This is a genomic window from Mucilaginibacter sp. A5337 (genome assembly GCF_059690695.1).
This window is the reverse complement of the sequence record NZ_JCAWEC010000004.1, coordinates 689,915-747,585: the sequence shown is the minus strand read 5'-3', so window position 1 is coordinate 747,585 and position 57,671 is coordinate 689,915. Positions and strand designations below refer to the sequence as shown.

45 protein-coding genes and 1 tRNA gene (2 of these 46 running past the window's edge) are annotated in these 57,671 nt (G+C 42.4%); 16 read left to right on the top strand and 30 right to left on the bottom strand.

The genetic code is table 11. The features are described 5' to 3' along the window. A protein-coding gene (recJ, locus tag AC59JO_RS17070) for a single-stranded-DNA-specific exonuclease RecJ (protein WP_413669540.1) crosses the window boundary here: on the bottom strand, nucleotides 1-627 show its start. It extends 1,077 nt beyond the left edge of the window; the window shows 627 of its 1,704 coding nt (coding positions 1-627); the start codon lies at nucleotides 625-627; the stop codon falls past the left edge of the window. 83 nt (nucleotides 628-710) lie between these two features. Here recJ and AC59JO_RS17065 point away from each other — a divergent pair, with 83 nt between their 5' ends. Beyond that, entirely contained in the window at nucleotides 711-1,484 is a 774-nt protein-coding gene (locus tag AC59JO_RS17065; RefSeq protein ID WP_497306689.1) for an MBL fold metallo-hydrolase, read from the top strand. Here AC59JO_RS17065 and AC59JO_RS17060 read toward each other — a convergent pair. From AC59JO_RS17060 to gcvP, 3 genes are all read right to left on the bottom strand, one after another. After that, the gene (locus AC59JO_RS17060; RefSeq protein WP_091220449.1) at nucleotides 1,481-1,900 is read right to left on the bottom strand and encodes a response regulator; all 420 of its coding nucleotides are present in this window, start codon (nucleotides 1,898-1,900) and stop codon (nucleotides 1,481-1,483) included. The two genes, AC59JO_RS17065 and AC59JO_RS17060, sit on opposite strands and share 4 nt — an antisense overlap. Nucleotides 1,901-2,101: 201 nt before the next feature. Continuing rightward, entirely contained in the window at nucleotides 2,102-2,443 is a 342-nt protein-coding gene (locus AC59JO_RS17055) for an antibiotic biosynthesis monooxygenase family protein (protein ID WP_413669542.1), read from the bottom strand. Nucleotides 2,444-2,635: 192 nt separating this feature from the next. Further along, on the bottom strand, nucleotides 2,636-5,527 hold the full coding sequence (gcvP, locus tag AC59JO_RS17050) for an aminomethyl-transferring glycine dehydrogenase (protein WP_413669543.1): 2,892 nt from the start codon (nucleotides 5,525-5,527) through the stop codon (nucleotides 2,636-2,638). A 210-nt stretch (nucleotides 5,528-5,737) separates the two neighbouring features. On the opposite strand from gcvP, the gene AC59JO_RS17045 reads away from it, so the two are divergent. Beyond that, complete coding sequence (locus tag AC59JO_RS17045; RefSeq protein WP_497306686.1) at nucleotides 5,738-8,098, top strand: T9SS type B sorting domain-containing protein; 2,361 nt, start codon at nucleotides 5,738-5,740, stop codon at nucleotides 8,096-8,098. Here AC59JO_RS17045 and AC59JO_RS17040 read toward each other — a convergent pair. Further along, entirely contained in the window at nucleotides 8,088-8,810 is a 723-nt protein-coding gene (locus AC59JO_RS17040) for a pyridoxine 5'-phosphate synthase (protein WP_413669545.1), read from the bottom strand. The two genes, AC59JO_RS17045 and AC59JO_RS17040, sit on opposite strands and share 11 nt — an antisense overlap. 158 nt (nucleotides 8,811-8,968) lie before the next feature. Between AC59JO_RS17040 and AC59JO_RS17035 the strand changes: the two genes are divergently transcribed. Together AC59JO_RS17035 and AC59JO_RS17030 are read left to right on the top strand one after the other, a co-directional pair. Continuing rightward, a complete protein-coding gene (locus tag AC59JO_RS17035; protein WP_413669546.1) occupies nucleotides 8,969-9,409 on the top strand; it encodes a hypothetical protein in 441 nt (146 codons plus the stop codon). Further along, complete coding sequence (locus AC59JO_RS17030) at nucleotides 9,390-10,388, top strand: polysaccharide deacetylase family protein (protein ID WP_497306684.1); 999 nt, start codon at nucleotides 9,390-9,392, stop codon at nucleotides 10,386-10,388. The genes AC59JO_RS17035 and AC59JO_RS17030 overlap by 20 nt, the downstream gene beginning before the upstream one ends. Nucleotides 10,389-10,471: 83 nt before the next feature. Here AC59JO_RS17030 and AC59JO_RS17025 read toward each other — a convergent pair whose 3' ends face one another. From AC59JO_RS17025 to AC59JO_RS17000, 6 genes are all read right to left on the bottom strand, one after another. Next, complete coding sequence (locus tag AC59JO_RS17025; RefSeq protein WP_497306682.1) at nucleotides 10,472-11,068, bottom strand: hypothetical protein; 597 nt, start codon at nucleotides 11,066-11,068, stop codon at nucleotides 10,472-10,474. Between the two features lie 479 nt (nucleotides 11,069-11,547). After that, nucleotides 11,548-12,864 (bottom strand): adenosylhomocysteinase, encoded by a 1,317-nt coding sequence (gene ahcY, locus AC59JO_RS17020; protein WP_413669550.1) that lies wholly within the window; start codon nucleotides 12,862-12,864, stop codon nucleotides 11,548-11,550. 240 nt (nucleotides 12,865-13,104) lie between these two features. Further along, a complete protein-coding gene (locus AC59JO_RS17015; RefSeq protein ID WP_497306680.1) occupies nucleotides 13,105-13,440 on the bottom strand; it encodes a PIN domain-containing protein in 336 nt (111 codons plus the stop codon). Beyond that, the gene (locus AC59JO_RS17010; RefSeq protein ID WP_497306678.1) at nucleotides 13,433-13,657 is read right to left on the bottom strand and encodes a UPF0175 family protein; all 225 of its coding nucleotides are present in this window, start codon (nucleotides 13,655-13,657) and stop codon (nucleotides 13,433-13,435) included. The genes AC59JO_RS17015 and AC59JO_RS17010 overlap by 8 nt, the downstream gene beginning before the upstream one ends. A gap of 47 nt (nucleotides 13,658-13,704) precedes the next feature. Beyond that, the gene (locus AC59JO_RS17005) at nucleotides 13,705-14,088 is read right to left on the bottom strand and encodes a bactofilin family protein (RefSeq protein ID WP_497306676.1); all 384 of its coding nucleotides are present in this window, start codon (nucleotides 14,086-14,088) and stop codon (nucleotides 13,705-13,707) included. Nucleotides 14,089-14,208: 120 nt separating this feature from the next. Beyond that, complete coding sequence (locus tag AC59JO_RS17000; protein WP_497306674.1) at nucleotides 14,209-15,078, bottom strand: M23 family metallopeptidase; 870 nt, start codon at nucleotides 15,076-15,078, stop codon at nucleotides 14,209-14,211. A 201-nt stretch (nucleotides 15,079-15,279) separates the two neighbouring features. Between AC59JO_RS17000 and AC59JO_RS16995 the strand changes: the two genes are divergently transcribed. Further along, nucleotides 15,280-15,690, top strand: coding sequence for a BrxA/BrxB family bacilliredoxin (locus AC59JO_RS16995; RefSeq protein WP_413671116.1), 411 nt, complete (start codon nucleotides 15,280-15,282; stop codon nucleotides 15,688-15,690). 219 nt (nucleotides 15,691-15,909) lie between these two features. On the opposite strand, the gene AC59JO_RS16990 is transcribed toward AC59JO_RS16995, so the two are convergent. The 4 genes from AC59JO_RS16990 to AC59JO_RS16975 form a co-directional block, all read right to left on the bottom strand. Continuing rightward, nucleotides 15,910-18,303: an ABC transporter permease gene (locus tag AC59JO_RS16990; protein ID WP_497306672.1), complete on the bottom strand. Its 2,394-nt coding sequence runs from the start codon at nucleotides 18,301-18,303 to the stop codon at nucleotides 15,910-15,912. Between the two features lie 92 nt (nucleotides 18,304-18,395). Further along, entirely contained in the window at nucleotides 18,396-20,756 is a 2,361-nt protein-coding gene (locus AC59JO_RS16985) for an ABC transporter permease (protein WP_497306670.1), read from the bottom strand. A gap of 242 nt (nucleotides 20,757-20,998) precedes the next feature. Further along, nucleotides 20,999-23,428, bottom strand: coding sequence for an ABC transporter permease (locus tag AC59JO_RS16980; RefSeq protein WP_413669557.1), 2,430 nt, complete (start codon nucleotides 23,426-23,428; stop codon nucleotides 20,999-21,001). 411 nt (nucleotides 23,429-23,839) lie between these two features. Continuing rightward, the gene (locus tag AC59JO_RS16975; RefSeq protein ID WP_497306668.1) at nucleotides 23,840-26,620 is read right to left on the bottom strand and encodes an ABC transporter permease; all 2,781 of its coding nucleotides are present in this window, start codon (nucleotides 26,618-26,620) and stop codon (nucleotides 23,840-23,842) included. A gap of 527 nt (nucleotides 26,621-27,147) precedes the next feature. Here AC59JO_RS16975 and AC59JO_RS16970 point away from each other — a divergent pair. After that, nucleotides 27,148-29,646, top strand: a complete 2,499-nt coding sequence (locus AC59JO_RS16970; protein ID WP_497306666.1) for a M1 family aminopeptidase — start codon at nucleotides 27,148-27,150, stop codon at nucleotides 29,644-29,646. A 133-nt stretch (nucleotides 29,647-29,779) separates the two neighbouring features. On the opposite strand, the gene pyrH is transcribed toward AC59JO_RS16970, so the two are convergent. The 11 genes from pyrH to AC59JO_RS16915 form a co-directional block, all read right to left on the bottom strand. Further along, a complete protein-coding gene (gene pyrH / locus AC59JO_RS16965; protein ID WP_413669560.1) occupies nucleotides 29,780-30,484 on the bottom strand; it encodes a UMP kinase in 705 nt (234 codons plus the stop codon). A gap of 125 nt (nucleotides 30,485-30,609) precedes the next feature. Continuing rightward, the gene (gene nagA, locus AC59JO_RS16960; protein WP_497306664.1) at nucleotides 30,610-31,734 is read right to left on the bottom strand and encodes an N-acetylglucosamine-6-phosphate deacetylase; all 1,125 of its coding nucleotides are present in this window, start codon (nucleotides 31,732-31,734) and stop codon (nucleotides 30,610-30,612) included. A 183-nt stretch (nucleotides 31,735-31,917) separates the two neighbouring features. Next, nucleotides 31,918-32,769, bottom strand: coding sequence for a translation elongation factor Ts (tsf, locus tag AC59JO_RS16955; RefSeq protein WP_497306662.1), 852 nt, complete (start codon nucleotides 32,767-32,769; stop codon nucleotides 31,918-31,920). Nucleotides 32,770-32,941: 172 nt separating this feature from the next. Beyond that, on the bottom strand, nucleotides 32,942-33,784 hold the full coding sequence (rpsB, locus tag AC59JO_RS16950) for a 30S ribosomal protein S2 (RefSeq protein WP_413669563.1): 843 nt from the start codon (nucleotides 33,782-33,784) through the stop codon (nucleotides 32,942-32,944). A gap of 18 nt (nucleotides 33,785-33,802) precedes the next feature. Continuing rightward, nucleotides 33,803-34,189, bottom strand: a complete 387-nt coding sequence (rpsI, locus tag AC59JO_RS16945) for a 30S ribosomal protein S9 (RefSeq protein ID WP_090529485.1) — start codon at nucleotides 34,187-34,189, stop codon at nucleotides 33,803-33,805. Nucleotides 34,190-34,214: 25 nt separating this feature from the next. After that, on the bottom strand, nucleotides 34,215-34,652 hold the full coding sequence (rplM, locus tag AC59JO_RS16940) for a 50S ribosomal protein L13 (RefSeq protein ID WP_091220406.1): 438 nt from the start codon (nucleotides 34,650-34,652) through the stop codon (nucleotides 34,215-34,217). A gap of 276 nt (nucleotides 34,653-34,928) precedes the next feature. Beyond that, nucleotides 34,929-35,177 (bottom strand): hypothetical protein, encoded by a 249-nt coding sequence (locus AC59JO_RS16935; RefSeq protein WP_497306659.1) that lies wholly within the window; start codon nucleotides 35,175-35,177, stop codon nucleotides 34,929-34,931. A 259-nt stretch (nucleotides 35,178-35,436) separates the two neighbouring features. Further along, complete coding sequence (locus AC59JO_RS16930; protein ID WP_497306657.1) at nucleotides 35,437-36,222, bottom strand: hypothetical protein; 786 nt, start codon at nucleotides 36,220-36,222, stop codon at nucleotides 35,437-35,439. A 788-nt stretch (nucleotides 36,223-37,010) separates the two neighbouring features. Further along, nucleotides 37,011-37,994, bottom strand: coding sequence for a hypothetical protein (locus AC59JO_RS16925; protein WP_497306655.1), 984 nt, complete (start codon nucleotides 37,992-37,994; stop codon nucleotides 37,011-37,013). Next, on the bottom strand, nucleotides 37,994-39,247 hold the full coding sequence (locus AC59JO_RS16920) for an MBOAT family O-acyltransferase (protein WP_497306653.1): 1,254 nt from the start codon (nucleotides 39,245-39,247) through the stop codon (nucleotides 37,994-37,996). The genes AC59JO_RS16925 and AC59JO_RS16920 overlap by 1 nt, the downstream gene beginning before the upstream one ends. A gap of 471 nt (nucleotides 39,248-39,718) precedes the next feature. Continuing rightward, nucleotides 39,719-39,791, bottom strand: a tRNA-Phe gene (locus AC59JO_RS16915). 206 nt (nucleotides 39,792-39,997) lie between these two features. Between AC59JO_RS16915 and AC59JO_RS16910 the strand changes: the two genes are divergently transcribed. Next, nucleotides 39,998-41,296, top strand: coding sequence for a 4Fe-4S dicluster domain-containing protein (locus AC59JO_RS16910; RefSeq protein ID WP_497306651.1), 1,299 nt, complete (start codon nucleotides 39,998-40,000; stop codon nucleotides 41,294-41,296). A 107-nt stretch (nucleotides 41,297-41,403) separates the two neighbouring features. After that, complete coding sequence (locus tag AC59JO_RS16905) at nucleotides 41,404-42,201, top strand: (Fe-S)-binding protein (RefSeq protein WP_497306649.1); 798 nt, start codon at nucleotides 41,404-41,406, stop codon at nucleotides 42,199-42,201. Here AC59JO_RS16905 and AC59JO_RS16900 read toward each other — a convergent pair. Then, nucleotides 42,196-42,678, bottom strand: a complete 483-nt coding sequence (locus AC59JO_RS16900; protein WP_497306647.1) for a hypothetical protein — start codon at nucleotides 42,676-42,678, stop codon at nucleotides 42,196-42,198. The two genes, AC59JO_RS16905 and AC59JO_RS16900, sit on opposite strands and share 6 nt — an antisense overlap. A gap of 45 nt (nucleotides 42,679-42,723) precedes the next feature. Between AC59JO_RS16900 and AC59JO_RS16895 the strand changes: the two genes are divergently transcribed. Together AC59JO_RS16895 and AC59JO_RS16890 are read left to right on the top strand one after the other, a co-directional pair. Continuing rightward, on the top strand, nucleotides 42,724-43,209 hold the full coding sequence (locus tag AC59JO_RS16895; protein WP_497306645.1) for an ABC transporter ATPase: 486 nt from the start codon (nucleotides 42,724-42,726) through the stop codon (nucleotides 43,207-43,209). Between the two features lie 118 nt (nucleotides 43,210-43,327). Further along, complete coding sequence (locus AC59JO_RS16890) at nucleotides 43,328-43,726, top strand: SPW repeat domain-containing protein (protein ID WP_413669572.1); 399 nt, start codon at nucleotides 43,328-43,330, stop codon at nucleotides 43,724-43,726. Nucleotides 43,727-43,783: 57 nt separating this feature from the next. On the opposite strand, the gene AC59JO_RS16885 is transcribed toward AC59JO_RS16890, so the two are convergent. Then, the gene (locus tag AC59JO_RS16885) at nucleotides 43,784-44,470 is read right to left on the bottom strand and encodes a PAS domain-containing protein (RefSeq protein WP_413669573.1); all 687 of its coding nucleotides are present in this window, start codon (nucleotides 44,468-44,470) and stop codon (nucleotides 43,784-43,786) included. Between the two features lie 87 nt (nucleotides 44,471-44,557). After that, the gene (locus AC59JO_RS16880; protein ID WP_413669574.1) at nucleotides 44,558-45,847 is read right to left on the bottom strand and encodes a BamA/TamA family outer membrane protein; all 1,290 of its coding nucleotides are present in this window, start codon (nucleotides 45,845-45,847) and stop codon (nucleotides 44,558-44,560) included. A gap of 193 nt (nucleotides 45,848-46,040) precedes the next feature. Between AC59JO_RS16880 and AC59JO_RS16875 the strand changes: the two genes are divergently transcribed. Then, complete coding sequence (locus AC59JO_RS16875) at nucleotides 46,041-46,832, top strand: CHAD domain-containing protein (RefSeq protein ID WP_497306642.1); 792 nt, start codon at nucleotides 46,041-46,043, stop codon at nucleotides 46,830-46,832. A 3-nt stretch (nucleotides 46,833-46,835) separates the two neighbouring features. Here AC59JO_RS16875 and AC59JO_RS16870 read toward each other — a convergent pair whose 3' ends face one another. Next, nucleotides 46,836-49,622, bottom strand: coding sequence for a hybrid sensor histidine kinase/response regulator transcription factor (locus AC59JO_RS16870; RefSeq protein WP_413669576.1), 2,787 nt, complete (start codon nucleotides 49,620-49,622; stop codon nucleotides 46,836-46,838). Between the two features lie 352 nt (nucleotides 49,623-49,974). Here AC59JO_RS16870 and AC59JO_RS16865 point away from each other — a divergent pair, with 352 nt between their 5' ends. From AC59JO_RS16865 to AC59JO_RS16845, 5 genes are all read left to right on the top strand, one after another. Further along, nucleotides 49,975-51,300, top strand: a complete 1,326-nt coding sequence (locus tag AC59JO_RS16865; protein WP_413669577.1) for a sugar porter family MFS transporter — start codon at nucleotides 49,975-49,977, stop codon at nucleotides 51,298-51,300. A 15-nt stretch (nucleotides 51,301-51,315) separates the two neighbouring features. Then, complete coding sequence (locus AC59JO_RS16860) at nucleotides 51,316-52,224, top strand: carbohydrate kinase family protein (RefSeq protein WP_497306639.1); 909 nt, start codon at nucleotides 51,316-51,318, stop codon at nucleotides 52,222-52,224. Nucleotides 52,225-52,253: 29 nt separating this feature from the next. After that, the gene (locus AC59JO_RS16855; protein ID WP_497306637.1) at nucleotides 52,254-55,394 is read left to right on the top strand and encodes a SusC/RagA family TonB-linked outer membrane protein; all 3,141 of its coding nucleotides are present in this window, start codon (nucleotides 52,254-52,256) and stop codon (nucleotides 55,392-55,394) included. 18 nt (nucleotides 55,395-55,412) lie between these two features. Beyond that, a complete protein-coding gene (locus tag AC59JO_RS16850) occupies nucleotides 55,413-57,119 on the top strand; it encodes a RagB/SusD family nutrient uptake outer membrane protein (RefSeq protein ID WP_497306635.1) in 1,707 nt (568 codons plus the stop codon). Between the two features lie 108 nt (nucleotides 57,120-57,227). Beyond that, nucleotides 57,228-57,671, top strand: the beginning of a protein-coding gene (locus tag AC59JO_RS16845) for a glycoside hydrolase family 32 protein (protein ID WP_497306633.1). The gene runs 1,086 nt beyond the window's last position; 444 of the gene's 1,530 nt are visible here — the first part of the coding sequence; its start codon is at nucleotides 57,228-57,230; its stop codon lies off the right edge, out of view.

Sequence of the window (57,671 nt, the reverse complement as noted above, 5' to 3'; positions counted from 1 at the left end):
GGCGTAGGCCTGGATCAGCTTGAAACCAATACCGCAGCCGGACAATTCTTTATAGGGATATTCGCAATCTTCGCGTTTAGGGTCAAGCACCGCTACCGCATTCGGAATAGATGCCCCCGGTAAATGGTGGTCACAAATAATAAAATCGATATTTCTTTCATTGGCATAGTCAATTTTATCAATTGATTTAATACCACAGTCAAGCGCTATGATCAGGGTAATACCATGCTCGGCAGCATAATCAATTCCCTGGGTTGAAATGCCATAACCTTCCTTGTAACGATCCGGGATATAATAATCTATATTATCATAAAGCTTCTTGAAGAAACTGTAAGTTAACGCAACAGCAGTAGTGCCATCCACATCATAATCACCATAAATCATGATCTTTTCGCCAGCCACCATGGCCTGCTCAATACGAAGGATAGCTTTTTCCATATCCTTCATCAGGAACGGATCATGCAGGTGCCGGTAATCGGGCCTAAAAAAATAGCGGGCATCTTCAAAGGTGGTGATACCGCGCTGCACAAGCATAGTGCTTAAAACGGTATCGATATTAAGTTCGGCGGCTAATTTTATTACATCATCATGGTTTGTATTATCCTTTAGCGCCCAACGTTTATTCATATCTTTGCAGCTTGAAACAGTAAATATACTTATGCTCTGTTAAAGAGCCAAAGTTACATTCAAAATCTGATACTACGTTTACTATGGAATTTTTTGCTTTAGGTGAAGGCTCTTATTCGGTTGATGCAACCAAGAAATTTATCCCGTTCAACCCGGAAACTGATAACCCCAAAGATCGTCCGGCTTCGTTGTTCATCCACGTTAACCCCTTCCTCATCAAAACAAAAACCGATTTGATAGTATTAGATACCGGTCTTGGCTTTAAAGATACCCGCGATGAACTGATGTTGCACCAGAACATTCGCAACGCAGGCTTCGATCCGGATGATGTTACGCTGGTAATGATGTCGCACCTGCATTATGACCATTCGGGCGGTTTGGTAGTTGAGCGTAACGGCAAATTAGTGCCCAGCTTTCCGCAGGCCGAGCATGTAATCAATAAACAGGAATGGGAATTTGGCATAAGTGGCAAGGGCTCATCATATCATGTTGAAATATTTGAAGCTTTACAGGCCAGCGCTAAAATCACTTTTATTGAAGGTAATGGTGAGTTTAAACCGGGTATCAGGTATGAGCACTCGGGCGGTCACTGCCCTGCACACCAGGTATTTTGGTTTGATATGGAAGGCGAAAAGGTATTCTTTGGCGGCGATGAGCTTCCTGAACCGGAACAGTTACTAAGAAAATTCATAGCCAAATACGATATGGATGGCCGTAAAGCTATGATGCTGCGCGAAGAGTATGGTAAAAAGGCCGCTGCCGAAGGCTGGAAATGCCTGTTTTACCATTCCAAGTCATTTGCCATTGGAACGGTAGAAACAGAAGGCGATCATTTTAAAGTTAAACCGGTTTATTAATGTTCGGTAGGAACCTCAAATAATTCTTTTATTTTTTCAACATTAAGGGGCTTTGAAATAAAATCTTTCACCAGCGGATATGAACGTGCCTTGTTAATATCGTTGCTGAAAACCGATGATGAAATAATGTAGATCTTGCTTTTGCCCAGTGGGTCGAGGTTGAGGCGCTTATACTCATCCAAAAATTCCCAGCCATTCATAATAGGCATATTAATATCAAGTAAAATATAATCGGGCAGTTTATTAGGATCTTTACGCTGAATATCAGAAAGTTGCTCAATAGCATACTTTCCGTTCAGGCAGGCCATAATTTCAGTATTAAGTAAAGCTTTCTTTATCAGTTTTATGGAGATGAAGTTATTTATCTCGTCGTCATCAACCAGTAATACACTAATGGCTTTATTGTTAATATTCATATCTATAATTTAAGCGCTGTATCTTTATACGAGGCCTTGATTTAAAAAGTTATATTCCCTTTAGTTGTAAATCTATAAATAATATCCCCGCGACACTTAATTAAATAACCATAACAGAGGATATTTATTTTAATCAGGAAATTAAATAAAGATCAGCATACAGGAAACTCCATGTAAAAACTAACCGTTGAATATTATATTTTAAAAAGTATAATCACGCTCAACCCTGCAAATACGTACTTTATAGGCCTGGTACCATTTATCGCGGCCCCGTTGCTGGGCAAACAGGTGGCGGGCATTAGCTTTCCAATTCCTGATCGCTTCTTCCGATTGCCAATAAGACACCGTTATTCCGACATTGTTACGGGCCGACTCAACACCCAAAAAGCCTTCCTGCTCCTTTGCAAGCGCCTCCATTTCTACAGCCATATCACCATAGCCATCATCTCCCGGGGTGCGTACAGAGGTAAATATCACCGCATAATAAGGAGGTTGAGGAGTTGGGGCGATAAGCTCCTCTGATTTTAGATGTGCAGATTCCAAATGTGCAAATTATTAAAGGTGAGACAATAGATTAACGAGACGAAATATGCAAATTATTAACGTACCAGATTTCAGATATAAAAATAAACAAAAGAGGTCGCGTAACAGTTTTCAGACTGCGAAGAAAAAAAATGTGCAGGCAATTATCATCACCTGCACATTTGCACATCTATAATCTGCACATTTTAAAACTTATTCTATCACACTTTCTTCAAACTCATACTCTTCTAACGGAGGGCATGAGCAAATCAGCGTTCTGTCGCCGTAAGTGTCATTCACCCTGCCTACTGAAGGCCAGAATTTATTGGCAGCTACATAAGGCAGCGGGAATGCCGCTTTTTGACGGGTATAAGGATGCTCCCATTCGTTGCCGGTAATTACAGCTACTGTATGAGGCGCATTTTTTAACGGATTGTTTGTTTTATCGGATAAACCATCAACTACATCAGCAATTTCATGGCGGATAGAGATCATGGCATCGCAGAAACGGTCGAGCTCATGCTTAGGCTCCGATTCGGTTGGCTCAACCATTACAGTACCCGCAACCGGGAACGACACAGTTGGCGCATGGAACCCGTAGTCCATTAAACGCTTGGCGATATCAGTTACCTCAATGCCTGCCGATTTAAATGAGCGGCAATCCAATATCATTTCGTGTGCACAACGACCGTTAGCACCTGTGTATAACACCGGATAATGTTCCTTTAATCTTGTTTTGATGTAATTGGCATTCAGGATAGCATAACGGGTTGCATTAGTTAAACCTTCGGCACCCATCATAGCTATGTAAGCATGTGAAATGATCAGGATAGAAGCCGAGCCCCACGGCGCTGCCGAAACAGCATGAATTGATTTGCCCCTGTCGATATCAACCACAGCATGGCCAGGCAGATAAGGTACCAGGTGTTTTGCAACACCAATTGGGCCCATACCCGGACCACCACCACCGTGAGGGATACAGAATGTTTTATGCAGGTTAAGGTGACAAACGTCGGCACCGATATTAGCCGGACTTGTTAAACCTACCTGTGCGTTCATGTTTGCGCCGTCCATATAAACCTGGCCGCCGTTTTCATGGATAATTTCGCAGATTTCGATAATGCTTTCTTCAAACACGCCATGTGTTGACGGGTAAGTAACCATCAAACATGAAAGCTCATTTTTGTATTGCTCGGCTTTAGCGCGCATATCGGCAACGTCGATGTTACCATTGTCATCACATTTAACCACTACTATCTTCATGCCGGCCATTGCTGCTGACGCAGGGTTGGTACCGTGCGCAGATGAAGGGATCAAAGCAATATTACGATGAGCGTCACCCCTATCCAAATGATAAGCGCGGATAACCATTAAACCGGCATATTCGCCCTGTGCACCGGCGTTTGGCTGCAGGCTCATGGCTGCAAAACCGGTAATTTCGCTTAACCAGTTATTGATCTCATCAAACAACTGCATATAACCGCCAACCTGGTCGGTTGGGGCAAATGGGTGAATTTTGCTGAACTCGGCCCAGGTAACAGGCACCATTTCGGTAGTAGCGTTCAGCTTCATGGTACATGAACCTAAAGCTATCATTGAATGACATAAAGAAAGGTCTTTTGCCTCTAATGATTTGATATAACGCAGCATCTCATGTTCAGACCGGTGGGTATTGAACAAGCTATGTGTTAAGTAAGCCGAAGTACGCTGAAGCTCTGTAGGGATAGCAGTTTCAAGACCGGCATTAATGCCGTCAAAATCAACATCATTAAGGGTTTTGCCTTTTACTTTGGCAAAGAACCTTACGATTGTTTTGATATCTTCAACCGAAGTTGTTTCATCGACAGAGATAGTAACTATTGAACCTTCATAGTTCAGGTTCATTTCGTTGTTTAAAGCCTCTGAGTGAATTGGGCCTGCCAAATGGGCTACATCAAATTTAACGGTATCGAAATATGATTCGTTAAGCTGTTCGTAACCCAGCTGCCCTAAAGTTTTAGCTAATAATACAGCTAATCCGTGAATCCTTTCGGCAATTAACTTAATACCATCCGGACCATGATATACGGCGTACATACCAGCCATGATAGCCAATAGTGCCTGCGCGGTACAAATATTTGAAGTTGCTTTATCGCGGCGGATGTGCTGCTCGCGGGTTTGAAGCGCCATACGCAGCGCATAGTTATTAGCGCTGTCGATAGTAACACCAATGATACGGCCAGGGATAGAACGTTTATATTCTTCTTTAGTTGCAAAGAATGCAGCATGCGGGCCACCAAAGCCCATTGGTACGCCGAAACGCTGTGACGAGCCAACAACAATGTCGGCCCCCCATTCGCCCGGAGGCGTTAACAGGGCAAGGCTCATGATATCGGCAACAACGGTAAGTTTAATACCTTTTTCGTGACCTTTAGCTGCAAAGTCGGCATAGTTATAAACCGCGCCGTCACCGGCAGGGTATTGTACAATGGCGCCGAACATATCGTCGGTTAATTCAACGGTACGGTGATCGCCTATTCTTAGCTCAATGCCATAAGGCTCTGAGCGGGTTTTTAAGATATCAATAGTTTGGGGAAACACTTCTTCCGAAACGAAGAATACGTTGGCATTGTTATTTTTACGCAAGGTGTATTGCATAAACATAGCTTCGGCAGCAGCTGTACCTTCGTCAAGCAATGAAGCATTCGCAATTTCCATGCCTGTAAGGTCAATAACCATGGTTTGGAAATTTAACAAAGCCTGCAAACGGCCCTGTGCAATTTCGGCCTGGTACGGAGTATACTGCGTATACCATCCCGGATTTTCAAGAATGTTACGCTGAATAACACCCGGTACAATTACATCATAGTAACCTTTACCAATGAACGACTTGAAAACTTTGTTTTTTGAAGCAGTTTGCTTTAGGGTGTTCAGGTAATCGAACTCGCTTTTTGCTGCGGGCAGGTTAAGCGGTTTGGTAAGCCTGATCTTTTGCGGTATTGTTTGCCCTATTAATTCATCAAGCGTACTTACACCGATGGTTTTTAACATTTTGGCCGTGTCGGCCGCACTTGGAGCAATGTGCCTCGACTGAAACTGCTCCTGATAGGTTGTATTCAACTTCATGAATTAATCGTCCCTCTTAAATTTACCGCAAAGGTACGATTTTACAAATTGAGTAACAATTAGCTAATATGATATTGACAATGCATTTACAGGGAAAAAATGTAAATCAATTTGGTTAGTATAACCTTTATTTAAATCCGGGGCAAAATCGTAAATTGCTATCGGGCAACATAACCAATTACACCCTGATTGTTAACTTCCCGGCAACCAATGATCACAGGTTACAAACTATTGTGGCTTACTTTACTTTTGCTCTGCATTTATATAAATGCAGAGGCAACTGTGTTTACGGTTACAAGTAATGCCGATACCGGACCGGGCACATTGCGTGACGCGCTTACCGAAGCAGCAGCTAACGGTACAGTTCAGCAGGATGTTATTAATTTTAATTTGTCGGCCGGCGTGATCATAACACTTTTCACCCAGCTCCCCGAGGTTACTTCAAATTTAATTATCGACGGCAGCACGCAGCCTACACCCAAACTCGGCAGAAGTGATGCCAGGGTTTATATCATACCGGATATCAGTTATACTTTTCCGGGGACAAAGGCAGCTGCCTTGTTGATGACCGAAGTTACCAATGTGGAGATCTATGGCTTATGCATAAAAGGTTACAGCAGCAAACTCACAAACTTTAACGGCAACCTGCTTTTCACTGCTATATCGGCTTATGATTGTACCAATATTACCGTAGGCGCACCGGATAAAGGAAATGTTTTTTGTGATAACATCTATGGTGTTTATTGCGGTACCAACTCGCTAACCGACTCAAAGAATAATAATAATATCCTTATCCAATCAAACTTTATTGGTTATGATGAATCAGGAACAAATGTAGTTGAATTAGGGTATGCACTTGATATCACTGCCGATAATTCGACGGTTGGCGGTCCTGCTTTGAAAGAAAGAAACTTTTTTGCCACCGCGATAGCCCTGAACGGGATTGATAATAAATTTATCAACAACTCGCTTTCTCTTGATGTGAACGGCCAGGATAACCGCGGAGGAGCTTCAATTCTTTTACACTTTCAGGGAAGCAACACGCAGGTAACCGACAATGATTTCTGTGCTACCACGTTCCAGTTTGTATCAGTTAATGGCTTTTCCTTTCTGCGTAATAAACAAAGCAATATACCTGGTAATTCGGGCATGTCGCTATTTAAATGTGACAATGCTTTTATAGGCGATGATAACGATAATGATATCAACATTTTCAGTAATGACGGCGGTGCATTTTACGCGGTCGAATCAACCAATATTACTATAGCTAAAAACAGCATCTCATGTAATACAACGCCATACCTTATATCAAGTGGCACAGCCATCCCTAATATTAATGTGCTTGTAAATAGCGCCTCCGAATTTTCAGGGACAGCATCGCCCGGAGCAGCGGTTTATATTTATAATGATAATACTGATTGTAATGTTTGCAACCCGGTACAATACCTTACTACAATTACTGCTGACGCGGCGGGCAACTGGAAGTTTACCGGCGATCTGCATAATAAAAAACTGGTGGCCAATGCTACGCTTAATAACAGCTCGTCTGAATATACGCAGCCGGTGATTTCAACATCAGCCGCCGATTATATCAAAGTTAATCCAACCTGCTTCAAAAATAACGGATCAATTACCCTGCAAAACTTAAAGAATGTTATCGGGGTTGACTGGTATAACGATCAGGACCAATTGGTACAATCCGGCGGCCCTAAACTGGATGGTGTTGGCATTGGTACTTATTACGCCAAATGCTATAATGGCAATTGCTTTGCAAAATCTATTCTCATAACCTTAACCAGTTCAAATCCCGGCATTGATGATACAGGGCTTCAAAAAGTAAATGCTTCCTGCGATGCAGCCAACGGGAGCATCAGTAACTTAAAACTAATTAATACCAACGGTACTACACCACCATTAAGGTGGACAGATGAAGCGGGGGAGATAATACGCAATACACTGGATATCGACGGGCTTGCCGGCGGAACATATACCCTTACCATAGATCCGGATGGTTGCGCTGTACCCTACCATGTTACCCTGCTTAACCAGGAGCTTGTTCTCGATCCGCCGGTGATCAGTAGCTTTCAGTTATGTGGGCCGGGAGAGACGATAATACCTGTAAATAATCCGGTAGCAACATCAACCTACAGGCTTTATGATAGTGAAAGCAGTACTACTCCGCTTGATGAGGAACCTAATGGTAAGTTTAAAGTAAATGTTACCGCCAACCGAAGCTATTTTATAAGCCGTTTTAGTAACGCCTGTGAAAGCACCCGCACAAAGGTTGATGTGAGCGTAGGCCTTTCAAGCCTCAATATTGCCAATGTAATTACCCCCAATAATGACGGTATAAACGATTATTGGCAAATAGCAGGCATGGAAAATTATCCATCAGCAACCGTAAAAATATTTAATCGCTATGGAAAAAACATTTTTAGCTCAATAGGATATAGCCACCCGTTCAATGGCGCTTATAATGGCAGGCCATTACCCTCGGGCAGCTATTATTATATCATTAATCTAAGCTCAGGTTGTGGCTTATTATCAGGCAGCTTAAGTATTATCCGTTAGTTAATTGCCTCAGGTACATTTGGATGGTATTTTCCAAACCATAGTACAAGGCATCGCTTACCAGTGCATGACCAATGCTTACTTCGAGCAGGCCAGGTATATTTTCGGCAAAATATTTCAGGTTATGTAAATCCAGGTCATGACCGGCGTTAAGGCCCAATCCTGCCTGTTGCGCGGCTTTTGCAGCCTCAATATACGGAGCAATGGCGAGTTCTTTTCCCTGCGGAAAATGAGTAGCATAACCTTCAGTATAAAGCTCTACACGATCGGTACCGGTTTTGGCAGCTCCTTCAACCATTGCAGGAATAGGGTCAACAAAAATAGATACACGGATGCCGGCTTCTTTAAACACAGCTATCATATCTTTTAAATAATGATAGTTGGTGATAGTATCCCAGCCATGATTTGAAGTGATCTGCCCCAACACATCGGGCACCAGGGTAACCTGCTCGGGCTTATTGGCCAGCACCAAATCGATAAATTTTTGCTCCTGGCAATTGCCTTCTATATTGAACTCGGTAGTAACAATTTTCTTGAGCTCAAATACATCGTTATAACGGATGTGGCGCTCATCTGGTCGCGGGTGCACTGTTATTCCCTGCGCACCAAAACGTTCACAATCTTTAGCAACCTGGATCAGGTCGGGATTATTACCACCGCGCGAATTACGCAGCGTGGCTATTTTGTTGATATTGACAGATAGACGGGTCATATATTTCAAAGTTAGATATCATTTAGATAAAATGCCCGATATATTTAACTTTAGGTCATGAAGCCTAAACAAATTATTATCGAGTTATGTGTGCTAATTGCCATATATATACTGGCCTTTTTTGTTGGCCTGTTTTGTTAGGGACGATATACGGCAATATGACACTTGATATAAACCTGCACGATACTTATTTTGTGATGTCAGCATCCCCCTTTCAACTCCTGGTACTGGGGACTTTTTCCATTTTGACTACGCTGATCTATTTTATCCGTGCTATTGTTAAACGTTATAAAAACAAAATAGTCAATATCGTTTTAATAACAAGCGACTTTTTGCTGATTATTATGCTGATAAGGATATACCGGGTGATTTTGCTTTTGGAGCAAACACTGGGTACAAACGCTACAGGTGGCTGGACGATATACCCGCCGCTTTCGGCTTTAGGTCACCAATCTCCATCTGCTGAAATAACCAGGCATCCGCATTTTGATAATTACATGTTTATTCCGATAACCATTTTTATGTTGATATTAGTTGCAAGTAGTATACTTACCGGCAAAAACTGGAAAACAAACGTCCATGAACAAACAATTTCTTAGAATATTTCTATCGCTTTTTATTCTGCTACCCTTTTGTCGCGACGCTTTTGCGCAAACGATCTACCGTAAAATAGAAAACTATAAAGTGTACTACGGATGGGCTCATAATTATCCTCAGGATTGGATGATCCTTCGCCGCTTTGATAACGAGGGCCGTAATTACCTGCTAATGGTGAACCCGCAAACGTTGGAAACTAAAATAAATGAAAGCAGTTTTTACCAGATCAAACCTATGACGGTGGAGCAGGCGCGTGAGTTTTTTAAAAGTACGCCCTATCAAAAAGCGCTCAGTAAAGCCGAAAAACAGTCGATCAATATTCAGGATGCAGGGATTGAAAGCGGCATCCCCAAACAAACAGGCATCAGCCTCACTGCCGATCTATGCCCATCACACCGCCCGCTGGATAAACGCATTTTCACTGATATTTTTACCGAGTTTAAAAAGGTGGAGCGCCCTGTACCTATCGCACTTTCGGTAACCGGCATCTGGATGCGCCAGCACCCGCAAGACCTGACCTGGCTTAAACAAATGCAGGCCAACCGCGAAATCTACATCACCTGGATTAACCATTCCTTCAATCACAGGGTAAGCCTTAAAGCCCCGCTTAAAGAAAACTTTTTGTTAGAGCCCGGCACTGATATCAATTACGAAGTGCTGGAAACGGAACAGGCAATGTTGCATAACGGCTTGTTGCCTTCTGTATTTTTCCGCTTTCCGGGCCTGGTATCCGACCAGCAGTTGGTTTACCAGATCACCAATTTCGGGCTTATACCTGTAGGTACCGATGCCTGGCTTGCTAAAGGCCAGCAGCCTCAAAATGGCAGCATTGTATTGATACATGGTAACGGCAACGAACCTGTAGGCGTTAATGATTTTATTAAACTGCTGCAATCAAAAACACGATCAATAGCCGGTAAGCAATGGTTGTTATATGATCTGCGCGAAAGTGTGGATGAAGAGTTTAGCGAAACGCCCTGAGTTCAGTTGGCGGTTTGCAGTTGGCAGTTTCAAATCCGCAGACTTACGAAGTTTTTCAAAACTTCGTAAGTCTTTTTTCCATATCATAAACTCTTATCAAGCTCATCCAGCTGCACCCAAACTTTATGATCGTAAGGTTGCGGTGATGCTTCAAAATAAACTGCGGTAACATTACTTCCGGGCTTCGCCTTTTTAACGTGGATCCGGAAGTTAAGGATCAGCGGATCCTGTGTCATATAATCGGTCATCTCTGCTTTGCCTTCAAAAGTCTGAATATCCCTCTCACCTGCTTGGGTATTTTGAAGTTTTACTTTTACAGGTGCAGCTATTGCGGTATCAATTTTTGCTCCTTTTAAATTGGCCTTTATCAGGCCCGTATAATAATCGCACATGTATTTTTCAAGTTGAGTTTTGGTAAAAGCGGCCTTGGGGTTAATTATCCATAAAAAAGCATAAGTCCAGTAACCTTCCGATCCCTTTTTTGCCCAGTTGGGCGAAAAGCGAATATCCTCGGTACCTTTAACGGGCAAGGTAGCCGCAAATTGCGGAGGAAGCACAAATGTTTCGGTATGCCAGTTTTCGGGTTTAAGCAAAGTGTATGCAGGCGCAATTTCCTGGCTATAACAGGTACATTTTAATAAAATGAACAACAAGCAGATAAATAGCAATTTAATACGCATGGCAGTTTAGATTTGTGATTAAAGTTAAGATAAAACACCCTGAGTATTTGTTAAAAAAAGTTAAGAGCACAGGATAAAATAAAAGCCCCATAGCACTCGCTGCATGGGGCTTTAAACCTAAACCTTATCACAAATCCGGGTGTAGATACCCGTTATTGAATTGTAAATATAATATGAATTTTAGTAAAATGTATCACATTTGTTACATTTATCTCATTTATATCACATCCACTGATACGGATTTCTCAGTTATTTGTTACGAAAAGAATAATTTTTGCACTAAAAGTGCCTTCCTTTAAAAACCTATATTTAGCTTTTTTTCCATCAAATAGAGCACAAGCAACCAACGTTATTCCCATCCCGCAAAACCTGCGCTATTGACGGCTAATAAAACAAAAAAGGCATGGCTTTACGACCATGCCTCTCATATTGTCAAAGCAAAAAACCTTTCGGCTTTCGCCTTTATCCTTTAACCTAATTTAGTACCTGTAGTACTCCGGTTTAAACGGACCTTCAACAGTTACGCCAATGTACTCGGCCTGATCCTGGTCAAGTACTTCCAACTCAACACCAATTTTAGCAAGGTGTAAGCGGGCTACTTTTTCATCAAGGTGTTTTGGCAGGGTGTAAACTTTGTTTTCGTAAGCAGCACCGTTTGTCCAAAGCTCCAATTGTGCTAAAGTTTGGTTGGTGAACGAGTTACTCATTACGAAGCTAGGATGGCCGGTTGCGCAACCTAAGTTAACCAAACGACCTTCGGCTAATACAATAACGTCTTTACCTTCGATAGTATATTTATCAACCTGTGGTTTAATCTCCACTTTGGTATTGCCATAAGCACCGTTTAACCAGGCCATGTCAATCTCATTGTCAAAGTGACCGATGTTACAAACGATAGCTTTATCTTTCAATGCACGGAAGTGTTGCTCACGTACAATGTTTTTGTTACCTGTAGCAGTAACTACGATATCAGCTTCAGTGATAGCAGTGCTTAGTTTTTTAACTTCAAAACCTTCCATTGCAGCTTGCAAAGCACAAATCGGGTCAATTTCGGTAACAATAACACGTACACCTGAGTTGCGTAATGAATCGGCAGATCCTTTACCCACGTCACCATAACCACAAACAACGGCTACTTTACCGGCCATCATTACGTCGGTAGCACGACGGATAGCATCAACTAATGATTCGCGGCAACCGTATTTGTTATCAAATTTCGATTTGGTAACCGAATCGTTAACGTTAATTGCCGGCATTGGCAGGGTACCTGCTTTCATGCGCTCATATAAACGGTGTACACCGGTAGTAGTTTCTTCAGATAAACCTTTGATAGCAGCAACCAGCTCAGGATATTTATCCAGTACCATGTTGGTTAAATCGCCACCATCATCAAGGATCATGTTAAGTGGCTGGCGTTCTTCGCCAAAAAATAAAGTTTGCTCAATGCACCAGTCAAACTCTTCGGCATTCATACCTTTCCAGGCATAAACAGAAATACCTGCAGCAGCAATAGCAGCAGCAGCGTGATCCTGGGTTGAGAATATATTACATGACGACCAGGTAACTTCGGCACCAAGTGCAATCAGCGTTTCAATTAAAACAGCGGTTTGGATGGTCATGTGTAAGCAACCGGCAATCCTTGCGCCTTTAAGCGGCTGGCTCGGACCGTACTCTTTACGCAAAGCCATCAGGCCAGGCATCTCAGCCTCAGCCAGTTCAATTTCCTTACGGCCCCACTCTGCCAGCGACAGATCTTTTACTTTGTATTTAACGAATGCAGTTTCTACTGATGACATATCGATTTTATTTTTGAGAGTGCAAAGTTAACTTATATCCTCGTGAAAATGAAATGTTTGGTTTGGGTGCTTGAGGATATCCAATAAATTAACCGGTAACAAAAAAAGCCAAACAAGTATTAATTTTCTAAATCTTTCAATATCTGTTCTAACAATAATGGATCAATTCGAAAATTAGTCGACTTAATCAATTCAAATATGGCCTTAGCGAAGGAATTTTATTTTGCTGTTTAGCCGCGATCAAAACACCCAGGGTGCCTGTGAATTTAATATTAAGTGGGCGGCGAGACGCCTGCCTTTAAAATCATCTACGATAAGTAACGCATCAGGAAGCTCCTGAGCTAAAGCTATAGCACTTGCTTCACCTAAATCAACTTGCAAACTGTAAGTATCTATTAATTGACTGTTTTTTACCGGCATTACCTGAATCCATTCGGGCAGAGATTTTTTAAACTCAGCAGCGACTTCCGGCGTAGTTAAGATATGATTGTAAACGGATTGAAGAATGTGGAGTGCTTGAATATTATCTAACAAAATCAAACAGCTGGCATCGGTAATAACAGCATATTCAACCATTGATCCGGGCTATATCTGCCAATATATCATCGTAGCTGTATTGTATATAGTTTACATTAAACTCAGCTAATACTGCCGGAAAATCAACTTTAGACAGTCCACACATTTCGGCCGCCTGCCCCAATGATAATTTACCCGCTTCATATAACTTTGCGGCAAGAAAACGCACAGTTTCATCATGCTCTTTTTCAAGCGCATCCGGTACATTTAAAGTCATCGTAGTCATAATAAAATAAAGATACGACTTTTAACTTAAAATAAGCCTTACGCCTGCAACTGCTTTTGAACCTCCGCCTGTTGCATAGTGAGGTTGCCATTATATACCCCGCCGTTTTCAACGGCCAGATTCTGGGTTTTAATGTCGCCGGTAACACGGCCGGTAGCTTTTATTTCAAGCGATGCGGTGTTGATATCACCCCTCACCGTACCGTAAACAAATATCTCTTTGGTATTGATGTTACCCCTAACCTCTCCTTTTTCGCCAAGGATCAGGCCTTCATCAACCGTGACATCACCGTTAACCAATCCGTCAATGCGTGCAAAAGCAGGGGCTTTCAGGTGGCCGTCAAGTATACTGCCTGCACTAATAAGGGTTGAAATTGCCTGCAGATCAAGCGCAACCTTGTCTTTTTTTGAAAAAATAGCCATGTTTTTCTAAGTCTTAAGTTTAAAGTGATAAGCCTTAAGTCAAATACTGTTAATCGCCTGGTTGCAAATAATCTGCCAACAGAGTTTTCGACTAACGACTTAAGACTTCCGACTTAAAACTTATTTATTCAGGGTTAAGAAATTTACAGGATTAACAGGCTTGCCATTTTTGCGCACCTCATAGTGCAGGTGTGTACCTGTTGAATGGCCGGTTGAGCCTACTTTACCGATATTATCGCCAACCGTAACCTCCTGACCAACCTTTACTTCAATTTTTGAAAGGTGTCCGTACAATGTTTCCAGGTTATTGATGTGTTTTATGCGGATACAATTACCATAACCACCTGCCCATCCTGCAAAAACAACTTTGCCGCTGGCCGTACATTTTACCTCATCGCCACGATGGCCCTGAAAATCAATACCAGGGTGAAACTCGGCATGTTCCGAATCAAAAGGGTCGCTCCTGTAACCAAAAAATGAGGTAAAAGAGCTAATCCTCGGGTAACCCATCGGGGTAAATGCTATAGTGCTTGTTAAATGCTTCAGATAATCATCATAAAGGCTGTAAGCTTCGGTATCCGGAAGTTTAGCTGCTTCATTATTGCCGCTGCCACCAGTGCCTTTTATGGCAAAGCCCTTCAGTCCGCGCCTTCTTAAATATTCGTTAATGGTTTTAAGCTTAACCTCGATAGACTGGATGTATGATTGCGCATTACCTTGTGTATTAGCCTGCGCCTTAACAGCTACGGGCATGGTACCCTTTAGTTTAGCTATCTGGGCCTGTAACTGTTTGTTTTCGGCCTCCTGTGCAGCGCTTTTTTGATGAAGATAAAACACCAATCCACCAAGTACCGCAACAACAGCTGCAATGCTCCAGGCATAGTGCTTAAGCCTGTTAAGGTGCTTGGTTTTTATTTGTAATGATTTTGTTTGCTGTTGATTTTTGTTGATGATAACAACAGTGCTAATATCAGATGTTTTAAGTTTCATCAAATTCAAATAAGTTAGGGAATGCAAGTTAAAAATTACTGTTAATAAAACAATATTAAATGTATGTAAACAGGTTATCAATAGAATAGCCTTCTACGTTATTCGTCAACCAATTGTTATTATTGCGTTTTTATAAACGTAAAACAAGTATCATTTCTTATTTTTGTAACACTGATTTTATTGTAAAGCAAAAAAGAAATGATGTATCCTGAATATTTAGTAGCCCCGATGCGGGAAGATCTGACGAGGGTTGGTTTTGAGGAATTAAAAGATGCCGATGCTGTAAAAAGCGCTATTGAAAGCGAAGGTACAGTATTTGTAATGGTTAACTCGGTATGCGGTTGTGCTGCAGCAAATGCACGCCCGGCTGCTAAAATTGCCGCTGCAAACGGCAAACACCCTGATAAACTGGTAACTGTTTTTGCAGGCATGGAAAAAGAAGCAGTTGATGCTGCACGTAACTATATGCTGCCTTATCCACCGTCGTCACCGGCTATGGCGCTGTTTAAAGATGGCAAACTGGTTCATATTATTGAGCGCTACCAGATTGAAGGTCGCCCGGCGCAAATGATTGCCGATAACCTGATCGATGCGTTTGAACAATACTGCTAATTAAGCTGAAAGCCTAAAGCAGAAAGCTAAAAAACAAAAAAAGAACTGAGGGAAAATCCTTCAGCTCTTTTTTTTGATGCTGTCTGAACTCGAATTTATTGAATTAAAGAATTTATAGAATTCTCTGTTCTCCTATTCTAATAATTCATTAATTCAATAAATTCAGGTTCAGACAATTCCGAAATCCATCTAACCTCTAATCTCCAACCACTAGTCTCTCTACTCTGTTTTCAAACTCTTCACCGGGTTCATAGAGGCTGCTTTTATACTTTGATAACTTACAGTCAGCAGTGTTATTGCAATAGCTCCTATTGCGGTAAGGCCAAATATCCACCATGATAATACGGCGCGATACTTATATTCCTGCAACCAGCCCTCCATAAAGTAGTAAGCTGTTGGGATAGCAAATAATAAAGATATTGACACAAGGATCACAAACTCCTTCGACATCAGCTGCCACAAACTAAATACCGATGCGCCCAGCACTTTGCGTACGCCAATTTCCTTGGTGCGTTGTTCGGCCATGAATGATGCCATACCGAATAAACCCATACAACTGATAAAAATAGCCAGCAAGGTAAAGAATCCTGCCAGTTTGCCTATACGTTCCTCATTGGTGAATTTACGGGCATACTCTTCGTCGGTAAACTTATATTCGAAAGGGCTGCCCGGGGCATACTGTTTAAAAGCGGTCTCAATTTGGGCAATGGCATCGTGGGCACTCATTTTGGGATTTAAACGGATATCGACAAGCCCGCCCGGATCATTATCCAGCACAAAAATCGACGACTTAACCGGCTCATATGGCGACGACATGATCATATCCTTTATCACACCTATGATCTTGTATTTTTTGCCCCAGTCTATAGTTTCACCTACGGCATGCTTAAAATTCATGAAACGGGCCGCAGTTTCATTTACAATCATGCTTGATGAATCGCCCACTTTGTTTCGTTCAAAATCACGGCCTTCAATTAATTTCCACTGCGCAACCTTGCCAAACTCCGGACTGAGGGTTATCGTGGCGAAGTCATCCTGCAAGCCGGCGGGTTTACCCCGCCAGTTTAAGCCGCTATTGTTTGAATACACCGCGGTGAGCGGGCTGCCCGACTCGGCAATTTCAATAATTGCTCCCGATTTAAGCAGATCGTTCCTCACGGCTTCAAAATGTTTATGAATTTCATCAGTACGCATATCTATCTGTACCAGCCCCGTACGCTCATAACCAATAGGCCTGTTCTTGGTGAACTGCACCTGCCTGAAAACTATGACAGTACCGATGATCAACGTAACCGACACAGCAAACTGTAATACCACCAGCACCTTACGCGGCACTGCCGCATAACGGCCGGCCTTGAATGTGCCCTTCAAAACCTTAACCGGCTGAAAGGACGACAGATAAAATGCCGGGTAGCTCCCCGCAATCAATCCCGTAACAATACTAAAGCTTAAACCAAGCAGCCAGAAAACGGCATTGCCCCAAAGGATGTGCATGGTTTTATCAGCTACAGTGTTGAACCATGGCAGCGTAAGCTGCGCCAGTAAAACTGAAATTAAAAAAGCGAACAGTGCCAATATTACCGATTCGATAAAAAACTGGCTGATGAGCTGGCTCCTTAACGAGCCTACCGTTTTGCGGATCCCCACTTCCTTGGCACGTTTTTCACTACGGGCAGTACTCAGGTTCATGAAGTTAATGCAGGCCAGCATCAGCACAAATACGCCGATAATGCCAAACATCCACACAAACTTGATATCGCCGCCAACATTAAAGCCATCTTTAAAGTTGGAGTAAAGATGCCATTTACTCATTGGATGCAGAAACACAACCGGTTTAAAGCCGGCGCCAACATCATCGCCCTGGGCTTTGATAGCGTGCAATTTAAGATCTTTGATCTCGGCCGATACTTTGTTAGCGTCAACCCCGGGTTTCAGCTGCGCAAAGATTTGCCATGAGTTATTGCCCCAGCGTGTTTCAGCCCGTTTTAACCACGGGGCGGTGGTCATATACAAATCCCATGGCGCGATAAAACCAAGTTCGCGAAATTCGGAATTATGCGGCATGTCTTCGTAAACCCCGGTCACCTTAACGTTCCATACATTATCAATTTTGATGGTTTTAAGCATGGGATCGGCATCACCAAACAAAGCCTTAGCCAATGAAGCAGAAAGTAAAACAGATGATGGGTCAGTTAAGCCCGAACGCGTGCCCTTCAGCATTTTTAAAGTTAGCAGATCAGGAGCCTCGGCTTGCATATAACTTCCATCCTTAGTAAGTTTTTTGTCGCCATAGGCCATGATATGCCCATAGTTCCAGGAAGAGAGCACTACATATTTAAAATCGTGCTTGTAATCATTTCGCAACTTATAACCTAAAGGTATCGGCATGGCCGTTTGTGAGCCTGTTACGCCATTAAAAGTTTGATTTTGCCATACCTGAACTATCCGGCCATAACTATCGAAATTTTTATTGTACGATAACTCATCCCAGATCCAAAGCCCAATGAGCATAGCCACCGCCATACCTACCGAAAGGCCTGTAATATTAATAAGCGTATGTGCCTTGTTCTTAACAAGGTTTCGCCACGCAATGGTTAAATAGTTTTTAAACATTTACCCCTCCTAACCTCCCCAAAGGGGAGGGATCTTTGATTTTAATAATAATAATTTGTAGCCCTCTCCTTTGGAGAGGGTTGGGTGAGGTCTTATTCACTCCTCAAATTCTTAACCGGGTTGGCCAGCGCCGCTTTTATAGCATGGTAACTAACTGTTAATAAAGTTATAACTACAGCCCCTGCTCCTGACGCCGCGAAAATCCACCATGTTATGGCCGACCGGTATTCATACTTGAGCAGCCAGTTGCTCATGTAATAATAAGCAGCCGGTATGGCGATAAACAGCGATACGGTTACCAGCACCACAAACTCGGTTGAGAGTAACCGCCACAGATTGGCTACTGATGCGCCAAGCACCTTGCGTACGCCGATTTCTTTAATGCGCTGCTCGGCCACAAATGAGGCCAGGCCAAACAAGCCAAGGCATGATATAAATATGGCCAACACCGCAAATATGGTAGCCAGGTTACCTATCCGCTGCTCGTCCGAAAACTTGCCGGCATACTCGTCATCATTAAACTTAAAATCAAACGGACTGCCAGGATTATACTTTTTAAATACCGGTTCGATCTTTTTCAGAGCTTCCTGCATAGGCATAGTTGGCTTAACCCTTAAGGTTATAAAGTTAACCCAACCCGGAATCATCATAAATATTGAAGCAACCGGCTTGTTATAGGGCGATTCCATAACCATATCCTTAACAACCCCGGTAACCAAATGGGACTTGCCGCCCCAGCGGATCACCCTACCTACCGGATTTTTAAGACCAGTCATTTTCACTGCCGATTCGTTCATGATAAAACCGCCGGTATCAGTAGGGAAATTCCTCGAAAAATCGCGGCCCTGGGTAATTTTCCAGCCTACAGTGTGCCCATAATCGTAAGTTACGGCAATTGAAGCAAACGTTGGTTCAAATTTGGGGTCCTTACCCTCCCATTCAAAGCCGCCGTTACGTGCCCAGATCTCGTTGGTTGTGCTGTTAGATTCGGCCATATCTTCAACTGCTCCCGTTTGGATCAGGTCGTTACGCATAGCTTCATAATGTCCGTAAATTTCGGGGGTATTCATTTCGATGGTTAACAGTCCCGCCCGCGAATAGCCAACAGGCCGGTTCTTGGCATATTGAATCTGCCTGAAAACAACGATGGTACCTATAATAAGCGTTATCGATACGGTGAACTGTACAACAACCAATACCTTTCGCGGCAACGAGGCAAAACGACCGGCCTTAAATGTTCCTTTCAAAACCTTCACAGGCTCAAATGACGACAAATAAAACGCCGGATAGCTGCCGGCAACAATACCGGTGAACAATGTAAAACTTAAAATCATCAGCCAAAACCACGTATTGCCCCAGGGTAGTGCTATTTGTTTATCAGCAATGTGATTGAATGACGGCAGCGCTATCAAAATTATCCCGATGGTGGCTACCAACGCCAGGCAGGAAAACACTACAGATTCGCTCAGGAACTGGTTAATCAACTGCGAGCGTAACGAACCGATGGACTTTCTGATCCCTACCTCTTTAGCACGTTTTTCGCTGCGCGCAGTGCTCAGATTCATGAAATTGATACAGGCCAGCAACAGTACAAACACACCGATGATACCAAATAACCATACCATTTCAATTCGGCCCCCTACGGGCTTCCTGTTCTTAAAATCACTGTACAGGTGCCATTTACTCATGGGATGAACCTGTATAGTTTCATCATAGGACTTGAAATGCGCTTTGGTCACATTACTTATCTTAGCCGAAACTTTATCAAAGTCGGCTTTATTAGCCAGTTGAACATATAACGAACAACCATGATTATCCCAGGCAGCAGTTTGAGTGCTCCACCAGTTGTTTTTGTTAAAAAAAGGCATCAGGAACCGCGTTTCGCAAAAGGTAGTATTGCGCGGCAGATCTTCATAAACACCGATAACCTTCAGGTTAGTTTTATTATCGGCCTTGATAGTTTTATTGATCGGGTCGGCATCACCAAACAACGCTTTGGCAATTGACTGGGAGATGATCATAGACGAAGGATCCTTAAACCCGGCGTAACCGCCTTTAACCATCTTCAACGCCAGCATTACCGGCAGATCTGCTTCTGCCCAACCGCCGGTTTGCGTTATTTTTTGATCGCCAACTGCGAGAATATGTGCCCCGGGCCAGAAAAGAGAAATCCGCTTAAAATCGCTGCCATAGCGGGTGCGTAATTCGGCGCTTAACGGTACTACGGTCGAATTGAAAGTAATTGTTTCGCCGTTCGACACCTGGTTTACCATAATTTTTCCCATACTGTTGTATGTACTATGGTACTTATCAAACGACAGCTCATCCCAGATCCAGAGACCGATAAGCATAGCCACCGCCATACCTACCGATAAGCCCGCAATGTTAATAAAGGCATGTACCTTGTTTTTAACAATGTTGCGGAACGCGATTTTAAGGTAATTTTTTAACATGACTTAGTTCATTGGTTCACTTGTTCATTAGTTCATTGGTATTTGCTACATATCTTTGCAAGCGTAGCGTGGCAACCTCGTTGCGTTTAGCCCGACCGCGTTGCATGGCGTTTATGCATTGGCAACGAGATTGCCGCGTCGCACCCACGCACTACCCGACCGGCGCCTCGCAATGACATGACTTATTATCTCTTTTTAATTCCGAAATCTTCCTAACCTCTAATCTCCAACCTCTAACCACTCTACTCTGCCTTCAAACTCTTCACCGGGTTCATCCTCGCGGCTTTTATGGCTTGTGTACTTACTGTTAACAGGGCTATTATTAAAGCCAACACCCCGGCCAAGGCAAACATCCACCAGCTTACAGGCACCCGGTACTCAAAAGCCTGCAGCCATTTGCTCATCCCCCACCAGGCTATCGGGGTAGCAATAATAAGGGCTATCAAAACCAGCTTTACAAAATCTTTCGATAACAGTTGTACTATGCCGGTTACACTCGCACCTAATACCTTGCGTACACCTATCTCTTTACTGCGTTGCTCGGCACTAAAGGCAGCCAGACCGAACAAGCCGAGGCATGAAATTACTATGGCCATCAGGGTAAAGGCATTGATAATTTGAGATAGCGTAACCTCGGTTTCGTACTGCTTTTGCACTTCGGTATCTAAAAACGAATATTCAAATGGGGCGTCAGCTACGTCTTTACGCCACAGAGCTTCCATTTTGCTCAGTAATGACTTATAGTTTTTACTGTCGGTTGATACCACTATTATATTAAAGCTCCGCGGATCGTTGCGGTAAACCAGCATAAAGGGCTTAACCTGCATATGCAGCGAGTTATAATTGAAATCTTTCATTACGCCTGCCACCTCTACAAAAGTTACCGGATCAGGTGCATATTGAGTATATAGGCGGGTGCCCGGGGCCGTTTGCGGGTTCAATCCCAAACGTTTACACAGCGTTTCATTGATAAGCACGCGGGTGGTGTCACCTATCCTGAAATCCCTGCCGGCAATAATTTTGATGCCGTTGGCTTTAGCAAAAAACTCGTCAGTTTCTATATTTTGCGCATCGGTGGCCGTGGTCATGTTGCCTCCGGCTGTGTAAACCCCATGATCATGCGGTACAAATTGGCTCAGGTAATTATCGGCCTTGCTTACTATTTTTACCTCGGCTAAGCCTCGTAAGTCGTTGGCAAAATCATTCATTTTGCCTTGCGTGGTATTGGTATAAAAATTAAAAATGAGTTTTTGGTCGGGATTGAAGCCCAGATCTTTGTTCTTTACAAAATTGAGCTGACTGTATATCACAATAATACCCGTTATCAATACAATTGATAGTACAAACTGAAATACCACCAACGATTTACGGATCCCCCCTGCCGAAATATGATTGGTAAAATTGCCCTTAATAACCTTGATGGCCTTAAATGCCGAAAGGTAAAACGCAGGATAGCTACCAGCTACCAAACCCGTAACCAGTATCATACCCGCCAACATTACCCAAAGTTTATAATTACTGAAAAACGTAAGTTTGATATCGCTGTGCGTTACATGGTTTAAATAGGGCAGTAATACCACTAATAAAGGCAATGCTATTGCTACTCCCATTAGCGTAAGCATGAACGATTCACCTAAAAACTGTTTCATCAAATCGCCCTGACCCGCACCTATTACTTTGCGTACGCCTACTTCTTTGGCACGTTTTGACGCACGTGCGGTTGATAGGTTCATAAAATTGATACAGGCCACCACCTGGATCAGCACGGCCACCAATATCATAATATATAAAAATGACGGATCAAGCGTTTTGGTCAATTCATGTTCGTGCCCTGGTGTAGTATGAATACTGGTTACCGGTTGCAGGTGCAGGGCCTTTTTCATGCCGATGGCTTTTAGCTGATCGGCACCATATTTATTCAAAAATTCAGGCAGCTTTTTTTCCAGGGCAGCCGCATTGGCATCGGGCCGAAGTTTTACATAAGCATACAAAAAGTTATTACCCGCCCAGGCATTGTTACGCCTTACATATTCACCTGCACCACCGCTGTTCATGGCCATAAACATGTTGGTTTTAATATGCGATTGGCCCGCGCTTTCGTCAACAACACCAGTAACCTTAAAATCATGCTTTCCGAAAGCATTATCCATCAATATCATTTTACCTATTGGATCCTCGGAACCAAAAAGCTTATCGGCAACCGGTTTCAGCAGTACAAGCGAATAAGGTTCATTCAGCACTTTACCAGCATTACCGGCAACAAAATGATAGTTAAACATCTCGAAAAAAGTCGAATCGACATACACAGCATTCTGTTGGTAAAACGACTTTCCCTTGTATCGTAACAAATGCTCTTTAGCGCCCAGGCCTTCGGCATCTACTACACGGGTAAACTGCAAAACCTCGCCAAAATCATTTTTCATGGCCGGTGCAATAGGCGGCGAACTTGCAGCCCCATCGTGCTTATCGCCGGTTAGCTCAAGCGTTGTAGTGATGCGGTACAAATCTTTAACATCTTTATGCTGCTTATCATAGCTGTACTGTTCCTGTACATAAAGCAAAATGTAAAGGCAGCACAAAGTACCTGTAGCCAGGCCCACAATGTTGATAAGGCTGAATGTTTTGTTTTTCAACAAAAACCGCCATGCTGTTTTTAAATAACTTTTTAACATACTATTCGTTCAATGGTTCACTTGTTCATTAGTACTTTCAACCATGTCGTTGCTAGCGATAGCGCGGCAATCGCAGGGAAGCATGGCCGCTCTGTATAGCATGCGATTGCTTCGTCGTTCCTCCCCGCAATGACATAAATGCTATTTATAAATTCCGAAATCGAACATCCGAAATCTCAAATCAATATTGGCGTTACCTTCGGCCCGGGCTTTACGCTCATACTGCGCAAGGCCTTAGCCACATGGCCGGTATCCGCTTCAATCCCTAACGCTGTCTGAACCGGGATTTGGGAGTATTTTGTTGATTCGCGCGATTTTCTGCCCTGATCAACAAAATCCTATAATCCGGCAAATCCAATAAATCCAGGTTCAGACAATTCCGAAATCGAACATCCGAAATCCCAAATTCTATTATTCCGTTTTCAAACTCTTCACCGGGTTCATCAACGCGGCTTTAATACTTTGATAGCTTACTGTTAGCAGCGCGATCATAATTGCTGCTATACCGGCGAGGGCAAACATCCACCAGCTTAATGGCACACGATAAGTAAAATCCTGCAGCCATTTGGTCATTGCATAATAGGCTATAGGTGTTGCTATCACAATGGCAATAAATACCAGTTTTACAAAATTCACGGATAACATAGTGGTGATATTACCAACAGTTGCACCCAACACCTTACGTATCCCGATTTCCTTGCTGCGCTGCTCGGCCATAAAGGCGGCTAAAGCAAACAGACCAAGACAGGCTATAATAATGGCCAATACCGCGAAACTGGTAAAGATGCGGCCCATACGCTGCACATCGGCATACATACTGGCAAAACGCTCGTCCATAAAAGTGTACCTGATGGGCTGATTGGGTGAAAACTGTTTCCAGGTTGTGGTAATCTGGTCGAGTGCTTTTTTCACATCGCCGGCTTTTATTTTTACTGATACTATTGATTCGCTTGGACTTAAGTGCATCACCAAGGGTTCAATACCATCGCGCATGGAATTAAAATTAAAATCCTGTACCACGCCGATAATGGTTTTAGCCGGCCCGTAGTTAACTATCTTCTTTCCTACCGGATTTTTAAGTCCGAGTTTGTTAGCCATCATTTGATTAATGATCACCGCCTGCGAATCGGTTTTCATATCGGGAATAAAATCGCGGCCGGCTACCAGTTTGATGCCCAATGTTTTGAGATAATCATGATCCACATCCCAAAACTGACCACCTACAGTCGGGTCTATCTTTTCTCTTCCCTCAATATAAAATTGGTTTCCATTACGTTTGGTACCCGATACCGGGAGAAAATCGCTGATTGAAGCGCTTTTTACGGTAGATAGCTTCAGCAATTCATTTTTAAACGGTTTCACCTGGTTATCGAGCGTGTTGGTACCTTGTATCATCACCACCTGGTCTTTTTCAAAACCTACTTTTTTGTTAAGCAGGTACTGCATCTGGTTATAAATAACTACAGTACTGATGATGAGGATAATAGATGTAGCAAACTGGAAAACTACCAGCACATTCCGCAATACCGAACTTTTACTTCCGTTACTTAAATTGCCTTTAAGTACTTCGGCAGGTTTAAAGCCCGATAAATAAAACGCAGGGTAAATACCCGCCACGATACCAATCAAAAATGCCGATATCAATATAACCGGCACTAACCACCAGGCAGCCCATGGCATAACAAGCGATTTGGATGCCAGTGTATTAAAATATGGCAGCAAGGCCCAGGCCAGGATCGATCCTAATACGAACGAGAAAAAGCTATACAATAATGATTCGGCCAGAAACTGCCGAATCAATCCGCTTCGCTGCGAACCAACAACCTTGCGTAAACCCACTTCCTTTGCTCTGTTAGCCGATTTGGCTGTGGACAGATTAACAAAATTGATGCAGGCAATAACCAGGATAAAACCTGCCACAGCTCCAAACAACCATACAAAACGGATATCCCCGTGCGACATGCCATCATGAACATCATACGAACGCAGATTGATATCCTGTACGTTCTGTACCATCAAATTAAACATACTCATTACCCTGCTGGCCCGTTTATCGCCGTTACGTGTCATATTGGGGATGTAGTAATTTTTCAGGATGCCATCGTTAACCTTTTTACTAAACTGCGCTATGTTGGTGCCGGGTTTCAGCGCCATGTATATATGGTAGTTATTGGCATCCCAGGTAGCCTGTTCGCCATTCCAGAATTCAACACCGGCAAGGGTGATGAAAAACTTAAAGTCGTGCAGATGCGAATTGCCGGGGATATCCTGCATTACCGCAGCTATTTTAAAAGGCCTGGTTTTGTTATTATTAAGGTACATCACCTTACCTACCGGGTTTTGGCCCGGGAAATATTTATCAGCCTTGCTTTTTGAAATTACCATGCTCAATGGCTCGCTTAAGGCATGTTTTGGGTCGCCGTAAACCATGGGCAGGTTCAAAATATCTATCAGGCCCTGGTCGGCATAGGCAAAACCTTCTTCGTGGGTATTATCGGCCTGGTCTGCACGCTTTAACTCATTGGCACCTGCACCCCAAAACAGCGAATTTGGCATTAAGCGACCTGATTTCTCTACTTCCGGATAGTCCTGTTTAATCACCTTGGCCATCACCGAAGGCCAGTCAACACCTTTTTCATCTATCGAGCCATCGTGGTAATGCCCAAGCAAACGGTAAACATTAGCGGCATTAGGGTAGCTTTTATCAAAGCTTAACTCATCGCGAATGTAAAGGGCAATTAAGAGGCAGGCCGCGATACTAAACGCAAAGCCGCCGATTTTAATAGCAGCATACATTTTTTGTTTACTCAGCTGCCTTAAGGCTACCTTCAGGTAATTTTTGATCATGGCTATATTGTTTGAAAACGGTTTATGTTGTCTTGATTTTTTGATGTTATAATTGTGCTGCGGGGCTTTCACCTGTTTGGCGGAAAGCGAATCCCCTGTTGCGGCTTCTGATGGCTTTTCCTCCTCAATATCTTTAATTTTTGCCTTGATTTTGCTGAACAAAGCCGAACCATTGCCCGCCGGCTTTTCCTCTCCGTCATCCCACCATTTCGACATTAACTTTAAGTGACTATGCAGTTCAGGATTTTTGGCCAGCAAAGCGTTTAGCTCCTCCAGTTCCTTTTCCGAAGCTTCGTTGGCTAACTTCTTTGAAGCCAGGTTCCAAACGCGGTCATCTAAGTTCATATCTCAACAGGCATTTAGTTTATCAAAAGGCAGTACACTACTGTTTTGGTAGATAAAAGCCATGCCACTTATGTAAACAATTAAAAATCAGAATTTTATATAAAACAATCTACAATAACTGTACGAAAGCGTACATCTGGTGTTCGGTTTTAAGCAGAGTTATTCTTTAGCATGAGCGGGTATAAAAACATCCACTACAACCAAATATTTTTAACAAAAACGGGGTTAACACTCATTTTCTGTTAAAAATCTGATTGTCATTTATTTAGATAATAAAAACCCAAATTTATGTTAACCCTGTTAACCCCTCTGCTGCCTGCTGGCCCAGGTATTGTACAACGGTTAAATTCCGGCTTATTTGTGCCTTCCATCCTTAAAGTCTGTCAAAAAACCAGTCACTCCCCGTAACATAATACCGTCCTGCGCGTCATAGGTGATTTACGCACAAAACATTTTCGCTGCGGGGATGTATATTTGAAAATTAACTATCCTTACAGCTTGTAAAAAGCAAACTTTTTGTACTATATATGACTGATCGCAAATTAATTACAAAACTCATGCTGTCGTGTGTGCTTACCACAGCTATGGCAACTGCTTACGGGCAGCAAACACCTCCCGCCGAAAACCCGGCTCTAAAAATTTACCGGGCCGTACCAACCAAAATCAACGACCTCATTCACACTAAACTTGATGTTCGTTTCGATTACAAAAAACGTTACCTGTATGGCAAGGAATGGGTTACGTTAAAACCCCACTTTTACCCAACCGACAGCTTAAGGCTTGATGCCAAAGGCATGGACCTTAAAAACATTTCGGTAGTGAAAAACGGCAAAAACGTTCCGTTAAAATTCACTTATCAGGATAGCCTTTCTGTAGCCATTAAACTGGATAAGGTTTACCATAACAACGAAAGCTATACCATTTACATTGATTACACTGCTAAACCAAATGAGCTGAAAGAAAAAGGCAGCGCGGCTATTAACGATGCCAAAGGTTTATATTTTATTAACCCCGATGGCACCGAGAAGGATAAACCAACCCAAATCTGGACGCAGGGCGAAACCGAAAGTTCATCAGCCTGGTTCCCTACCATTGATAAGCCAAGCCAAAAAACTACCGAAGAGATCTCGATGACCGTACCGGCAAAATACGTGACCTTATCAAACGGTAAACTAACCGCTCAAAAAACTAACGCCGATGGTACCCGCACCGATACCTGGAAACAGGAATTACCGCATTCGCCATATTTGTTTATGATGGCCGTTGGCGATTTTAAGATCTATAAAGACAAATGGAAAGATAAAGAAGTAAGTTATTACCTTGAGCCTAAATACGCTCCTTACGCTAAAGAAATCTTCGGTTTTACACCGGAAGCTATCGACTTTTATTCAAAAACTTTAGGCGTCGATTTCCCGTGGGTCAAATATTCACAAATTGTAGTACGCGATTACGTGAGTGGCGCTATGGAAAATACGTCGGCTACCCTTCACGGCGATTACGTACAGGCTACCCACCGCGAACTGATAGATGCTAACTTTAACAATGGTCGCAGCACCATTGTTCACGAACTTTTCCATCAGTGGTTTGGCGATTATGTTACCGCCGAAAGCTGGAGCAACCTTACCGTAAACGAATCATTCGCCAACTTTAGCGAAACCATCTGGGCCGAGCACAAATACGGCAAAGACGAGGCCGATGCTCATAATTATGCAGATATGCAAAGCTATCTGCGTTCGCAGGGTGCAAGCACTAAAAACCTGGTGCGTTTTTATTATGCCGATAAAGAGGATGTTTTTGACGCCGTAACCTACCAAAAAGGTGGCCGTATCCTTAATATGCTCCGTAACTATTTAGGAGATGCCGCGTTTTATAAAGGACTCAACATTTACCTGAAAACAAACGCTTTCAAAAACGGTGAAGCACAGCAATTACGTTTAGCGTTTGAAGAAGCCAGCGGCCAGGACCTAAACTGGTATTTTAACCAATGGTATTACGGTGCCGGTCACCCGATATTGAACATTAGTTACAAATGGGATGAGGCCACCAAAACCGAAACTGTTTACCTGAAACAAACGCAGGACGGCCAAACCTTTAAACTGCCAATGGCTATAGATATTTACCAGGGTGGTAAAAAGGTACGTCATAAAGAATGGATGAATGACAAGGTAGACTCAATCAGCTATCAACTGGCCGGCAAACCGGATCTGGTGAATGTTGATGCCGATAAAATCCTGCTAACCAAAAAAACTGACGCAAAAACCATTGATGAGTTTTCATTCCAGTATTTCAACGCTCCTAATTACCTCGACCGCTTTGAGGCGATAGATGCTGCTGCATCAGATCAAACCCGCCCGCAAGCGCAAAAGATTTTGATTGCTGCTTTAAAAGATAAATACTATGGCTTGCGCATCAAAACCATCAGGGCATTAAACCTTACTAAAGATGATGTGCGTAATGCAGCTCAACCAATATTGATCTCATTAGCACAAACCGATAATAACACGCTGGTAAGGGCTGCTGCTATTACTGCTTTGGGTAAATTAAAGGCAAGCGGTAATATGACCTTGTTTACTCAGGCTATGTCAAGCGAGTCATATGCTGTGCAGGGTGCTGCTTTAAATGCTATAGCACAACTCGATGCAGCCAAAGCGTTAAGCTTAGCCAAAGGCCTCGAAAAAGACAATAAAGGCGCGTTAACAACCGCTATTACCAACCTGTACACCGCTAATGGTAATGATGCCGAGTGGCCATTTGTTTACCATGCATTTACAGAAGCCGGCATCCAGGAAAAATTCAATACGCTTAAAAACTTTGCCGATATGACAGCCAAAGTGAATAAGCCTGAATATGCCCAGCAAGGTATTGACCAACTGAAAGAGGCCGGCATTAAATTTAAAGTTTACGGTGCCGCACCATTTGTAGTTACCCAGCTGGAAGGGATCAAAGCTTCACGTACTGCCATGAAAGATGATGCATCGGTAAAAGCTGCTGATGACGCCATCAAAGCTGTCAATGACGCTAAATAAGAGTTAGCCGCTAAAAATAAAAGGACGCCCGGTAAAAGGCGTCCTTTTATTTTTAGCTTAAAGCCCAAAGCTAAAGGCTGAAAGCTCTAAAGGATTAGTGTTTTCACGCTTTTCGCCTTCGGCTTTCAGCTCTTTATTTCACCAGCGTACCAATATCTTCGCCTTTGGCAATTTTCATGAAATTGCCTTCTTTGTTCATATCAAATACGATGATTGGCAGTTTGTTTTCCTGGCACAGGGTGATGGCAGTCATATCCATTACGTTAAGGCCTTTGTCATATACTTCCTGGAATGTGATCTCATCGTAACGGGTTGCTGTCGGGTCCTTTTCCGGATCGGCAGTATAGATGCCGTCAACACGGGTACCTTTCAATACCACATCGGCTTTAATTTCGATAGCGCGTAATGAAGCGGCAGTATCGGTAGTGAAATAAGGGTTACCTGTACCTGCACCGAAGATTACGATCTTGCCCATCTCCAGGTGGTGCATAGCACGGCGACGGATATAAGGCTCGCAGATCTGCTCCATTTTGATGGCCGATTGCAGGCGGGTTTCCACGCCAATACTTTCTAAAGCATTTTGCAGCGCCATACAGTTAATCACTGTTGCAAGCATCCCCATATAATCGGCCTGGGCGCGTTCCATGCCCGATTTTTCGGCACTCAATCCCCTGAAAATATTACCGCCCCCAACAACTACCGCAATCTCAATACCGGCATCATAAACGTTTTTAATGTCATGAGCATACTGCAAAACCTGGTTATTATCAATACCATATTGTCTTGCGCCCATCAGCGATTCGCCCGAAAGTTTCAGTAATATTCTTTTGTATTTCATTTGGTGTGATTTGCTAATAATAGAAATAGATGAAACCTGCTTTTGTTGATATCAAGAATTGATAAAGCTCTGTTCATACGGGAGTAGTTCGCCAAAAATAGCGAATAAATTTCAGTGTTAAAATTTTATGTTGTCTTTGTTAAAAAATTGCCGCTTAATATTGTTTCAAGCACCTCAAAATCAGCATTAAAAACAACAAGGTCGGCATCAAAGCCTTTTTCGATTTTACCCTTCTTTGTTTGTGAAGCCAGCTCGGCAGGATATAATGATGCCATGTTTACAGCCTCGACCAAATCAATACCAACCTTTTTTACGCAGTTTTCTACCGCTTTAAGCATCGTAAGGCATGAGCCTGATAGCGTACCATCGGGCATTGTATACCTGTCGCCCCTTAGCTCGTGCTGGTAAGCACCTTCTTTAGTTGATGTAACCGCATCGGTGATCAGGAAAAGCTTATCACCAAGTTCGCGTTTAGCTAAACGCACCATGGCAAAATCAACATGGATGCCGTCCGCCACGATACTGGTATAAGGCCTTTCTTCAAAAATCGCGGGGATATAACCGGGCTCACGGTGGTGCATAGATGGCATAGCGTTAAACAGGTGTGTAACTGCCTGCACCGGTTTCTTTAAAAACGATTTCCCTTCGGCATAAGTAGCATTACTATGCCCCGATGATATGATAACGCCCTGCTCATATAAATAATCAATCACTTCCTGGTCCTGCAGTTCGGGGGCTATGGTGATCATTTTAATTACGCCATCAGCTTTTTCAATCCAGCTTTTGACCTCGGCCAAAGTAGCCTTTTTGATAAACTTTTCGGGATGGGCACCTTTTTTGGCAGGGTTTAAATAAGGTCCTTCCAGATGTAATCCCCAAAAAGCACCTCTACTCTTTTCGCGATAGATCTTAGCGGCTTCAATACCGGTTTCTACAATATCATTGGTGTTGGTGCCGATAGTGGCAAATACACCAATGGTTCCCTGGTTCAGCAAATCATTCTCTAACTGCTCAAGTGCCTCAACAGTTGGCGTACCGGCAAAAAGTTTACCGCCGCTGCCGTAAATCTGCAGGTCAATAAATCCGGGGGCAAGGTAGGCACCGTTCAGGTTTTTCTTTTCGATATCTCCGGGGATGGTGGTTTCCTCAATAATATCGGTGATGACACCGTTTGAAATTAAAACGGCTTTGCCTTCGGCGATGGTACCGGCCGAGATGAGTTTGAGGTTGTGGAGGGCGAGGGTAGACATGATTTAATAATTACGTATTTAACCATTATGTCATTGCGAGCATAGCGTGGCAATCGCCAACTGTGCATGAACGCCCCGTATAGCGTGCGATTGCTTCGTCGTTCCTCCTCGCAATGACATGATTTTGAAGGCGAACCAACAGGGCAAAAAAAATCCCCCGATTTTCATCGGGGGATAATATAATTAAGCTCCTAAAGCTACTCGCTTAAAGGCGGTTACTGTAAGGCCTTTTTCAACCGAGTCAAGGAACTGTGAAATGCTCTTAGACGAGTCTTTCACAAACTCCTGGTTTAACAGGGTTGAGTCTTTGTAAAATTTGTTCAGTTTACCGGCAGCAATTTTTTCAACCATTGCTTCTGGTTTACCTTCTGCACGGATTTGCTCTTTAGCAATTTCAAGCTCGCGCTCAATTACTGAAGCGTCAACACCATCTTTATCCAAAGCGATAGGGTTCATGGCAGCAATTTGCATAGCTACGTCTTTACCTGCATCTTCGGCACCTGCACCATCAGCGCTTAATGCTACCAATACACCTAAACGGTAGTTACCGTGGATGTAAGCAACAACTTTCTCGCCGTTAACTACTTCATATTTAGATACGCCGATTTTCTCGCCGATTTTACCTGTTTTTTCGATGATCGCATCACCTATTTTAACGCGGGCAGTTTCAACGTCAATTTCAAGAGCGTAAAGTTCTTCAATTGAAGCTGGTTTTGCTTCAACAGCTTTGTTAGCAATTTCGTTAGCAAAAGCAATGAACTCAGCGTTTTTAGCTACGAAGTCAGTTTCGCAGTTAAGTTCGATGATAACACCGGTTTTAAAATCTTCAGAAGTACGTGCAATAACAACACCTTCGTTTGATTCCCTGTCCTGACGGCTTGCTGCAACTTTAGCACCTTTTTTCCTTAAAAAATCGATAGCTGCTTCAAAATCACCGTTAGTTTCGGTTAATGCTTTTTTGCAATCCATCATACCGGCACCGGTTTGCTGGCGCAGTTTGTTTACGTCGGCTGCAGAAATTTGTACTGTAGACATGTTTTTTTGAGTTTTAAGATTTTTTATATCGGGTTACAAGTTACCGCTATGGTGTTATGCTACTGTAACCTGCAACTATTTTTAATATTAAAAATCCTCCCTGATGCTTTTAACGGAATCAGGGAGGCTTTAAATATTTGTTCCTTGTTCCCCCTTCAGGGGGTTAGGGGGCTTATTCTTCTGTTTCGGCAGCCGGAGCTTCAGCTTCGCCTTCAGCAGCTACTTCAGCAACTTTGCGGGTTCTTTTGCCGCCTTCGTTAGCTTCAGGAGCATCAGCTTTAGATTTTGCAGCTACTGCTTCTTTTTCAGCTTCGTCTTCTTTTTCGCGTTTACGCTCTTCTAAACCTTCTTCGATAGCTTTGATGATGATGCTGGTGATCAATGAAATTGATTTGGTAGCGTCGTCATTCGCAGGGATCGGGAAGTCGATGTTTGAAGGATCAGAGTTGGTATCAACCATAGCAAATGTAGGGATGTTCAACTTCAATGCTTCTGAAACCGCGATGTGCTCTTTCTTAACGTCGATCAGGAATAATGCTGCAGGTAAACGGTTCAGATCAGAGATACCACCTAAAAGGGTTTCTAATTTGATACGCTCACGCTGAATCATCAGACGCTCTTTTTTAGAAAGGTTGCTGTAAGTACCGTCTTTAGTCAATTTATCGATGTTTGACATCTTTTTGATCGACTTACGTACAGTAGCAAAGTTGGTTAACATACCACCTAACCAACGCTCAGTGATGTATGGCATGTTTACGCTTTTTGCATAATCAGCAACGATATCTTTCGCTTGTTTCTTTGTAGCTACGAATAATACTTTACGGCCTGATTTTACAATTTGTTTTATAGCTGCAGCAGCTTCTTCAACCTTAGTTAAGGTTTTATTTAAATCGATAATGTGGATACCGTTACGCTCCATGAAAATGTACTGTGACATTTTCGGATCCCATTTGCGGGTAAGGTGACCAAAGTGTACACCAGCGTCCAGTAAATCCTGATAAGTTGTTCTTGCCATTTTGTTGTCCTCCTTTGATTAACGTTTACTGAATTGGAATCTCTTACGTGCTTTCCTGCGACCTGGTTTTTTACGCTCAACCATACGGTCATCGCGGGTCATTAAGCCTTTAGCACGTAATGCCGGTTTCTTTTCAGCATCAAGTTCAACAATAGCTTTAGCGATAGCTAAACGAACGGCTTCTGCCTGTCCTTTTACACCACCACCTGCAACGTTTGCTTTAACATCGTATTTTCCGGTGCTACCAGAAACCTCAGTGCTCTGAGTTACGATATATTGCAATGGCAAAGTAGGGAAGTACTCTTTGTAATCTTTACCGTTAACGATGATCGCGCCATTTCCTTCTGTAAGGTAGATGCGGGCAACGGCTGTTTTTCTTCTGCCTGAAGTGTTAGTTGTTGGCATTTTTTTTCTCCTTAAAAATTAAAAATTAAATGGCTTTTGGGTTTTGTGCAGCATGAGGATGCTCAGCACCTGCATATACATGCAAATTGCCGAATAATGCTTTACCCAAACGATTTTTAGGTAACATACCACGTACCGCTTTCTCGATGATGCGGGTTGGATGTTTCGCCAATAACTCCTTAGGAGAAATAAAACGCTGACCACCTGGATATCCAGTGTAACGAACATAAACTTTGTCGCTTAGTTTGTTGCCGGTCAGTTTTACCTTGTCTGCGTTGATAACGATCACATTATCACCACAGTCTACGTTTGGGGTGAAATCAGGCTTGGTTTTACCACGAATGATCATTGCGATCTTCGTAGACAAGCGCCCCAAAATCTCGCCTTCGGCGTCAACAACAACCCATTGTTTGTTAACGGTTTTTTTGTTGGCTGAGACAGTTTTGTAACTTAACGTATTCACTTGCTTTAAATTAAATTGTTTAAACGTTTATTATACCCCGTATTTTCGGGACTGCAAAGATAGGGTTAATTATCTTATTAGCAAATAGATTTTAAGGAAATTTTACAACGCTTTAAGAGCAATCTCAGCTCAGGCTTTTTTCCGGGGAAGTCGATTAATCGCGATACAAAATAGAAGATGCATTTTATTACTCAATCATCTGTTACCAACGTTACCTGTGCATAACTTTATGATCTTACTTAATTGATCCGAAGGCACAGCTATCTTACATGCTTTTCATCTTTTTGTTTTTTTGATTCCAGTCCAGTATATATCCGGATTCCCTGAAATTTCGTTTCTCAGATGCGTATCAATAATTATAACAGTATCACCTAAAACCGAATCGCGTTTAAATGACTTACAAACGTAAACATCCGCACATGGTGCAGCATCATCCTTTACTTCAGGCAAAGCTTTACATAAATAAACTGATAATACCGACGCCCCCATAACAGAATCAACAATGTGGCCATCCGCTTCTATCATTTCCGAGGTATTTAAATTACTACCCTAATTGCCTTTTGTGCTCCTGGATTGCACGCAACTAAAAACAATCCGCAAGATAAACTAATTAATAGCAATGCTCTTACAATCAAACTTCAACAAAACTCCATTAAAACCACATTTATAGTTTCCAAATAGCAGCTTTAAAGCAAAAAATCCCATTAGCGTTAACTAAGAGGATTTCTTTTTCTGTAGCACCAACAGGGATCGAACCGGTGACGCAAGGCTAAATAAGGAATTTTTATTTGACTCGCTTATATATTTCTACAGATTGGCCATTTGTAGCACTATTAATCACCTGAGTATATTCGTCATGGCCATTCATCGTTACTTTAACAGTAAATTTATTACCCTGAAGAAGCTTATAATTTGATATTTGCTCTTCTTCCCTAAGCGTATCATTACTAAAAGTAAATACCCCGGTACCAAACCCATTTTTAAAGATGTTTTTTTCCTTATTCTGAACGAACCTGTGGACGAAAATAAAATGCCCTCCCCAGAATATTTTATACTGCGTTACATCAGTGGGGATCGTGTCTTTGCCTTTTACTGTATAGGTTCTTTCCATTTTCCATAAACCATCAAGCGCAGAACTATCCGCCGGCGGGAATCTTTTATAATCTTCCTTCAATGCATATTTCACACCTTTTACCGTGGCAAAGTCGGGAATGACTTGACTATAACCATCAGGCTTCTTTGTAACCTCAAGATTATACGTTAGGGATGAATCAAGCGCTCTGCTGGTGTAAATACTATGTTCCTTAAGCCGGTTAGCCGAGTCAAGCGTATAAGTGCCTACACCAAACCCAACAGATGAGTCGGGTACTATACTGGCATATAAATAGTTATGATCCGTGTAGATTTTAATTTGCGTTCGTTTAATAACAGAGTCTTTGCCTCCGCCATCAAGTACTTGTTTTTCAAGTTCATATACACCCGACAGGCCTGCCTCGGACGACTTCTCTTTTTTCTTACATCCAAAAATCAAGAAGCTAAATAAAGCTGCGAAAATTAAAATCTTATTCATAATGCTTAAGGTTTAATATGATATAGGAATTTATTTCGTCTGGTGGAGTTTTTTATTTGGCGGTTGATAACTTAAGTAAAAGGCCAAGTAAGGACAAAATAAATGCCTAAAATTTTACCACCATAAATAATACAATTGGTTACCTAAACTTACAAATAATATATATGATAAACAATTTGTTGATAAATTATTAATAGCTTGTCAGTGAGTTATTTAAATTGAAATAAAATCACCTGATTAGATAAGGAGTGACGTGAATGAGAATCAATATTTGGCTTGCAATAGCATTTAAAACAAAAAATCCCCTTAACGTTAACTAAGAGCATTTCTGTTTCTGTGGTACCAACTGGGATCGAACCAGGGGCACAAGGATTTTCAGTGGAATGCTCTGCTTTTATAATTCGCTTAAGATCGATAGACTATTCAGATAGCTGCCTTAGATCCTCAATTATTTCTCGATTTTTAGTCTCGAAGGCGTCGATTATACCCTTTATTTTCAATCCCATTCCCTGGTTCAAGCCCAGTCAGGTGATGTTAAAAGTGTTCTTATTCGCTCAATACACGCATTTGATCCAAAATATCGTTCGAATTCCGTACTGTCTGGGCGCAAAACTTACAAAAGCATATGATTAGACCCCTAATCAGGAGGAGTTGCATAAATTTGAGCTTATCGCCGACTTTCAACGAAAGCGGGATATTGACGCAGTAGACTTCTATGGAATGATCTGGCAAACCAATTTGTCCAATCCTCCTTATTTTAATGGTGGTAATCAGGTACAGCTACCTATTTATATTTTGTTGACGAGCTTAGCTTTTATGTAACGTCCTATACTATTTGAAAACTCTTCCGATCCTTGTTTATTTAAGTGAAATACATCAGAGAACTTTTCGGGCCGAAAGTTAAAGTTGGGATCTGACGAATAATCCAAAAACGTTACGTTAGGATATTGTTTGGTAAACTTCACGATCAGCTTCTTTTCTCCAGCCTGATTATCCAGGTAAAAAGGATTTTTTAAGACAGTTGGTGAAATGACAACCAATGTTTTAATGTTTCTTTTGGCGCTATTATCCAAAAAGGTTTTAAAATACCTGACACCCTTTTCTTCCGGAATATCTTTACGCTTTTTGATTTTTAAATAGCGTTTATTCATTCTTAAACTATAATCATCTACCTCGGGTTTAGTCATCTGACCTTCCAGCGGTAAATACCCGTTATCATCTTTTTTTACAGTTTTAGAAAACAGGGTATTAGTGGCCAGTATAAACGCCGAGGAATTGAAAGGATAGGTTTGGGATAAAAGTTTGTAAGGCTCAAACGGACTAATTTCCTGAATGTATTTGATAAATTCAGGGTGTTTATTGCAATAGGGTAGCAGGATGCTTAATTTATCGTATTTGGATTGATCAATCCCTAATTCTCTGGGACTAATATCTAATATGATGAATTTTGGGGTATGCCTGTTTAACGAAATTTCTTCCATGGCGGTTGAGTACGGTATCATCAGTCCGTCCCGACCCGAATCATAACAAGTTAGTCCTGTTATTTTAGATATAATGGATGGCGAATAATGACGCACAGCCCTTGAACTGCCATAAATCATAATGTCTTGTCTGGCACTGTCAATAGCGTAGGTAGTTTGACTAAACTGCCCAACCCGCTGGCTGAAATAGATTTTTCTGAATCCGGCTCCCACTACAAAGTCAAGTAATATCAATACCACAAGAAAGCCAACCGGTTTAATCAGAAATTTAGCAAAAGACTTAGTTTTCATCAAAATTGAAAATATATAAACTGACCACCGTTAAACACTCCCAACAACAATATTAAAATAATGGTGAAGGCTACCGCCCCCCATCTTAAGGCAATATTGGGCGAAGTAAAGAAATTGAATTTTTCAGGGTAATATTCCATTTTGTACTCCACTGCAAACAGCAGAAATATGGCCAAAATGGAATGAGCAAAATTGCTTATACCATCGCCAAAAAATGGTTTAGCTCCAAAACTCTTTAAATCACGAATCAGTGTCAATGCATCTGTAACGCTATTAGCCCTGAAAAATATCCAGGCAAAGGTTACGAATAAGCCGGTCAAAGCCATATTTCCTATTCGTATTACTGTAGCAGTTACTTTACTTTGCGGCTCTTTGCGTAAATATGGTTTAATGATCATATACACAACAGAATATAAACCATGCAAAATTCCCCATATGATATAAGTGTAATTGGCACCATGCCATATACCGCTTATTAAAAATACTATAAACAGATTAAGGTATTGTCTTTGTTTTGTTACCCGGTTTCCTCCAAGTGGGATATACAAATAATCACGGAACCAGGTTGATAAAGAGATGTGCCATCTGCGCCAAAAATCCTGAATGTTGGTTGCAAAATACGGGCGTTCAAAATTTTTCATCAAGTCAAAACCCATTGTTCTGGCGCAGCCAATGGCTATGTCGGTATAACCGGAAAAGTCACAATAAATTTGCACCGAAAAAAATATAGATGCGATTACAATGGTCGTTCCGTTATGCAGCTCTGGATTGTTATATACCGAATTTACAAAAATGGCAAGGCGGTCGGCTACGACTATTTTTTTGAAAAAGCCCCAAAGCATCATTTTTAAACCGGATTTCATTAATTCGTAATCAAAACGATGTTCGGTATGCATCTGGGGGAGTATATTCTGAGGCCTTTCTATCGGACCGGCAACCAGTTGCGGGTAAAACATCACATACAGACTGTAAATACCAAGGTGCCTTTCTGCCTTTTGATTACCCCGATACACCTCGATGGTGTAGCTCATGGCCTGAAAAGTATGGAACGACAAACCGATAGGTAATAAAATAGTTAAATAAGGTATCGGATCATGATAGTTAAACTTTCCCATAAACCTATCTATATTAAGATTCAGGAAGTTGAAGTATTTGAAAAATGCGAGGATACCTATATTGGCTGCTAAACTTACTGCTAAAAGAAGCTTTCGGCGCTGTTTATCTTGGGCTTTTTCAATGTATATGCCTGCCATGTAATCAATTATGATAGTAAAACCCAATATCAGAATATAGATGGGTACAAAGGCCATATAGAAGTAACAGCTTGCAAGTAATAGTATGATCCATCTGAATTTATGGGGAAAGGCAAAATACAGTGGCGTGACTATTATATAAAAAAGTATGAAACTTACAGAGTTAAACAGCATATGTATATAAATAAGCTATGCTAATTAGTAACATAGAATATATTTCACCTATGCTTATGTGATAACAAGGTAAAGGTGAGATCGACACAAAAATATTAATGTATATTTTTAATCAATAAATATTTATTAAATAATCTTGAATCTATTTTGTCAAACCCAATGATGCGAGACGCAAACAAAATCACAGAAGAATCAAATTATTAATCAGCAGAATAGAAAAACCGCATTTAGACATCGTACGGGCACTTTTAAAGCAAAAAATCCCCTTAGAACTAACTAAGAGGATTTCTGTTTTTGTGGTACCAACTGGGATCGAACCAGTGACACAAGGATTTTCAGTCCTTTGCTCTACCATCTGAGCTATGGTACCAAACCGTTCCCGTGTTTGGGGAGTGCAAATGTAGGTTTTTTTTTATGTTTGAAAACTTTTTTTTGAAAAAAGTTTCTATTTAGCCGTGTTTTTTAAATAAGTGTACAGGTAATCAGCCAATTAATTTTCAAATTTTTTTTCGATCTCAAAACATTTTGCACTTAGAACAATTCATTTAACTTTGATAAAATTACTATGCACGCATAATGATTGCTCAATTTATATTTATTATCATCCTGGCGGCCGCTGTTTACCTGTTTAGCAAAAATGTGGCTAAAATAAGGCGCAACATTTTATTGGGTAAGGATACCGACCGTAACGACCAGCCTGCCCTGCGCTGGAAAGTGATGGCTAAAATTGCCCTGGGACAAACCAAAATGGTGAAGCGCCCGGTGGCGGCCGTAATGCACTTTTTTATCTATATAGGGTTTATCATTATCAACCTCGAGGTACTGGAGATCATGATTGACGGAATTTTTGGCTCGCACCGCATCTTTTCGCACCCACTTGGCGGCCTGTACGGTTTCCTGATAGGCGCATTTGAGATATTGGCAGTGCTGGTGCTTACGGCCTGTATCGTTTTCCTGTGCAGGCGCAATGTCGTACACCTGAAAAGATTCACCGGTACAGAAATGACCCAATGGCCAAGATCGGATGCTAATTATATCCTTATTACCGAGATTTTGCTCATGACAGCCTTCCTGACCATGAACGCCGCAGATTATAAATTACAATTACTGCATTTTGGTCATTATGTTACTGCCGGAAGTTTCCCGGTGAGCTCATTGCTGGCGCCGTTGCTTCCTGATGGGGCTTCGGCATTGGTAATTACAGAACGGGTTTGCTGGTGGTTTCACATTGTAGGGATCCTGTGTTTTTTAAATTACCTGCCCTATTCAAAGCATTTTCACATCCTGCTGGCGTTCCCCAATACGTACTATTCAAACCTGAACCCTAAAGGTAAATTTACCAATATGGCATCGGTTACCAATGAGGTGAAAGCGATGCTGGATCCCTCATTTGTGCCTGAGAATACCGGCGAACCAGGACGTTTTGGCGCCAAGGACGTAACCGACCTTACCTGGAAAAACCTGATGGAGGCTTATACCTGTACGGAATGTGGCAGGTGTATATCGGTTTGTCCGGCAAATATTACAGGAAAGCTGCTTTCGCCCCGTAAGATCATGATGGATACCCGCGACCGGATCACCGAAATCGGTAATAACATTGACAAGCATGGCAAAGATTATAACGACGATAAATCATTGCTTGATAATTACGTTACCCGCGAAGAGCTTTGGGCTTGCACCAGTTGCAATGCCTGTGTAGAGGCTTGCCCGGTAAATATCAATCCGTTGGAGATCATAACCGAAATGCGCCGTTATATCGTAATGGAAGAATCGCAGGCCCCGGCAAGTCTAAACAATATGTTTGGCAACGTTGAAAATAATGGAGCCCCCTGGAAATACAGCCAGGCCGACAGGTTTAACTGGGCAGAGGAATAGTTTTTACAGATCATAGTTCATGGTTCATAGATCATGGCTGTGAAGGAAAATAACAAAATAATTAACAATGGTCCATGGACTATCGACCATAAATAAAACCATGAACTATGAACAATGAACCATTGGTCATCCCGACCATGGCCGAAATGGCTGCTGAGGGCAAAGAACCCGAAATTTTGTTTTGGGTTGGCTGTGCCGGCAGCTTTGATGAGCGTGCCCGCAAAATTACCCGCGATATTTGCAAGATACTGCACCACGTAGGCATCAGCTACGCTGTTTTAGGCACGGAAGAAAACTGCACCGGCGACCCAGCCAAACGTGCAGGTAACGAATTTCTGTTCCAGATGCAGGCCATGATGAACATCCAGGTGCTGGATGGTTATAACATTAAAAAAATAGTTACAGGTTGTCCGCATTGTTTCAATACCATAAAAAACGAATACCCTGGTTTGGGTGGTAATTATGAGGTGATTCATCATACACAGCTTATTCAACAGCTAATTGACGCCGGTAAGCTAAAAGCCGAAGGCGGTGAAAGTTTTAAAGGAAAGAGGATCACCTATCATGACCCCTGTTACTTAGGTCGTGGAAACGATGTTTATGAAGCCCCGCGGGCAGCACTGGAGATCCTGGATACTGAGCTGGTGGAAATGAAACGTTGCAAATCAAACGGTTTATGCTGCGGTGCCGGCGGTGCTCAGATGTTTAAAGAGCCGGAACCCGGCAAAAGGGACATCAATATTGAACGCATTGCCGATGTTATTGAAACTAAGGCCCAGGTGGTAGCCGCCGCCTGTCCGTTTTGTATGACCATGCTTACCGATGGCGTAAAAAACCACGATAAAGAACAGGAGATAAAAGTGCTGGATATTGCCGAGATTACAGCAAGGGCTAATGGCTTATAAACTATTCATCCTCAAATAATTCAACGCACTCTTCAGGCTATCAAACCGGGCCAAATTCATATTGTGTACCGGTAAGCCAAGTGTAGTAGCCATTGAATCGATATTACCCTCAGGGTCTTCGTAGGTTTGTACAATGATATCATCAGCTTGCGTATTGAATTTTACTGTACCCGCCGTGTCGCTGCCCAGGTAATCAACATTGGTTAAGCGGTGCAGGTTAAAGGAAAAATATTCCTTTTTACCCTGTTGATAAGTTTTTCGCAAACGTAAAAAATAATCGCTGGTAAGGGTTATCTCCCACTTTTTGAGGTTGATATCAGGCGTGGGGTTAAATGAGCCGTTGAGGCATTTATTACTCCAGTTTAACCATTCCTGTTCGCTCATTTCGGCTTTAAAACCGTAATTTAGCACACTAAGGGCTAAAATTGATGTAATGAGTGCGGTTTTTCCAATTGATGGCAGAATTGATATTTTCATGACAACAAAATGTAACCCGAAGTTAATAAATTGATATTTTTGGAAATGAAATTTTCTCCACAGTCAAGAGTTTGGATCTATCAGTCGGACAGGAAATTAACCGACCAGGAAGTACAGCAGATCCAGCCCGAGCTGGATAGGTTTGCCACCAACTGGACAGCTCATAATAACCAGCTTAAAGCCAAAGCCGAGATCAGGTATAACCGTTTTTTCATATTGATAGTTGATGAAAGCCAGGCAGGCGCCAGCGGGTGCTCTATCGATAAATCGGTTCATTTTATGCAGCAGGTGCAACAGCATTTAGGCATTAATCTTTTCGACAGGTTTAATTTGGCTTATCGCGAAGGCGAGGAAGTACTTTCATTACCACGGCATGATTTTGAGGCTAAACTGAAAGATGGCAGCATCAATAAGGAAACTGTTGTTTATAATAACCTGGTACAAAACTTAAACGAGCTTGAAACTAAATGGGAGGTGCCGTTCAAAGATAGCTGGCATATCCAGCTATTTCGTGACCTGGTAGCCAATTAATTAACCCGCTGATCAAATTTTTTAAATTTACTGTACTTAAGCCGTGCAAATGTTTACCTTTGGCACAAAATTTAGATATAAATCATCTATATTGATACTTTATAAATAAGCTATAAAAATGAAAGGCTTCATCTCAACCAGAACTTACGGATTTTTAAACTACGTTGTAGCCCTGTTAATGATTTCATCATTATGGACTTTTGATACAATTCATGTTGGCGGCGCTGCTTTATTCCTGCCTTTGATCATTGGCTGGTTACAGTTGATCATGGCTATCTTTGCTAAAAACGAAATGGGTTTTATCAAACAATTCCCGATGGTTATGCACAATGCCGGTGACGTACTTATGGGCTCGTTTTTGTTTTGCTCACCTTGGGTTTATGCCTTTTCTGATAAATTGGTAGCTCCGCAATTGATTTTTGGTGCTTACCTTTTAATTGTTGGTTGCTTTACCAAAGGCTCTCCATTTATTAACGTGCAAAAAGAAGAAGATCACGGCGTAAGCTATAACGCATAATTTTTTTTCTAAAAAGATATAAAACAAAGAGGGCGCTCAATGAGCGCCCTCTTTGTTTTATATGCCAAGTTCTTTTGCCTGTTGTTCTTCGCGCTGGTTACGCATTATTTTGGTGAAGCCGCGGTGATTATGTTCTTCATCAAACAAAGGGAAAAACAATCCGCTCCCCCAAAAACGGGTGCCGTCCTTACGCACATGGTAGCGTTCATCAATGGCACGGCCCAGGCTCAGTGCTTTTTTTAATTCAATTTCGGGCTTGCCGGCAGCTATATCTTCAGTAGTAAAAAAAATCCGTGCATTAAGGCCTAAAGCTTCCTGTTCGGTGTAGCCAAGAACTTTCTGGGCACCGGTATTCCAACTATTGATATTCCCGTTTTTATCGGTGGTTATTACCGCGTAATCTTCAAGGCTATCCAGTACCTGTCTAAAAAATTCTTCGCTCATCCTAAAATAGGTATCATCAAAAATATCTTTGTCGGTTACCTCATCATCAAATGATTGATATTCTATAAAAATACTGGTTTTGTCAACGCCGCATACCAACTGCATAGGCTCACGGGTTATGCGGTAAAATGTTTCAAAGCCTGCGGGCAAATTGTTAAGCTCTGGCTTAGCTTTAACGGGTACAAGGGTGATATCAACAACCTCTTCGGTTTGTTGGTTTACGGTTACTTTTACCAATACATATTCGTAGCCCTTTTCAATCAGGTCGCCAAGTAGTTGCGAGGTTAACGGAGTGCGCATTTGTGATAGATTACTTAATGAAAAACATTTTTAGAACAAAAATGACACCATTTATAGTAGAACAGCCCTTAACCCGGGCAATTACAGTTAAAACACTTCGTTAAGTCCTAAAAAGAAACCGCTTGAACCATAAGTTCCCCTGGCATAATCAATACAAAGATTAGAGCGCGTGTATTTATTAAACAACAATCGCAAGCCTGCACCGCCGCCGGGTTCCCAATACCTGAACAGTTTTATGCGTTGCTGGTTGTTAGCTGTTTCGGCATTAACAAAAGCAACGCCACTAAGCAACTTATTACTTGTTAGTGGAAAGCGGTATTCGGCCTCATTATACACAAAGGACATACCTTTAAAACGCCCTATGATAAACGCTCTGCCAATGCGGCCATAAGCATCGCTGCCGGTGCCGGGCAGTTCAAGGTAAGGCAGCGCCCCGCTTAACAAGTAGTTTGACCAGTGCCACAAGGCAAAAACATGTTCGGGGTGGGTTGATGACAGGCTCCAGTATTTCCTGAATTCAAACTTTACCTGCATGGCATCGCGGTTGCTGCCCAGCCAGGTTTGGTTGCTCCGCAAAACTATATCGGCATAAATACCCCTGAACGGGCGATTAGGTTGATCGCGGTTGTTGAACTGAAAATTGAACAACAAGCCATTAGCCTGATACGAGCTAACCGGGAAACCATTGCGGATGCTATAACGATAATTGTGGGTTTGGGTTATGGGAATATCTCTGCGGTCGTCATCAATGTGGCTGTAATAATTGAAGCTTAGCCCGGCACCTATATATAAGTGATGTGCCAGTTTGCGGTAGATGCGTTCATTGGCTTTGATATACAGGTAGCGAATAGGGAAAGCATCGGGATTGTTTTCAAAGTGGGTATTGTTCATGAAAAAACTGCCTTCGCCGAAGCTGCGCCTGCCGGTGCCAAGGCCGTTATCCATGGCAACAGTTTTCCCTATTTGTACGGTGCCCTGCAGGTTCCATTGATTTTGTGCCGAAAATGCATTCTGCTTGAATTCAAAAGTAGAAAGTCCGCTTGTTGACAAGTAAAAACCTGCATTGATTACCGAAAGGGTTGTATTAGCAGGATCACCAAAGTATTTTCCTCCGGATGAAATTACCCCTACAGCAAAACCCACACTTGGATTATAAGCGGCAGAAGGCAGTACCGACCAGTAAGTACGGTTTTGTGCTTGTGTAGTTGCTGCCGAAGGTTTACTGCTTTTGCCACTGAAAAAGGCAGCCAAAATACCGTTGGCATCAACCTGTGATTGTAAGGAGTCAACCGGATCGGCCAGGGTTTGGGCAAATAGCTCGCAGGTACTTAAAAGTACAAATAAGGTTAAGGTAAGCCGGTAAACAGCGCGAGCCAATTGATCAGGGGTTTATAAGTGTTCCTGCTAAGATATTTATATCATCTGAATGTAAAAAACTTATTACAAAATAAAACAGTGCTGCATTTCGCTTTTGATTCCGCGTGTTTAAATGCTTTTTTCGGCTTTAAAATATGTTGTTTTTAAATTGTATTTTTGAAATAAGGCGAATAACAACAAGGCGCCAGCCGTTATGAAAAAGGAAACAGAACGGAAATATGTAATGAAAATATGGCGGTCAATGAAACGCCATCTCCGCTCTTTTATCAAAAACGGCGAACAGGAAGACTTGCATCATTTTCGTACCGGGGTAAAAAAATTGCGAGCGCTTTTGATCCTGGCCGATAGCGCAGAAAAATCACCCGGGCTGGAAAAACGTTTCAAACCCGTTCGTAAAATATTTAAGCAGGCCGGCGAAATCAGGAATGCCTATATAAACCGGGAGCTGGGCAAAACAGTAGGTGAAAACACCGATTTTATGAGGGAACAACAGCAGATCATGGAAACCGCTACCCTGGCATTTAATGCAGATAAAGACCAGCACCGGTTGAGCCTCCGAAAAACACGTCGCAATATATTAAAGCGGATCAGGTCGGTTAGCAAACTACATCTCACTTTATATTACCATCAACAACTGGAAAGCATTGCAGCAGGCTTAAACCAGCTGCGCTTTGACGAAAGTCTGCATACCTGTCGTAAACAACTGAAAGTACTGTTATATAATTATGCGCTGGCCGGTCCGGAATTAGAGATTTCTTTTAATGAAGCTTATATTGACCAGGTGCAGGAAGCTATTGGCAACTGGCATGACAATCAACTGGCTATTGAACTTTTTACAACCGGCGAAGCCAGCGATGGCAACGAAATAGCCAGGGGCCTGAAGAAACAATCGGCCAAACTCAAAAAACAACTCACCGTGCTCACCCGCAATTTTCAGGAACAGGCAACCACTGTAACCGAACTGCCCATTCCACAGGTTGATTAACGCTTATATCTGTTGTTGTTTGCGCTTGTACTCACTTGGCGTGCAGCCGTATTTAGCTTTAAAAACAGTAGAAAAGTAATTAGGAGTAGAGAATCCTACCATGTAGGTTATTTCCGAGATTGGGTAACCCTCGTTCATTAATAAATACTTTGCTTTTTTCAGCCTGCGGTTTAATATGTAATCAGATATGCTGCAGCCAAGCAGCGCTTTAACCTTGCGGTAAAGCTGGATTCTTGAAACACCTATCAACTTACAGATCTCATCAACGCTAAAATTTTCATTGGCTAAATTTTGCTCTACGATACCAGCAAAATCATTCAGGAACTTTTTATCAAGCGCCTTGGATACGGGCACGGTGGATTTACTTACGTCGCTGGTAAAATGTTCTTTCAGCATCACCCTGCTTTTAATTAAATTTTTCACGGTGGCAAACAGGTATTCAAAGTTAAAGGGTTTAACAATATAAGCATCGGCCATACAGGTTATACCGTCAATCTGCTGTTCAACGCTGCCTTGTGCTGTTAAAAGAATAATGGGGATATGCGAGGTACGGATATCCGTTTTTAATTTCACCGTTAAAGTTTTACCAGACATGCCCGGCAATACCACATCAGATATGATCAGATCCGGAACGCGCTCAAAGGTTTCATTTAATCCGCTAATTCCGTTATCCGCCGTAAATATCTCATAAGTTGCGCCCAGTTTTTCGGTAAGATAACTCAAAAGGTCTTTGTTATCTTCGATGATCAGGATAGATTGCTCCCTCGGAGCTCCGAATGTTTGCCCTTCATCCGCTACGGCAATGGGTGCGGCCAGGTCTGTAACATAAACTTTCGCCCGTTCCTCAATATCTGTTTGTGTGGTGTTAGCGTGCCCCTGCACATCGCGGTCAAAGTGGTTATTACCCAATAATAAGTTAATGGTAAACGTAGTTCCCTCCCACTTTTTGCTTACTACATCTATACTGCCCTGATGCAAAGAAATAATTTCTTTTGACAAAGCAAGCCCCAAACCTGATCCCCCCGACAAGCTATTCTCGGCCTGGTAAAACTGCTCAAATACATGAGCGGTTTCCTGTGGTTCCATGCCAATCCCATTGTCCTGTATGGCAATATCAACCGAGTTATTGTCTTTCCTTTTGAAACTTACCTGGATCCTGCCATTATCGCTGGTAAATTTTAAGGCATTAGCTATAATGTTAAAAAATACCTTATCTAACAAATTGACGTCATACCAAACCACTATCTGTTGCTCATCGCTTAACAGGCTGATGCTGATATTGCGTTTCTGCGCATTTTCCTGAAAGCTGGTTATGATTTCCCTGGCAAACTCAACAATATTGTTAGGCGATACATTGATCTGCTGTTTATCGTATTCTATTTTACGATACTCTATCAGCTGATTAACCAGACGCAACAAACGGTATACGTTTTTATGGATCAGTTTCAGACTTTTGCCGGCCACAAGGTTCAGTTTTTCGTTGGCCATCATATCTTCTACCGGCGAGAGGATAAGCGTGAGCGGGGTGCGGAATTCATGGGAAATATTAGTAAAGAACTGCAGTTTGGCTTCTGTTGCCACCTCAGCTTTTGCCGACATCTCGATCAGCTGGTTACGCTGCTGCAAAATTTCGTTGTTTTTAACTTCCAGGCTTTTGTTGATCTTCCGGTTTTCCATGAGCCAGTAAAATGCAAGGCCTCCAAAAACAATGGCCAGCACCAGCGATATTACAATTACATTTAAAACCAATTGCTGGCTATTATACACTTCGCGCTGCTCTGCCAATAACGATTGTTGCCGCTCGATATCCTTTTGCTGGCTGTTTATTTTGCCCCATTGCATTTTCATTAACTGCACGTTTGAAGAGTCAATAACAACCGACTGCAACAGGTTTTCCCGGGCAAAAGATTCTTTATTCAGGATCCTGAAGGCAGTCATAATGGCTTCCTTACCTCCAGTGGGATATATCATACTGGCGTTGATGTTTTTTGAAGCAACCATTTGCAAGCCTCCACCATGGCCTGGTAAGGCATCAACCCCCAATACTTTAACACCCCGAATTTTAAGCTCATCGAGCACCTCCCTTGTGCCATGGGCCATAACATCATTATGGGCAAATATCACATTAGCATTTTTTATAACTGGCGCTATCCTTATCAATTGCTTTTTAGCGCTATCCTTCAACCAATCACCATATACCCTGGCAGCTATAGTTATACCCGTATATTTCTTAAGGCCATCAGAAAAGCCGCGGTCCCGCTCAATCGCCGGAGAAGAGCCTGGCAGCCCCATTACTTCTACAATATTTCCGCTGCCTTTTAATATAGAGCCGGCATATTCACCTGCCATTTTACCAATCTGGTAGTTATCAGCACCAACATAAGCCGTATATAAAGCCGATGACGTTTTGCGATCAATCACAATTACCGGAATCCCTTTACTATAGGCCTGCTCCACTATTCCGGTAAGGGGTTGTGCCTCATTGGGCGATATGATCAGCAGGTCGATACCGTCGTCAAGCATCTTCTTTACCTGTTCAACCTGCCTGGCGCTATTACCATCGGCATCGGCATAAACGAACTGCGCATCAGGATGTAATGAAAGTTCCATTCTCATTTCATCAAGCATAGTACGACGCCACAGGTCAGAGCCGATACACTGTGAAAAGCCAATTGTATACTGCGATGTTTTATCGGTCTTTTTACATCCGGCAGCAATAAGCACCATAAAACAGATCAGCAGCATGCCGGTCAGTAAGTTTTTAGCATGCCATTTGTTGAAAAAGGCCATAACATTAGTTTGGAAGAAACGGGTAATTAACAGGATTACTTATTGGTTTATTTTTTCCCTTTGAGGGTTAAACAAAGTAAAGATATCTATAAACGTTCCTGAAAAACAAATTTAAGGGGGCAGGCAGCCTTCGCAATAACTGTGGTAATGTAACCAAATTGAAAGTAACGGGTAACATAAACAAACATCGGGCTACAAAATAGCGACATCAATAATTTTATCTAACTAAAAATCAACAAGTTAAATACAGATTGATTTTTATACTTTATTGATACGAAATCAATAACCCCTGCACGGCCTATTGCCCTACTTTGGCCTCAATAAATCCAATATAACACCTTTTATAATTATTATGAGAAAACACTCCGTCCTGGCCTGGTCCATGGTCGTGGCCCTTGGTGGCTTCCTTTTCGGGTTTGATACCGCTGTAATATCAGGCGCCGAAAAATCTATCCAGCAGTTCTGGCACTTATCCGTAGTAGAACATGGGCTTACCATATCTATCGCATTAATAGGAACGGTTATCGGCTCATTATTAGGGGCCCGGCCTTCAGATCTGTTTGGCCGCAAAAACACACTTTACTTTGTAGCCGCAGCATATTTACTATCATCATTAGGTACAGCACTGGCCGATAGCTGGTATGTGTTCCTGGTTTTCAGGTTATTGGGCGGTCTCGGTGTTGGCATATCATCTGTTACGGCACCTATCTATATTTCGGAAGTTTCACCGGCCGACCGCCGGGGCAGGCTGGTGGGCTTATTCCAGTTTAACGTGGTATTAGGGATACTGATCTCGTACCTGTCCAACTACCTGATAAGCCAGGTTGGCGAAACTTCATGGCGTTGGATGCTTGGTGTGCAGGCCTTTCCTTCAGCATTGTTTTTTGTGCTGATCTACTTTATACCCGAAAGCCCGCGCTGGCTGATCCTTAAAAAGGGCGAAATGGCAAAAGCGCTCGGCATACTACGGATCATTAACCCGCTCAACTGCGATCAGGAGCTGGAATCTATCAAAAATTCAACTTTAAATGATACGGCTTCAAGCGGCAGCCTCTTTTCGGGTCAATATAAAACCCCTGTTGTACTGGCTGTACTGTTTGCCTTTTTTAACCAGGTTTCGGGCATAAATGCCATCATTTACTACGCACCACGCATATTTGAAATGGCTGGTTTGGGTGCCCATTCATCTTTATTATCAACAGTGGGCCTTGGGGCAATCAACTTTGTATTCACCCTTGCAGCCATTAATATTATTGATAAAGTAGGGCGCCGGATCCTGATGCTTATTGGCTCGGTTGGCCTTATCATTTCCCTGTTCCTGGTAGCCTATACCTTTTACTCGGGGCACATGAGCGGCTTTGCCGTACCTGCTTACATGATGCTGTTCATCGCATTCTTTGCGTTTTCGCAAGGGGCAGTTATCTGGGTATTTATTTCAGAAATATTTCCAAACCAGGTACGGGCAAAAGGCCAGACACTGGGTAGCTCAACCCATTGGATCATGGCAGCATTGATCGCTTTCTCCTTTCCGTATTTCGCCGAAAAACTTGGCGGCACAATAACATTTTCCTTTTTCGGCACCATGATGATATGCCAGTTAATTTTTGTGTGGAGGCTGATGCCCGAAACCAAAGGCCGGTCGCTGGAGCAAATTGAAACTAACATGGTCATGCATTAATCAAGATCAGCGATGATGAACTTACATACAAATACCTTAACACCGGCCATTTGCTATGGCGAAATACTCTGGGATGTTTTGCCGGATGGCCCTCAACCCGGCGGCGCATTGCTTAATGTTTCATACCACCTTAATAAACTGGGCATGCCCGCCAGCCTGGTAAGCAAAATAGGTAATGATACCGATGGCCAAAAACTTGAAAACCTGCTCGACAACTGGGGGATAAAAAAGCACCTGCTGCAAACAGATACCGAACACCCAACCAGCCAGGTAATCGCTAAAATGAATAACGGCAACGAGGTATCATATGAAATTATTTTTCCCGTAGCCTGGGATTTCATCAATGACAGCGAGCATATTAAAACACAGATCAGGCCTTCAACCTATTTCGTTTTCGGTAGCCTTGCATCAAGGAACAGCGTATCGCGCAATACTTTGTTTGAGCTGCTGGAAAGCGATGCTATCAAAGTATTCGACATCAACTTAAGACCACCTTTTATAAGCCGCGATTTGCTGGCCGACCTGCTGCACAAAGCCAACATTGTAAAATTTAACCAGGCCGAGCTTGAGATGGTACAGGGCCTGTTCAGGGGTTCGTTCTGGAAAGAATCGGAACAGATCAAATTTATACAGGATCATTTTAACATACCCGAAATCATAGTTACCAAAGGCGAGTTCGGTGCTTCCTATTATAAAGAAGAAAAAGCCTGGCACATTGCCGGGCGCGAAGTAAAGGTAAGGGACACCATAGGCAGCGGCGATTCGTTTTTAGCAGCATTCATAGCCAACCATTATCGTGGCGCATCGCCCGAAATATTATTAAAAAATGCAATAGCGATGGGCGGCTTTATTGCAACAAAGAAAGGAGGTTGTCCGGATTATAAAATCAAAGAATACCAAGACTTTATAAACAGAATGTTTTAACCAAACCAATTACACTTAAACAAAAATCAATGAGAAAATTATTACTTATCTGTTCCTTTCTTATACTGTTAATAAGTGAAGGATACGCGCAATCCCGAACCATTACCGGGACTGTGTTAGATAACTCCTCGAAACCTATAGACGGAGTTACCATAGTGGTTGTTGAAACCCAAAAATCAACACTATCAGATGCCAGCGGAAAGTTCAGTATTGCTGTAAAAAATGGTCAGTCGGTGCGGTTTTCGTACGTGGGTGCAAAACCAATAGTCATCACTGTTACCGCTGATACCAAAACACTTGATGTAATATTTAAAGATGCCGAAAACAAGCTTAATGAGGTTGTTGTAACCGGTTACACCTCCGAAAGGAAGAAAGATTTAACGGGCGCAGTTGCAGTTGTTGATCTGGCACCGGTAAAAAACAACAGTTCGGGAAATACCATGCAGGCATTGCAGGGCCGTGTTGCGGGTTTATACATCGAAAAAGACGGATCGGCAAGTGGTGCAACCAGCAGGATCCTGATCAGGGGGGCCAATACTTTAGGTAACAATAACCCTTTGTATATTATTGACGGGATACCTACCACCAGGCCGGAAGTATTTCAAAACCTGTCGCCTTCAAATATAGCATCGGTTCAGGTATTAAAGGATGCCTCATCCGAATCAATTTACGGCTCACGCGCATCTAACGGTGTCATCATCGTTACCACCAAAAACGGCGGCAATACAGATGGTAAGGTGCAGTTTCAATTTAATAACAGCACTTCAATCCAGTCCGAAAAATCGTTAAGGTTTAAAATGCTGAACGCTGTTGACAGGGGCAAAGCTTTGTGGCAGGCCTCAGTTAATGACGGACAGGATCCGGCCGCAGGTTACGGAGAGATTTACAATTTTGACTGGAATAATAACTTCAATAACCCTGTTTTAAACAGCGTTACGCCCAAACCATACGTTGGCGGCGATCAAAATACTCCCGTTGGCGATACCGACTGGCAAAGCGTGCTGTATAAAACAGCCTTTGTTTACAACAATGATTTCACGGCTTCGGTAGGTAATAAAAACTCTTCTATCCAGATAAACTTCGGAAACATAAAAAATACCGGCCTTGTGCGCTTTACCAAATACGGACGTACCACCGGGAGCATCAACGCCATAACCAAAGCCTTTGACAGCAAAGTTACTTTTGGCGTTAACATCAAAATCACCAACTCGAACGAAACCCTCACCACTAACGATCTGGGCGGTGCCTCAACTCCATTCCTGGCAGTTACGCTGGCACCAACCATCCCTGTATATCAAAAAGATGGTGTAACCTATGCCGGCGAATCGGGTGCAGGCTACTCTGACAGGAACAACCCGCTGCATATGCAGGACCTCGCAAAATGGAATAACACCAACAAGTTAAACACATTTGGCAACGTATTTTTAGAAATACAGCCCATTAAGAATTTATTCTTCAGATCAAATTATGGTGCGGATAATTCCGACTACCTGAGCAAGGTGATTACACCAACTTTTTCGGAAGGTGCCCTAAACCGTACTACCAACAGCTTATTCTTTGATCAAAATCATTATTTAAGCACCACACTTTCAAATACTTTAAGATATAGCTTTGATTTAAACAACAAGCATCACTTTAAGATATTAGTGGGTACGGAATATGTTAAAACCTTTACCGATTTTCAAACAACCTTAAAACAAGGGTATGCCATTCAAACAGAAGACTACTTTACGTTAGATGCCGGCACAGGAAATACCATTGTTACAGGCAGATCGACTGGTAACAGGTTGTTTTCACAGTTTGGCCGTTTTGATTACAACTATGCAGGCAAATACCTGGTGTCGGCTACCGTTCGTCGCGATGGTTCATCAAGGTTTGGTGCAAATAACCAGTACGGTATTTTCCCTTCTGCCTCACTTGGCTGGAAAATAGACCAGGAAAATTTCATGAAAAACGGCAGCCTTTTTTCTGAACTGAAATTAAGAGCGGGCATAGGCCGTGTTGGTAACCAGGAAATCGGCGACCTGTCGCGTTATGCACTTTACAACACCCGTTATGGCACTACCCAAAATCAGCTTACCCCCGGCTTTTGGGAACAATATATGAATGTGGGTACTGCATATTCATTATCTGGTGCTAATACAGGCTCATTACCATCCGGCTTTGTTCAAACCCAGGCAGATAACCCTGCCCTTAAATGGGAAACTACCGACGAGCTAAACACCGGTCTTGACTTTGCTATATTAAACGGAAAGATTTCCGGTTCATTCGATTATTTCACCCGGAAAACCACCGGAATCCTGATCACCCCTCCGGTTGCATCGGCCTTGGGCGAAGGGCAATCTAAAACCGTTAACGGTGCATCAAAAACCAATAAAGGCTGGGAGTTTTCGGTTACCTATCACGGGCAACATGCGGGCGACTTTAATTACAACGTTACTTTGAACTTTTCTCATTTCAGGGACAAGATCACCGATTTGCCGGAGAATGTTAGGCCAGCTTACCCTGGGAATATTGACAATACCATCATAGGACATTCGCAGTTTGACATATTTGGCTATAAAACGGCTGGTCTGTTCCAATCTCAGGCTGAAGTTGATGCAGCACCAACACAGATCGGAGCAGGGCCGGGCAGGATCCGTTATGTCGACATCAATCACGACGGAAAAATTGATGCCAACGATCAAACCTGGATAGGTACTACGCTGCCGGCCTTAGAGTATGGTGCGAGAATTGACCTGACCTACAAAAAGTTCGACCTTTCTATATTTGGATCAGGCGTTGCCGGCCGCAAAGGGTTTGATGTATATACCTTGTATAATAATTTGATGCATAGCCGCGAAAATGTAGGCCCCGGCGTATTTGACGGCTGGACACCGCAGCATACCAACACCAATGTGCCGGCATTAACACTGAAAGACAATAACAATGAAGGCCGTACTTCCGATTACTTTATTGTTAACACGTCTTATTTCAAATTAAGGAACATTCAACTTGGATATACCATTTTACCTAAAGCTGTATTTACCCGCTTAAGAGTGTTTGCCATGGCCGAAAACATCTTTACTGTAAAAAGCAGCAAGTACCTGAGCCCCGATCCTGAGCGGATTGATCTTAACCCCATCCCAATTCCAAGGATCTTCAGTTTTGGCGTCAACGCATCATTTTAACGAAAAAAAATATTCAATATGAAAGCGAAAATATTAGTAACAACTATTTTATCGGGGCTGATCATTTTAAGCTCCTGTAAAAAAGCATTAGATTATACACCCAAGGGTGTACTGTCTTCTTCAGATTTAAAATCACCGGCAGCTGTTGAAGGTTTGGTAACTGCAGCTTATGCAGCTATCGGAAACGGCGATATGATTGGGCCGATATACAGCGACTGGGCTTACGGCAGCGTTCGCTCAGATGATGCCTACAAAGGCGGCGGCGGTACAGGCGATGTTGGCGAGGTGGATGCTTTGGAGCATTACAACCTGGTAACCCCCTCTATGGATTCGTTTGTATCACGAACCTGGAAAAACCTGTTCAAATCAATTTCGAGGGCAAACGTAGCGCTTAGGGCGGTTAATTCACTTTCGGATGCTGATTTCCCAAACAAAAAGATTCGTTTAGCCGAATTGAAGTTTTTGCGTGCTCATAGCTATTTTACTATGAAACTGCTGTACAAAAACATTCCAATTTTTGATGAAACTGCAACAGCTGCCGATATCCTCAAGGTTTCAAATACTTTATCAAATGATGATTCCTGGAATAAAATCGCAGCCGATTTTCAATATGCAGTTGATAATTTACCAACCACACAGCCCGATCTGGCGAGGGCCAATAAATTGAATGCCCAGGCTTATTTAGCCAAATTAAAATTGTACCAGGCATATGAGCAGGATAATAATCATCATGTGATCAATATCAATAAAACAAGGTTACAGGAAGTTGTTACACTTACGCAAGCAGTTATAGCATCTGGTAAATACTCGCTAAGCCCTGATATTGCTGATAACTTTTTACCTGAAACAGAGAACGGCCCCGAATCAGTATTCGCCATACAATTTACCATCAATGATGGTACTACCGCCGGGCGTTTAAACTTTGAAGACGGGTTGAACTATCCGCACGGGGCACCTCAATATGGCTGCTGCGGGTTCCACGCTGCAAGCCAGAATTTAGTTAATGCCTATACAACTGATGCCAACGGCCTGCCCAATTTTGATACTTTTAACAATAATATAGCCGATTTATCAAAAGTTACCGTAGATCCACGGTTAGATCATACTGTTGGTATAGACGGGCATCCGTATAAATATGACAACACCAAACCATTCAGCAATAGCTGGGTGCGTGATCCGGGTGTTTACGGTAATTTCCATACCATGCGTAACCAGCAATTAGCCACAAGCTCATCTTATTTTAAGCTTGGCCCATTTATGGGTTCGGCTAAAAACTACGATATCCTGAGGTATGATGATATTTTACTAATGCAGGCCGAAGCTTATATCGAGTTAGGCCAGCAGGCAAATGCACTGCCGTTAATAAATCAGATCAGAAACAGGGCTGCCGCCAGTACCGGACGACTTAAAAAACTGGATGGAACCTTCCCATCATCTTACAATTTAAAACCCTACACCCCGGCAAACTGGACCCAGGATTATGCTCGTAAAGCGTTACAATGGGAAAGGCGATTGGAATTTGCAACCGAAGGCGCACGTTTCTTTGATTTAGTTAGATGGGGAATTGCAGAAAAAACTTTAAACGACTATATTAACGTTGAAAAAGTTAGAAGGCCATTTTTAGCAACGGCTAAATTTACTGCTGGTAGAGATGAATATCTCCCAATTCCACAATCAGAAATTACATTCACCAACGGTTTATATAAACAAAACCCTGGATATTAAACTATAATAAAATAACGGAAGACCCGGCCTGATATAGCAGGCCGGGATTTTCGCTATTAAAGTTTTTGCATTACCCTGCTCAATATAAAACCAATAAAAGCTTAAATTATGAAAACAAAATGTTGCATATTAATGCTGATGGCATTTACTATCGCAAATGGTATCTGCAAAGCCCAGGATTCGCCCCAAAAAACTTACACAGAGCAGCACCGGCCGCAGGTACATTTTTCGCCCGCCGCGCATTGGATGAACGACCCTAATGGTATGGTTTATTATAACGGTACCTACCACCTGTTTTTTCAGTATTATCCAAAAGATATTGTGTGGGGGCCAATGCACTGGGGCCATGCTGAAAGCAAAGATCTGATCCATTGGAAACAATTACCTATCGCTTTATACCCCGATAGTCTTGGATATATTTTTTCAGGTAGTGCTGTTGTTGATGCCAATAATACATCCGGTTTTGGTAAAAATGGCAAAACACCCCTGGTTGCCATATTTACCCACCATGACCCTAAAGGCGAAAAAGAGGGTATCGATAAATTTCAAAAT

Bases quoted from the DNA above. Each gene is read 5' to 3' on its own strand.
- AC59JO_RS16870 (WP_413669576.1), bottom strand. From the start codon at position 49,622: ATGGCCTTTTTCAACAAATGGCATGCTAAAAACTTACTGACCGGCATG.
- AC59JO_RS16930 (WP_497306657.1), bottom strand. From the start codon at position 36,222: ATGAATAAGATTTTAATTTTCGCAGCTTTATTTAGCTTCTTGATTTTT.
- AC59JO_RS16925 (WP_497306655.1), bottom strand. From the start codon at position 37,994: ATGAAAACTAAGTCTTTTGCTAAATTTCTGATTAAACCGGTTGGCTTT.
- AC59JO_RS17060 (WP_091220449.1), bottom strand. From the start codon at position 1,900: ATGAATATTAACAATAAAGCCATTAGTGTATTACTGGTTGATGACGAC.
- gcvP (WP_413669543.1), bottom strand. From the start codon at position 5,527: ATGAAGTTGAATACAACCTATCAGGAGCAGTTTCAGTCGAGGCACATT.
- AC59JO_RS16905 (WP_497306649.1), top strand. From the start codon at position 41,404: ATGAACAATGAACCATTGGTCATCCCGACCATGGCCGAAATGGCTGCT.
- AC59JO_RS17040 (WP_413669545.1), bottom strand. From the start codon at position 8,810: ATGACCCGTCTATCTGTCAATATCAACAAAATAGCCACGCTGCGTAAT.
- AC59JO_RS16865 (WP_413669577.1), top strand. From the start codon at position 49,975: ATGAGAAAACACTCCGTCCTGGCCTGGTCCATGGTCGTGGCCCTTGGT.
- nagA (WP_497306664.1), bottom strand. From the start codon at position 31,734: ATGTCTACCCTCGCCCTCCACAACCTCAAACTCATCTCGGCCGGTACC.
- AC59JO_RS17015 (WP_497306680.1), bottom strand. From the start codon at position 13,440: ATGGTTGAATATGCTGTTATTACCGATGCCAGCTGTTTGATTTTGTTA.
- AC59JO_RS16860 (WP_497306639.1), top strand. From the start codon at position 51,316: ATGAACTTACATACAAATACCTTAACACCGGCCATTTGCTATGGCGAA.
- AC59JO_RS17065 (WP_497306689.1), top strand. From the start codon at position 711: ATGGAATTTTTTGCTTTAGGTGAAGGCTCTTATTCGGTTGATGCAACC.
- ahcY (WP_413669550.1), bottom strand. From the start codon at position 12,864: ATGTCATCAGTAGAAACTGCATTCGTTAAATACAAAGTAAAAGATCTG.
- AC59JO_RS16975 (WP_497306668.1), bottom strand. From the start codon at position 26,620: ATGAACTTAGATGACCGCGTTTGGAACCTGGCTTCAAAGAAGTTAGCC.
- AC59JO_RS16920 (WP_497306653.1), bottom strand. From the start codon at position 39,247: ATGGCAGGCATATACATTGAAAAAGCCCAAGATAAACAGCGCCGAAAG.
- AC59JO_RS17035 (WP_413669546.1), top strand. From the start codon at position 8,969: ATGACACTTGATATAAACCTGCACGATACTTATTTTGTGATGTCAGCA.
- AC59JO_RS16985 (WP_497306670.1), bottom strand. From the start codon at position 20,756: ATGTTAAAAAATTACCTTAAAATCGCGTTCCGCAACATTGTTAAAAAC.
- AC59JO_RS16990 (WP_497306672.1), bottom strand. From the start codon at position 18,303: ATGTTTAAAAACTATTTAACCATTGCGTGGCGAAACCTTGTTAAGAAC.
- AC59JO_RS17010 (WP_497306678.1), bottom strand. From the start codon at position 13,657: ATGACTTTAAATGTACCGGATGCGCTTGAAAAAGAGCATGATGAAACT.
- AC59JO_RS16885 (WP_413669573.1), bottom strand. From the start codon at position 44,470: ATGCGCACTCCGTTAACCTCGCAACTACTTGGCGACCTGATTGAAAAG.
- AC59JO_RS16850 (WP_497306635.1), top strand. From the start codon at position 55,413: ATGAAAGCGAAAATATTAGTAACAACTATTTTATCGGGGCTGATCATT.
- AC59JO_RS16995 (WP_413671116.1), top strand. From the start codon at position 15,280: ATGTATCCTGAATATTTAGTAGCCCCGATGCGGGAAGATCTGACGAGG.
- rpsB (WP_413669563.1), bottom strand. From the start codon at position 33,784: ATGGCAAGAACAACTTATCAGGATTTACTGGACGCTGGTGTACACTTT.
- pyrH (WP_413669560.1), bottom strand. From the start codon at position 30,484: ATGAAATACAAAAGAATATTACTGAAACTTTCGGGCGAATCGCTGATG.
- AC59JO_RS16875 (WP_497306642.1), top strand. From the start codon at position 46,041: ATGAAAAAGGAAACAGAACGGAAATATGTAATGAAAATATGGCGGTCA.
- AC59JO_RS16900 (WP_497306647.1), bottom strand. From the start codon at position 42,678: ATGAAAATATCAATTCTGCCATCAATTGGAAAAACCGCACTCATTACA.
- AC59JO_RS17025 (WP_497306682.1), bottom strand. From the start codon at position 11,068: ATGCGTATTAAATTGCTATTTATCTGCTTGTTGTTCATTTTATTAAAA.
- AC59JO_RS17000 (WP_497306674.1), bottom strand. From the start codon at position 15,078: ATGAAACTTAAAACATCTGATATTAGCACTGTTGTTATCATCAACAAA.
- AC59JO_RS16855 (WP_497306637.1), top strand. From the start codon at position 52,254: ATGAGAAAATTATTACTTATCTGTTCCTTTCTTATACTGTTAATAAGT.
- tsf (WP_497306662.1), bottom strand. From the start codon at position 32,769: ATGTCTACAGTACAAATTTCTGCAGCCGACGTAAACAAACTGCGCCAG.
- AC59JO_RS16980 (WP_413669557.1), bottom strand. From the start codon at position 23,428: ATGTTAAAAAGTTATTTAAAAACAGCATGGCGGTTTTTGTTGAAAAAC.
- AC59JO_RS17005 (WP_497306676.1), bottom strand. From the start codon at position 14,088: ATGGCTATTTTTTCAAAAAAAGACAAGGTTGCGCTTGATCTGCAGGCA.
- AC59JO_RS16910 (WP_497306651.1), top strand. From the start codon at position 39,998: ATGATTGCTCAATTTATATTTATTATCATCCTGGCGGCCGCTGTTTAC.
- AC59JO_RS16890 (WP_413669572.1), top strand. From the start codon at position 43,328: ATGAAAGGCTTCATCTCAACCAGAACTTACGGATTTTTAAACTACGTT.
- AC59JO_RS16895 (WP_497306645.1), top strand. From the start codon at position 42,724: ATGAAATTTTCTCCACAGTCAAGAGTTTGGATCTATCAGTCGGACAGG.
- AC59JO_RS17045 (WP_497306686.1), top strand. From the start codon at position 5,738: ATGATCACAGGTTACAAACTATTGTGGCTTACTTTACTTTTGCTCTGC.
- rpsI (WP_090529485.1), bottom strand. From the start codon at position 34,189: ATGCCAACAACTAACACTTCAGGCAGAAGAAAAACAGCCGTTGCCCGC.
- AC59JO_RS17030 (WP_497306684.1), top strand. From the start codon at position 9,390: ATGAACAAACAATTTCTTAGAATATTTCTATCGCTTTTTATTCTGCTA.
- AC59JO_RS16970 (WP_497306666.1), top strand. From the start codon at position 27,148: ATGACTGATCGCAAATTAATTACAAAACTCATGCTGTCGTGTGTGCTT.
- AC59JO_RS16935 (WP_497306659.1), bottom strand. From the start codon at position 35,177: ATGATAGAAGCGGATGGCCACATTGTTGATTCTGTTATGGGGGCGTCG.